The organism is Oxalicibacterium sp. (assembly GCF_035565035.1).
Classification (GTDB): domain Bacteria; phylum Pseudomonadota; class Gammaproteobacteria; order Burkholderiales; family Burkholderiaceae_D; genus Oxalicibacterium.
The window spans coordinates 1-47543 of the sequence record NZ_DATMTD010000116.1 but is presented as its reverse complement, the minus strand read 5'-3'; the positions used below and the strand labels follow the sequence as shown (position 1 = coordinate 47543).

Genomic DNA, 47543 nt, shown 5'->3' with positions numbered 1-47543 from the left:
CCTGCGACGCTTTAGCGAAATTTGTATACCGCCTCGCAAGTTGTCATTAACTCGGCGGGTAAAGCTGTGTGGTATTTTACGCGTCTTGAAAAAAAACGGCAAAACCTCTTGAAAAGGGGCCGCGCCGGACTCGCATGCTCGTCTCCCTTTTCCGTCTTTTCTCCCTGCTGCCGTTGCCGATGTTGCATGCAATCGGCGTCGCAATTGGCTGGATCGTCTATCTCGCTTCGCCACGTTATCGCCGCCGCCTGAAGGCCAATCTCGCACAGGCAAATTTCGGCGATCATCTGCATGCGGCCATCGGCGAAGCCGGCAAGAGCGCATTCGAACTGCCATTCATCTGGTGCGCATCGCCGGAACGCGTGCTGCAGAAAGTCCGTATCGAAAACTGGAAAGCGATTGATGATGCGCTGGCGGCCGGCAACGGCATCATTTTCCTGACGCCGCATCTGGGCTGTTTCGAAGTATCGGCACAAATCGCCGCCTCGCAATTACCACTCACCGTGCTGTATCGCCCACCGAAACAGGCCGCGCTGAAACCGTTGATCGAAGGCGCGCGTGCGCGTCACAACCTCACGCTGGCACCAGCCAATTTAAGTGGCGTGCGCAGCCTGTTCAAGGTATTGAAACGCAATGGAGCGATCGGTCTGCTGCCAGATCAGGTACCGCAACAGGGCGAAGGCGTGTGGGCGAATTTCTTCGGCAAACCGGCCTACACCATGACCTTGCCCGGCAAGCTGGCACAGATGACGCACGCGGCCATCGTGCTCGCTTTTGCCGAACGACTGCCGCGCGGCAAAGGCTATGTGCTGCACCTTTCCTCCTTCACCGTCGAAAAAGATCTTCCGCCGGAGTTGCAGGCGGTTGCCATCAACGGCGCGATGGAAAAACTGATCGCACGCTGCCCCGCCCAGTATTTCTGGAGCTACAACCATTACAAGAAACCGTCCGGCGTCGCCGCACCGCAAGCCGAAGCGCCGGCTGGAGAAAACACATGATGATGCGGCTGCTTGTTTTTCTGATGTGGCTGCTGCACTGGCTGCCACTGCCGCTGCTGGCGCGTCTGGGTGAAGTGATAGGCGATCTGCTGTTCGCCTTCAAGAAGTCCCGGCGACACATCACGCTGACCAACCTGCGGCTATGCTTTCCCGAATGGAGCGAAGCGCAGCGCCACACTGTCGCGAAACAGCATTTCCGTTCCTATGCGCGCAGCGTGCTGGAACGCGGCATCCTGTGGTGGGGATCGGAAGCCCGCCTGCGCAGACTGATTCGCATCGAGCCTGGCGTCCCGGTCGAAGAAATCGCCGCCAGCCCGACTATTCTGCTGTGCCCGCATTTCGTCGGACTCGATGTCGCCGGCGTCGCCGTCATGCTGGAGTCATCGTTGTGCTCGATCTACACAAAGCAGTTGAACGATGTCTTCGACGAAGTGTTGCGCAAAGGTCGTTCACGCTTTCGTCCGGTCAAACTGGTTACGCGCGAAGATGGCGTCAAACCCATCATTCGTGCAATGCGCGAAGGCCTGCCGTTCTTCATGCTGCCGGACATGGATTTCGGCATGCAGGACGCCGCCTTCGTTCCGTTCTTCGGCATTCCCGCCGCCACGCTGACGGCCCCGGCGCGCATCGCTGCGGCAACGCAAGGCAAGATCGTTCCTGTGATCGCGACGTATCTGCCGAATTATCAGGGCTGGGTCGTGCGCTTCTATCCGGCGTGGGAGAACTATCCAGGACCGGATATCGTCGAGGCCACACGCAGAATGAATGCCTTTATCGAAGAGCGCGCACGCGAAGCGCCGGCTGAATACTTCTGGACGCATAAGCGTTTCAAGACGCGACCTCCCGGCGAACCGGGCTTTTATTCCCGCAACGATCAGGAAGATACGCGCTTTATTGCTGATTGATCGCTGATTGATTGCCCACTGATTGCCGACTGACGAACAGCAAACGCGTCATGCATAAATACAGGCCGCCGCTATAATCTCGGCATGAAACTCAAATTCACCAAAATGCATGGCGCCGGTAACGATTTCATCGTGATCGATGCCGTCAATCAACACATCGACTTCACCGCCGAACAATGGAAATTGCTGGCCGATCGGCGGTTCGGGATCGGTGCCGATCAGATGCTGGTCGTCGAAAAGGCGCAAGGTGCCGATGTCGATTTCCGTTACCGCATCTACAACGCCGATGGTGGCGAAGTCGAACAATGCGGCAACGGCGCGCGCGCGTTCGTGCGTTTCGTTACCGAAAAAAAGTTGACCGATAAACGAGCAATTCGCGTCGAAACCATGTCCGGCATCATCGAACCGCGCCTTGAAGACAATGGCAACATTACCGTCGACATGGGCCCACCTGTGCTGACGCCACGCGATGTACCGTTCAATACCGAAGGATTGCTCGGCAAGGTCGAGGGCGAACAGACGCTGTGGCCGCTCGATATTTGCGGCACGACAGAATGGGTTGCCGCCATCTCGATGGGCAATCCGCATGCCGTACAGGTAGTTGTCGATGTCGATACAGCACCTGTAGGCGAACACGGCGCCCAGATCGAACGCCACGAACGTTTTCCGAAGCGCGTTAACGCCGGCTTCATGCAAATTGTCGGCCGCAATGAAATCAAGTTGCGCGTCTTCGAACGCGGCGCTGGCGAAACGCTGGCCTGCGGCACCGGTGCCTGTGCTGCCGTCGTTTCCGGCATCCGTCGCGGGCTGCTGGCTTCGCCGGTCAAGGTACACACGCGTGGCGGCGACCTGTCGATTGCATGGGCGGGGAATACGTCGCCCGTCATGATGTCCGGCCCGGCCGTCACTGTATTCGAAGGCGAAATCGAACTCTGACGAGGATGCGATTACCTGTTGGCAGCGCAGCTTGAAATCGTGCTGTTGTCGGTTAAAATCCCCGCACAAGCCGACAACGCTGCAAGTACGCAAGACGATGTTCGCCTTCTTCATTTAATAACGAAAAGACTTCTCATGGATTCCAACGCCGTTGCCGATTACCTGCTGGATCACCCGCAATTTTTTGAAGAGCATGCCGAATTGCTGTCGCAGGTGAGATTGTCCAGCGCGCTCGGCGGCCGCACGCTGTCGCTGCAGGAACGCCAGATGGATGTGCTGCGCGACAAGCTGAAAGTGATGGAATTACGACTGGCCGAACTGATGCGCATCGGCCAGGAAAACGACCAGATCACGCACAAGTTCCAGACGTGGACACGCGAACTGCTGCTCGCACGCAACGATGTCGATCTGCCGCATACCTTGACGGTCGGCCTGCAAAACACATTTAACGTGCCGCACGTAACGCTGCGTTTGTGGGGCGTGGCAGAGGAATTCGCGCACGCGTGGTTTGCGGCGCCCGTCTCCGACGATTCACGTCTGTTCACGAACAGCCTGACTTCACCTTTTTGCGGCGGCAACAACGACTTTGAAGCAACCTCGTGGCTGGAAGATGCGCCGTCGATTCAATCGGTCGCCCTGCTGCCGCTACGCCTCGACGACGCTCCGGAAGCGTTCGGCCTTCTGGTGCTGGGCTCGCCGGATGCAAGTCGCTTCACGTCTGACATGGCGACGGATTTTCTGACCAACATCAGTCAGACGGCCAGTGCCGCACTGTCGAGCCTGCTCGACTGATTTACCTCACATCATGAGCAACGCCGTCAATCAAGCAAGCATCGACGGCTATCTCGATAGCCTGATCAGCCAGCGGCAATTGTCGCCACTGACCGTTGATGGGTATCGACGCGACTTGCTTGAACTGACCGCACTCGCGACAGCGTCCAGTCAGGACGCATCGCTTGCCGACACCACGCATTTTCAGATTCGCAAGTTTGCCGCACAACTGCATGCGAAAGGATTGAACGCACGTTCGATCGCACGCAAGCTGTCTGCATGGCGCGGTTTCTTCAACTGGCTGTCGGAGCAGAATGCGATTACGGCAAATCCGGTCGATGGCATCAAGCCGCCGAAGCGCAACAAACCGTTGCCGAAAGCACTGGCCGCCGACGATGCGGTGCGCCTCGTTTCCGAAACCAGTCCGGGCAAGAACGCAGACTCTGCCACGCAGTTATGCAATCACGCGATGTTCGAACTGCTGTATTCGAGCGGGTTGCGTGTGTCCGAACTCGTCGGACTTGACGTGCGTTACGCGCGAGAGGACCGTTACGTCTCTGCCGGCTGGATCGATTTCGACGCGCATGAAGTGACCGTGACGGGCAAGGGCGGCAAGACGCGCAGCGTACCGATCGGCCAGGCGGCGATCGACGCGCTCAATGCATGGCTCGCTGTGCGTTCATCGCTGGTCAGGCTGGATCCGCATCCGCTGTTTCTCGGCGAACGCGGCACGCGCGTTTCGGCGCGCGTCGTGCAGTTGCGCTTGAAAGCGCACGGACAGGCGCTCGGCCTGCCAACCGGCGTCCATCCGCACGTATTGCGTCATTCGTTTGCATCGCACGTGCTGCAATCTTCCGGTGATCTGCGCGCCGTGCAGGAGATGCTGGGGCACGCATCGATTTCCGCAACGCAGATCTACACATCGCTCGACTTTCAGCGACTGGCGCAGGTTTATGATGCTGCGCATCCGCGCGCAAAAAAGAAATCGCCGACCTCCTCCTGATTCAAGCAATGGAACGATAAACGCGACAGACGATCTTCCCGGCGAAACACTTGTTGCAACTCAATTGCAAAATTACGGCATAATTCTTTTGTCGCAGGCACTTTGCGTTTGCCATTCATTGTCACAAAGCAATCTCATGAAAAAAACTGCTGCCCCGGATTTTCCGGCACTGGCCGAACACCAATTACGGGAATCCTCGTTGCGCGCCACCGATGCCCGCATCAAGGTGCTGTCTGCGTTGCTGGGCGCCCGTTATGCGCTGTCGCATCAGGATGTGCAGGACGAATTGATCGACATGGATCGCGTCACGCTGTATCGCGCGCTTGACTGTCTGACCGATGCGGGGCTCGCGCACAAGATTGCCGGTGACGACCGCGTGTTTCGCTACAACGCGGCTGTCGAACAGCACGACCACGGTAGCGCACATGCGCAACAGCATCAGCACGGCCATTTCAAGTGCACGCGTTGTGCCCGGGTTTTCTGCATTGAAAACGTCGATGAAAAACTGCTTTCAAGCGCCAGCACGAAAATCGGCGCCGATGCGTCGCAAAAATCGTTGAAGCAGCAACTGCAGAAAGTCATGCAAACCACTCTCGGAAAAGGTTTCCAGAGTCACGATATCGAACTCACCATCAAGGGCTGGTGTGCCGATTGTGCACTCAAGACCGAATAAGCAAAACCAGACAAGGTAAAGAACATGGCATTGATTCCCACCACCATCCTCACCGGCTTTCTCGGCGCGGGAAAAACCACGCTGCTCAACCGCATCCTGCAGGAGCCCCATGGTTTCAGGATTGCCGTCATCGAAAACGAATTCGGCCAGGAAAACATCGACAACGAAATCCTGGTGCAGGATGGCACCGAGCAGATCGTCGAAATGAACAACGGTTGCATCTGCTGCACGGTGCGTGGCGACCTGATCGTGGCATTGACCAATCTGGCGCAGCGTCGCAATGCCGGCGAACTGCAGTTCGATCGTGTCGTCATCGAAACCACCGGCCTCGCCAATCCGGGACCGGTTGCACAAACCTTTTTCATTGACGAGGAAGTCGCATCCGAATATCGCGTTGACGCCGTCATCACGGTGGTCGATGCCAAGCATGCAATGCACCAGCTCGATACCTATGAAGAAGCACAGCGCCAGATCGGTTTTGCCGATCGCATCCTGCTGTCAAAAACCGACCTGATCGCAGCACAGGAACTGCAAACACTGACAGAACGCATCAAGCGCATCAATCCGCGCGCGCCGATTGGCAAAACCGATTTCGGCAAGGTGGCGATTGCCGAAGTGCTGGACCTGCACGGCTTCAACCTGAACGACAAGCTCGACATCGACCCGGATTTCATCAAGGCGGAAGAACATGCGCACGATCATGACCATCATGATCACGACCACGCATGCGATGCACATTGCGATCATGAGCACGACCATCATCATGGTCATCACAGCGACAATATCGCGGCCTTCGTCTTTCATGCCGATCGTCCGTTCAACACAGCCAAGCTGGATGAATTCCTCGGCGGACTGGTTCAGGTTTACGGTCCGCGCATGCTGCGCTACAAGGGCGTACTGTGGATGGAAGGCGCCGATCGCAAGGTTGTTTTTCAGGGTGTGCACCAGTTGATGGGCACCGACATCGGCGGCAAATGGGGCGAAAACGAGACGCGTGGCAGCAAAATGGTGTTCATCGGGCAGAATTTGCCGAAAGACACGTTTATTCTCGGATTGAAACAATGTTTGGTATAAACTACCGTGGTTTTAAGCTCAGGAGGTAGCGGCCTGTAGATGCGAGGGAGGCAATCGCGCAAGGCCCGATGCGATCCGAATGTGGGAAGGTTCATCAAGGACAAGGGACTATGAACGCAACCGTCACAAAATCTGCTAAAAGCGCAAAAAAAACAGCTCCCAAGAACGCTGCAGTCGCACGCAATCCGGCCGCAAAAAAAACGCCGGCAAAATCGTCGGTGAAAGCCCTGGCCGGCAAGGTCGTCAAGGCACTGGCAAAGCCGTTGAAAGCCGCCGCAAAATCCGCCTCCTCCTCAGTAAAGAAAACACCCGCCAAGAGTGCGGTAAAATCAACGAAGCCGGTTGCAAAGACAACCAAGGCGAAGACACCGACGGCAAGCAGATCAAGCGCTGTCAAGACGGCAAAGCCGCCTGTCAAAGCCGCCGTGAAGGCAAAACCAGCCGGCAAGACGACAGCGAAACCTGCAGTAAAGGCCGCTGCCCCTGTCCGCAAACCAGCGGTAGCGATACCCGAAAAAAACGCATCCCGATCCGGGGCAACGAGCGGCAGCAAGACCGCCTCCGGACCGACGGATAAAATTGAACAATTCGTTTCAAAGGCAAGAGAAGTGGCAACCAAGACATCAAAAGCATCTCCGACCGCAATCGATGGCGCGCTGTTATCCGAAGAACAGATTCTGAAGATGAGCGACAAGGACTACATGAACGAGGCGCAACTCGCGTTTTTCCGGAATCGTCTGCAACAGCTTGAAAAGGATCTGCTGAAGAACGCAGATGAAACCACTGAACATCTGCGCGAAACCGTGCTCGTTCCGGATCCTGCCGATCGTGCCACGATCGAGGAAGAACATGCACTGGAACTGCGCACGCGCGATCGTGAACGCAAGCTGCTGAAAAAGGTACAGCAATCGATCGCTGCCATCGATGCCGGCGATTACGGCTGGTGCGAAGAAACCGGCGAACCGATTGGCGTGCCACGTCTGCTGGCCCGTCCGACCGCGACGCTGTCGCTCGAAGCACAGCAACGCCGCGAACTGAAGCAGAAACTGTACGGCGACTGATCGACCGGCCGGCATTCCCGGCTTGCTGTATCAGTCCTGCATCAACAACAAGCGCGCGGCCTCTATCCGCGCGCTTTGTTTTTTTGTAGAATGCAACCTTGTTGCAATAATCGCCTCCTGATATTCGTCATGCCGTACGGCCTGTTATCCGCAGACAAACGACATGACAATCCGGAGACAAGCCACAGGATCGTTCCTTGAAACCTGTCTTTCCATTCATGCGTCGTACTCACCGGCCCTGCTTCGCGGCAGTGCTGATTGCGCTCGTGCTGTTTGCGCAATGGATGGGATTGAAACACCGGATCGAGCATGCCGACCTGATCGACGGGCGCCATACCGTTCTGCATGTCGCAGCGCAAGCTGCCGGAGCCGATCTGCCGATCGAATATGCCGGCGAAAAAACGCACTCTTGTGCCTTGTACGACGGTGTGGCATTGGCCGATTCGGCACCGCCCCTGTTCTTCCTGCCCGTGCTGCAAGCCAGCACTCGGATTCTTGCCCTGTGGGTCGCCCATGCTTCATGGGATGCACCGCTACTCTGTCACTTCTCTTCTCGCGCGCCGCCGCGGGCGTAATCGACCTTCCCTCGCTTGCCGTATCCGGTTGCACTGCAACGATCCGGCCGTCTTCATTCGTTTTCAAGGAAGTATCAATGATTGCCCAACGCACCCTGCTGGCGAGCGCCGTTCTGTCCGCGCTTGCCTCACTGTCGCACTCCGCTTTTGCCCAAACGCCTCCGGATGCAACAACGTCCGACAGTACTGCCACCACCACGCTGCCTGCCGTCGTCGTTACCGCGACGCCTTTCGGCAATGATGAAAATTCCGAGATCCTCGCGCCGACGACCGTACTGAGCGGAGACGAACTGCGCAACAAACTCGGCAATTCCCTCGGCGATACGCTGTCGCACGAACTCGGTGTTTCCGCATCGGCCTTCGGTGCCGGCGCATCGCGTCCGATCATTCGCGGCATGGAAGGTCCGCGCGTGAAGATTCTGCAGAACGGCATGTCGATTCTCGACGCGTCCAGCCTGTCGAACGACCACGCCGTCGGCGGCGAAGCATCGACCGCGCGCCAGATTGAAATCCTGCGCGGCCCGGCATCGTTACTGTACGGTTCCGGCGCCATCGGCGGTGTCGTCAACATCGTCAACGACCGCATTCCAACCGTGCTGAATGCCAAGCCGACCGGCGATGCGGAAGTGCGCTACGGCACCGTCGACCACATGAAAAATACATCGCTGTCGATCGACGGCGCAGCCGGCGACATCGGCCTGCATATCGACGGCAACCTGCGCGATGCCGATGACTACAAGATCCCCGGCCACGCGGATGCCAACGATCCGGGCTCGGCCAGCGGCCGGCTGCCGACCTCGTTCGCACGCACCAACAGTCTCGGCGTTGGCGCGTCCTACATCCAGAGCTGGGGCCACATCGGCGCATCGGTTGGCGTCAACGACGATCGCTACGGTATCCCGACCGATGAGCGTTCCTACATTACGCTGAAACAAACGCGCATCGATCTCGACGGCCTGATCAAGGAACCATTCGGCGGCATGTTCGAATCGCTGCGCTTCAAGATCGGCAACACCGACTACAAGCACACCGAACATGAAGAAGACGGCACGCCCGCCACCGACTTCAAGAACGACGCGATTGAGAGCCGCTGGGAGCTGACACACAAGCCGATCAACGGCTGGCGCGGCACCTTCGGCATCCAGACCGAAAACTCGAAATTCTCTGCCCTCGCCGCGGATGGCAGCGGACCGGAGACCGTGCCGATCACCAAATCTGACTCGATCGCCGGCTTCATCGTCGAGGAACGCGACTTTGGTCCGTTCAAATTGACCGGCGGTGCACGCCTCGAAAGCGTCAAGCGCAAGCCGCAGGATGATGCGCTGGTCGATCGCGACTTTACGCTCGGTTCGTATTCGGTCGGCGGCCTGTGGACCTTCACGCCGGGTTATGCGCTTGGCCTGACCGGTTCGGTCGCGCAACGCGCACCGGCGATCGAGGAGCTGTATTCGAACGGACCGCATGAATCGACCGGCACGTTCGATATCGGCGACAGCAATCTACGCAAGGAAACGTCGCACAACATCGAATTGAGCCTGCAGAAAACGACCGGCCTGATTCGCTGGAAAGCCAACGTTTACGAGAATCACGTGAAGGATTACGTCTTCGGCCGCACCAACGGCACCGTCAACGAGGACGGCATTGCCGATCCGGCCGGCGAGTTTACCGAACGCTTCTGGTCGCAGGGCGACGCGACGATACGTGGTGCCGAAGCGGAGATCAGCTACAACCTCGACGGCCCCGGCCTGTCGTTGCGCGGCTTCACCGATACATCGCGTGGCCGTCTTGACAACATGGGCGACCTGCCACTTCAGCCGGTGACGCGTGTCGGCGGCGAGATCGGTTATCGCCAGGGCCCATGGCGCTCCGGCCTGTCGGTTGTGCATGCCGACAGCCAGGATAATCTGGCCCGCTTCGAAACCTTCGCCACGCCGTCCTACACGCAGGTCGACGCTAACCTGTCCTACACGCAAAATCCATCTTCGGCCATGCCGATCACGTGGTTCGCCATCGCCAAGAACCTGACGAACGACGATATCCGTCTGTCGACATCGGTCCTGAGCGATGTCGCCCCGCTGCCTGGCAGAAACCTGATCGTTGGTGTACGGACAAGTTTCTAAACCACGCATTTTCCGTATCGCGCAAGCCGTTTTTTTGGCTACACTAGTAAACCTGCCGTGACTGAAAAGTTACGGCAGGTTACTTTTTTTGGCGTCGAGCGTTATACGCTTTGTGTTACCTTTGCGGAACTTTCGTACCGCTCCGAACCGATCGATGACCGTTTTTACGACGTTCGGGGTGTCTTAACAACTTTGGCGCATTGCCGGCAACGGCAACTGCAAGCCGTTGCAGACCAGGACTGACGTGGGGATTTTTTCGCTATTCGGCAAGAAAGACGGCCAGCCGGCACGCAAACCGACTGAGTCCGACGCTTCACGCAAACGACGCGACACCAATACAAGCCGTCCGGTCAAAAGCGAAACCGAAGAAACACAACGCGTGCAACGCAAGGCCGCGGAGGCGACCGCGATGAAGATCGACGCGATCGAATCCGAGATGTCGTCCGAATTCGTCAAACCGCTGCCGTTCAGCGGCAACACGATGCCCGGTCCGCCAAGCCAGTTCCTCAATACCAATCTGCCGCGTCCGGATGCTCCGGCCACTCCGCAAAAGAAGCCGCAGGTTGCCGCCAAAGCGGAAACGCCCGCCGCAGACCAAGTTGACAATTCCGGCGCGCTGCCCGACATCATGGGCGCCAGCACCGCCTTCCTGCTCGGTGCCGAAACCGTTATCGGCCCTGTCGCGATTTCCGCATCGGAAGCCGCACCCGTCATCGAGGAAGCCGCCATCCTGTTCGCCAACGGCCAGACCGATCTGGTTGAACCAATCCTGCTCAATGCCATCGCCGAAGATGCGCTCGGCAGCACGCCGCTGACCGTGTGGGGCATGCTGTTCGACCTGTACCAGATCACCGGCCAGCACGACAAGTTTGAAAGTCTTTCGCTCGAATACGCCAACAAGTTCGAAATGTCGCCACCTGCGTGGGTTGAAAGCGGCAAGGTCGAACCGCAGGCCGCTGCGACGCCACGCTCCGGTTCCACACCCGGCGTCGCCTTCCCGGCAAGACTCGACGCCGGCATCGTCAAGCAACTGGAACGCGTCAAGAACATGGCCACGATGGGCAACGTACTGCGCCTCGAATTCGCCCGCGTGACGGAAGTCGATCCGATCGGTTGCGGCCTGTTGCTCAGCGTCCTGAAAAAATTGCAGAAATCCGGCCACAACCTGATTCTCGTCGGTGCCGCAGAACTGGCCGACAAGATTCGCTCGATCCTGGCCGTCGGTCGTCGCGACGAAACCGAAGCGCCATGGCTGCTGCTGCTCGAACTGCTGCGCCTGCTGAACCGCGAAACCGAATTCGAGGAAACCAGTATCGATTACTGCATCACCTTCGAAGTGTCACCGCCGGCTTTCGTCTCGCCACAGGACAAGGTCGTTACCGATTCGGAAGAAAAGGTCGAGCAGGAAGACAACACCGACCGTTTCATGATGCCGGTTGTGATCGATAGCCGCAACGAAACGCTGCTGCAGAACATCACCGCACACGTGCACAAGCACAATCCGGCCATTCTCGACTGCTCACGGCTGGCGCGCATGGATTTCGCCGTCGCCGGCTGGCTGTTCGGCGGCATGACGCCGCTGATCAACAGCGGCAAGGTCATCGAACTGCATAACGTCAACCATTTCGTCACCGCGCTATGCGGCGTGATGGGCATCAAGGACATCATCCGCGTTGTTCCGCGCAAGGCCTGACCGCCCGGAAACAGCGTACGACGCAGCACACGAAGCGACGCAAAAACGCAACGCAATACGACGACGCAATTGCCACTTGCAATTGCCCCGTCCGTCCCCATTTTTTCCTGCATTACGCAATCTTCATCAGCAACTTCAACACGGCTCTCCCAGCCGCTTCATTCAGAGGCCAGCATGGAACAATTTCACGGCACCACCATTCTGTCGGTGCGACGCGGCAACTCCGTCGCCCTTGGCGGCGACGGTCAGGTCACCCTCGGCAACATCGTCATGAAAGGCACGGCGCGCAAGGTGCGCAAGGTTTACAACGGCAAGGTACTGGTTGGCTTTGCCGGCGGTACGGCGGACGCCTTCACGTTGCTGGAACGTTTTGAAGCCAAGCTCGAAAAACATCAGGGCAATCTGATGCGCGCATCGGTCGAACTGGCAAAAGACTGGCGCACCGACCGCATGCTGCGCCGTCTCGAAGCGATGCTGCTGGTTGCCGATCACGAAACCACGCTGGTTATCACCGGCAACGGCGACGTGCTGGAACCGAACGACGGCATCGGCGCGATCGGCTCCGGCGGCAGCTACGCGCAATCGGCTGCCAAGGCGCTGCAGGAAAATACCGATCTGTCGCCGGCCGAAATCGTCAAGAAATCGCTGACCATCGCCGGCGAGTTGTGCATCTATACCAACCTGTCACACATCATCGAAACGCTGGATTAACCAGAACAAACACCGGACACTGAACGACGCATTGAGCGCATACACCATGAACATGACACCACAGGAAATCGTTTCGGAACTCGACAAGCACGTCGTCGGCCAGGGCAAGGCGAAACGCGCCGTCGCCATTGCATTGCGCAATCGCTGGCGCCGCCAGCAGGTCGAAGAACCACTGCGTCACGAAATCACGCCGAAAAATATTCTGATGATCGGCCCGACCGGCGTCGGCAAGACTGAAATCGCACGACGTCTCGCCAAACTGGCCGATGCCCCTTTCATCAAGATCGAAGCAACCAAATTCACCGAAGTCGGTTACGTCGGCCGCGATGTCGATACCATCATTCGCGACCTGATCGACATCGGCATCAAGCAGACGCGCGAAGCGGAAACCCGCAAGGTGCGCGCCCGTGCCGAAGATGCGGCGGAAGATCGCATTCTCGACATCCTGCTGCCGCCGGCGCGCGATTTCGGTTTCAGCTCGACGCCAGGCAGCACTGAAGCGAGCAAGGATAGTGGCAACACCACGCGCCAGACTTTCCGCAAGCGTTTGCGCGAAGGTTCGCTGGATGACAATGAAATCGAAATCGAATTATCCGAAGCCGGACCGACGATGGAAATCATGGCGCCGCCCGGCATGGAAGAAATGACCGAGCAGATCAAGTCGATGTTTTCCGGTGTGGGCGGCAGCCGCAAGAAAATGCGCAAGATCAAGATTCGCGAAGCGATGAAACTGCTGATCGACGAAGAAGCCGGCAAGCTCGTCAATGAAGATGAACTGAAACAGAAAGCGATTGCCAACGTCGAACAGAACGGCATTGTATTCCTCGACGAAATCGACAAGATCGCCACACGTTCCGAACACGGCGGCGCTGACGTGTCGCGCGCCGGGGTACAGCGTGATCTGTTGCCGCTGGTGGAAGGCACGACCGTCAATACCAAATACGGCATGATCAAGACCGATCACATTCTGTTCATTGCGTCCGGCGCTTTTCATCTGGCAAAGCCGTCAGACCTGATTCCGGAGCTGCAGGGACGTTTTCCGATTCGCGTCGAACTGGAATCGCTTTCGATCGCCGATTTCGAGCGTATCCTGACCGGCACGGACGCCTGCCTGACCAGACAGTACGAAGCACTGATCGGCACCGAAGACGTGAAGATCGACTTCACACCGGAAGGTATTCAGCGCATGGCGGAAATCGCCTATTCAGTCAACGAAAAAACCGAAAACATCGGTGCCCGTCGCCTGTACACGGTAATGGAGAAATTGCTGGAAGAGATATCGTTCTCCGCCACGGAAAGCACGGAGAAAACGCTGACAATCGATGCCGCCTATGTCGATGAAAGACTGGGCGCACTTTCGGTCGACGAGGATCTGTCACGCTACGTGCTGTAATTCCCAAAGGGAACTTGCAGCGTGCGTCGGCGTGCGCATTAACGAGCGAGGCAACATCATGGCCAACAAGTCGCTAGCCAAACGGCAGAAGCTGACCATTCGCATCGAGCCTTCGCAAAAGGCGCTGAAACCGCGCAATCCTCTGGTGACGGCGGCACGCCAACGTGTCGCCGGTCCGCATCAAAAGACGGTTTCTGCGCAACGACAGGAACAAAAACGCCTGCTGAACAAAAAACTGACAAAGCCGGAAGACGAATAAATCCTGATTTACGCGAGGCCCATCTTGCACGGTGCCCGCATTGCAATCCGTCATCAATTGATCGTCTTCGCTTTATTGTTATAAGCTTCATGTGGCCTCTCGGCCGAAAGCAACGCGCCGACGCATCGATGAACTGGAATCACGTTGAGGAGAACATGATGGCTCTACCGCACGCAACATCCGGGCAATTGATCGACATCCGGCCGCTTGGCACACGTATCGCGGCATCCACCTCCAATGCGCTGTTCAAAACGCCGCAACTGGAATTGATGCGCCTGGTTCTGCCGCGCGGCAAGGGTATGCCCGAACATTCGGTACACGGACCGGTGACGATTCAATGCATAGAAGGTGCGATCGAACTGCATGCGCATCAAACGACGCAAACAGTACGTGCAGGGGAACTGGTTTATCTGGCCGGTGGTGAGCCACATGCGCTGCAGGCGCTGGAAGATTCTTCGGTGCTGTTGACGATACTGCTGCCGCACTAGGATTGCGGTCGCATGGCGGCCGATGATATGTGTTTATCTGCGCGTTATTGACCCAACTGCGGCGGACCGATCACGAGCGACGCATCACGCCGCTTCGTCACGTGGATCGCGTGACAACAACCGCTCCACCAGATCGCGTGGCGAATCACCGTCGAACAATACAGCCGCAACGGCATGCGCGATCGGCATGTCGATACCGCGCTGCGCCGCAAGCGCACGAACCGTTTGCGCGCAGCGCACGCCTTCCGCGACATGCCCGAGCTCGGTCACAATTTGTTCCAGCTTCTTGCCTTGCGCCAAGCCAAGTCCGACACGACGATTGCGCGACAGATCGCCGGTACAGGTCAGGATCAGGTCTCCCATGCCGGTCAGGCCGGTGAATGTTTCGGCCCTGCCACCCAATGCGACGCCGAGGCGCATGATTTCCGCCAGACCACGGGTGATCAACGCAGCACGCGCATTCAAACCGAGGCCGAGGCCGTCGATAACGCCCGTTGCAATTGCCAGAATGTTTTTTACTGCGCCCCCGACTTCGACACCAATCACATCGTCCGTCGAATAGACGCGAATGTTACGGCCGTGCACCACACTTACCACGCGGTCGCGCAATGCTGCACTGTCGGATGCAATCGCCAGCGCGCATGGCAAACCGCGCGCAACTTCCTGCGCGAACGACGGGCCGGACAACACGCCCGCCGGGATGTCACGTCCCAGGACCTCGCGCACAACCTGGTGAGGCAGCAAATGCGTCTGCTCTTCGAATCCCTTGCACAGCCAGACAATATTCGGAATCTTGTGACCCTTCAGTTGCGCAGCAAGCGGGCGTAAACCCGACAGTGACGTCGCCACCAGCAGCAAGCCATCCGATTCGACATGCGCAACCGCTGCATCGAAATCCGCCGTCATCGAAACGGCATCCGGCAACGGAAAGCCCGGCAGGTAGGCCGTATTCTCCCGATGCTCCTGTGCTTTCTGCATGACATCGGCATCGCGCCCCCACAACACGACGGAATGCCGATCAGCCAGAGCAATCGCCAGCGCCGTGCCCCAGGCACCCGCGCCAAGTATGGTGATATTCATGCGATGGAGTGAGGATTCAAGTTAGTGAAACGGTGGAATGAAAAATAGGAAGGGCGCAGAAACGACGAGAAAAATGAACGAACGAGAAAGACGATGCATCCGTGCGAACCTCATTCGCCCCAGACTTCGCTCGTTTTGACAAAACCGCCGGTGCCATCCTGATGCCGTACCTTGACCCAGCCGGCAGCGGCAGGAGCAGCCAGTTCCAGCAACACATTCTTCTCGATCGTCGCAACCACGGCAGAAGCATCGGCCGCCGTGGCGTGCATTTTCGCGCTGGCGGCAGTCACCACTACCATGCGTTTGCTCGTCAGTCCCTTGCTATCCAGCCAGGACAGATCGCCGCCCGCGTCACGCACCTTGCTCCAGCCGTCCTGATTCAGCACAACCTCGACCGGCATGCCGCGCGGTGCGACAAATACCTTGCGACCGCGGTCGGACGGCGCGTTGTACATGACGAGCGGATCAGCGCCAACCGATTTGAAATCGGCGGCAAGTACCGATGCAGCGGACGCAGACAACAACAGGAAGACAAAGGCGGAAACGGATCTTTTCATGCAATCACTCCACGATTGGCTGGATTGCGTTACGCCCCGATCGACGCGCAACGCGGGAAAAATCAGTGTCGCGCCGCCGACCCGTCAGCCATGACGATGCCGGCGCCATTTTCCTTCTGTTGTTGCGCGAAGGCTTCCAGGCGCTGCTGGTAAAACACTTCGAAATTGATCTCGGCCAGATGAACAGGCGGGAAGCCGGCGCGCGTGATGACGTCGGCGATGTTGGCACGCAGGTAAGGATAGATCACATTCGGGCAGCCGATGCCGAGCAGCGGGTCGAGCTGTTCTTCCGGAATATTGCGTATTTCAAAAATGCCGGCCTGCTTGCCTTCAACGAGGAAGGCAACCTTGTCCTGGACCTTGGCGGTCACGGTAATGGTTACCGTCGATTCGATGATGCCCTCCGCGACCGGTTGTGCACCCACATCCACCGCGATCTCGATCGTCGGCGATTCCTGTTCCAGAAAAACAGCAGGGGAATTCGGTTGTTCCAGCGACATGTCCTTCAGGTAGACACGCTGGATCTGGAATACGGGTTGTTGGTTTTCGTCAGCCATGAGGCACTTTCATCGAGGATTGAAGAAAGCGGGCTCGCGCCCGCTTGAATTGAAATCAGTACTGCCGGCTCATGCGCCCTGCAGCAAGCTGTCCAGCTTGCCGGCGCGCTCCAGCGCGTTCAGGTCGTCGAAACCGCCAACATGCGTATCGCCAATGTAAATCTGCGGTACCGTGCGGCGACCGGTTTTCTGCATCATGGTGACGCGTTGCTCCGGCTCCAGATCGACGCGAATCTTCTCGATCGCATCGACACCTTTTGCCTTCAGCAGCCTTTCGGCCATCATGCAATAAGGGCAAACGCCCGTGCTGTACATCGTTACATGCGCAGTCATCATCAATCCTTATTTGGCAAGCGGCAGGCTTTGCGATTGCCATTCGTCCATGCCGCCCAACAGGCTCACGGCTTCCCCGAAGCCTTCCTTTTTCAACATTGAGGTTGCCTTGGTCGATTGCAAGCCCTTGTTGCAGACGACAATGACAGGACGCGCCTTGAATTTTTCCAGTTCGGCGATGCGGCCCTTGAGTTCTTTTAATGGAATGTTCTTCGCATCCCGAATATGACCGGCCGCAAAATCTTCCGTTGAACGTACGTCGAGAACCAGCGTCTTACCCTGGTTGATCAACTGCGTTGCTTGCAACGCGGTAACTTTCGCACCGATGCCGCGCATCGTATGGACGATCAGCGCGCCGCCGGATAACAGTGCAATGGCGATCAGAAAAATATTATCAATGATGAATTTCACGGTGTTCCACTGGGTTGAATGAATGCCGGCATTATAAAATAGAAGACAAATAGAAGACCGAATACAATTCGGATTCGGCATTTTGCATCAAAAAACCATTACTTACCTATTAGAACCATGTACAAAATCGTATTGATGCGCCACGGCGAGTCCACATGGAATCTCGATAATCGCTTCACCGGCTGGGCAGATGTCGATTTGACGCAGAAAGGCTGCGCGGAAGCAAAACGCGCCGGCGAACTGCTGCGGGAAGCTGGTTTTACATTCGACCTGGCGTATTCGTCGATGCTCAAGCGCGCGATACGCACGCTGTGGATCGCCCTGGATGAAATGGACCTGATGTGGATTCCGGTCGTCTGCCACTGGCGCCTCAACGAGCGTCACTACGGCGCGCTGCAAGGCATGAACAAGGCGGAAACGGCCGCCCAATACGGCGAAGACAAGGTGATGCAGTGGCGCCGCAGTTTCGACATCCCACCGAAATTGCTGGAGCAGGACGATCCGCGCGCATCATATGACGATCCGCGTTATGCAGATCTCGCACGCAGCGACATTCCGATGGGCGAATGCCTGAAGGACACCGTAGAGCGCGTCATCCCTTACTGGAACGACACGATCGCGCCGCAAATCCGCTCCGGCAAGAACGTCATCATTTCCGCGCACGGCAACAGCCTGCGCGCATTGATCAAGGTGCTGGACAACATCAGCGACAAGGACATCGTGACGCTGAACATTCCGAACGGTCGTCCCATCGTCTACGAACTCGATGCCGACCTCAAGCCGATTCGTCACTACTATCTCGGCGAACCGGCCGCAACGCCAACACCAATCGCACAGGCCAGATAAGCTCCGTGCCGATATCGATTGTTTCGCGCCTCGGATTGACGATGCGTCCGCTGCTTTCTCTGATCCTGCCGCTTGCTCTGGCAGTTGCGCTGCCGACTGCACACGCGCAAAAAGAGACGGATCGCAGCAAGCAGAAGAAAATTGCCGAAACCGAACGCGCCGATCTGCGGCAGAAGCTCACAGCACTCAAGCGCAGCATCAACAAGACGGAAAGCGCGAAAAGCAGCGCAGCCGATGCGCTAGCGGAATCGGAAGCTGCCATTTCCGACGCCAAGCGCAATCTGCGCGATCTGGCCGACGAGCAGAAGCAGACCGAAGCCAAGCTTAACGAACTGTCGAGGCAAATGGCAGAGCTGCAAAAAATCGTCGATGCCCAGCAGAAGCAACTCGCCACGCTGTTGCGCGATCAATATGTCGCCGGCAACGAAGACCGCATCAAGCTGCTGCTGTCCGGCGACAACCCGAATCGCATCAATCGCGAGCTGCAATACATGGGCTACGTGTCGCGTGCGCAAGCCACGCTGATCGAATCGCTGCGCACCAACCTGCACACGCTGGAAGAAAATCAGGCCGAGGTGCAGAACGCCAAGGCCGAGCTGGATGAAATCGCCGATGAAGCACGCGGCCAGCACGCCATCCTGCAAAAGGAAAAGGCACAGCGAGCCGCACTGCTGTCGCAACTGTCGAACAAGCTTGCGGCCCAGCGTAAGGAAGCCGGCAACATCGAACGCAATGAACAACGCTTGTCGACACTGGTCGACAAACTTGGCGTATTGATTGCAGAGCAGCGCAGGAAGGAAGCCGCGGCAGCCGAAAAACGCCGTCAGGAACGTCTTGCACGTGCCAAGGCGGAACGCGAACGCAAGCTGGCACAACAAAACGCCAAACCGGGCAAAACCGGCAAGCCGGATAATCCGGACGCCATCGAGGATGACGAACCGCCACCGGCCACTACACTGGCGCGCAACGAGTTGACGCCGGATGCCGGCATGCCTGACGGCGCCTTTGCTGCCCTGCGTGGTCGCTTGCGTCTGCCGATTGCGGGTGACCTGATCGCCCGTTACGGCAGCAAGCGCGGCGACGGCCCGTCATGGAAAGGCTTGTTCATTCGCGCGTCGGAAGGAACGGAAGTCAAGGCTGTTGCCGGCGGTCGCGTGGTATTTGCCGACTGGCTGCGCGGATTCGGCAACCTGATCATCATCGATCACGGCAACCAGTATCTGACCATTTACGGAAATAACCAGTCGGTGCTGAAACACGCCGGCGATATCGTCAAATCCGGTGATGTCATTGCCAGCACAGGGAATAGCGGCGGCAATGACCAATCAGGTTTATACTTTGAAATGCGGCACAATGGCCGCGCGTTCGACCCGCTCGGTTGGGTAATTATCAGGTGAACATGGGAACGAAACTCAAGAATATCGCACTGGTCGGTCTGGGCATGATTGCCGGCGCGGTCGGGATGGGCACGCAACTCGATGCCATGGCGCAGAAAAATGCCAGTTCGGCATTGCCGCTCGAAGAACTGCGCCAGCTGGCCGACGTCTTCGGCCTGATCAAATCGGATTATGTCGAGCCGGTCGACGACAAGAAGCTGCTGACGGAAGCCATTTCCGGCATGGTGTCGTCGCTCGATCCGCACTCCGCCTATCTTGATAAAAAGGCATTCAAGGAACTGCGCGAAGGCACGCAGGGCAAGTTCGTCGGTCTCGGCATCGAAGTCGGCATGGAAGACGGCTACGTCAAGGTGATTTCGCCGATCGAGGATTCACCTGCGTATCGCGCCGGCATCAAGGCTGGCGACCTGATCACGCGCCTGGATGCCACGCCGGTCAAAGGCCTGACGCTGGATGAAGCGGTCAAGAAAATGCGCGGCGAACCGAATACCAAGATCACGCTGACCATCGCACGCAAGGATGAAGACAAGCCAATCGTGGTCAACATCGTGCGTCAGGAAATCCGCGTGCAAAGTGTGAAGTCGAAAATGGTCGAACCCGGCTATGCCTGGTTGCGTATCTCGCAGTTCCAGGAACCGACCGTCGATGACATGACGAAGAAAATCGCCGCACTCTACGCCGAAGATCCGAACCTGAAAGGCCTGGTACTCGATCTGCGCAACGATCCGGGTGGTGTGTTGCCGGGCGCAATCGGTGTCGCGGCAGCCTTCCTGCCGAAGGATGTCGTCATCACCTCGACCAACGGCCAGCTCGCCGATTCGAAGCAGACCTTCTATGCACGCCGCGAGTTTTATGCAACCCGCACCGTCGGCGATCCACTGGCCAAACTGCCGGATGCCATCAAGAAGGTGCCGATGGTCGTGCTGGTCAATTCCGGCTCCGCATCCGCTTCGGAAATCGTCTCGGGCGCATTGCAAGATTACAAGCGCGCCACCATCATGGGCACACAAACCTTCGGCAAGGGCTCTGTCCAGACGATTCGCCAGTTGTCGCCGGATACCGCTGTCAAGCTGACCACCGCACGTTACTACACGCCGAACGGCCGCTCGATTCAGGCGCGCGGCATCGTGCCGGATCTGCTGGTGGACGAGACTGCGGAAGGCGATGGTCTGAATGGCCTGCGTCTGCGTGAAGCCGACCTGCAGAAGCATCTGATCAATGACAAGGACAAGGGACCGGAAGTCCATGCTGAAGTCGATCCGCTGGAAGAAGAGCAACGACTGATCGCACTGGAGAAGAAGCGCAAGCCACTGGAATTCGGCAGCAAGGATGACTTCCAGTTAACGCAGGCGTTGAATCAGCTGAAGGGCCTGCCGGTTGCATTGTCGAAGTCGCCAAAAGTCGAAACCAAGAAGGAGCCGAGCATCAACGATCCGAAGAATGGCGACAAGGGCAGCGAAAAAGATAGCGACAAGCACGACACCAAAGGCAACGACAAAGGCGACAAGAAATAATCGCAAACGCCGATGAAAAGAGCCGCAGCGATGCGGCTCTTTTTGATTGATGTACCGGTTTGCCGAATCATGGTGACCGACCGAATACTCAAGCGAATGATTTATGAACGACCAACAGCTGCTGCGCTATTCACGCCATATCCTGCTTGATGAAATCGATATTCCCGGACAGGAAAAACTGCTGGCCGGACATGCGCTGATCATTGGCGCCGGCGGTCTCGGTTCGCCTGCGGCGCTGTATCTGGCCTCTGCCGGCATCGGCACCATCACGCTGGTCGATGACGATACTGTCGATCTGACCAACCTGCAGCGCCAGATCCTGCACACGACCGAGCGTGTCGGGCAGACCAAAGTCTCTTCCGGACAGCTGACGCTTGCCGCCATCAATCCGGGAACCAATGTCATCGCGTTGAAGGAACGCGTTTCCGGCGAACGCCTGAACGAACTGGTACGCGCCGCATCCGTCGTGCTCGATTGCAGTGACAACTTCGCTACGCGCCATGCAGTCAATCGCGCCTGTGTTGCCAATCGTGTGCCATTGGTGTCGGGCGCAGCCATCAAGTTCGACGGCCAGATCAGCGTGTTCGATTCACGCAGTGATGCGCCGTGTTACGCCTGTCTGTTTCCGGAAGATCAGGAATTCGAGGAAGTGAACTGCGCAACAATGGGCGTCTTCTCGCCGCTGGTCGGCATCATCGGCAGCATGCAGGCGGCAGAAGCGCTCAAGCTGGTTGCCGGTATCGGCGAATCATTGGCAGGACGCCTGTTGCTGCTGGATGCGCGCACGATGGAATGGAGCAGCATCAGGATCAGCCGCAACGTCAGTTGCAGCGTCTGCGGCAAGGCACACTAATTTTTTCCGCGACTTCAACAACTCGTAGCTCCGATCGCACACGAATTGCATTCGTCCACCTGAAAACGACCATGTATTCATCGACCTTCATCTTTGCGACAAGGCAGTTCGACGAAGAGTTTCATCTTCTGGATCAGGCGATCGCGGAAATGGCCAGGTCGATTCCCGGCTATATCGGCGAAGAAACGTGGGAGAACGCCGCCACAGGTCTGGTTTCAAACGTGTACTACTGGGAATCCCTGGAGTCGTTGCAAATATTGATGCAACATCCAAAGCATCTCGCAGCCAAGGCGAACCAGGATAAATGGCTGGATGGCTATCAGGTCGTCATCTCGCAGGTTTTGAGAACCTATGGCGATGCAAAGATCAGCCATCCGCTTGCGTCAACATCACACGACTGATCCCCACGCACCCCGCATGCAACTGACGTCAGGTCAGTTGTTCGTACATGCCGGTAATCCGGTCCATCGTCTCCAGAATCCGCTCGCTGGTCGTTGCGACATTGGTCGCAAAGCGCATCTTGTCCTTGATATCGACGATGCTGCTTTTCAGCGCCTGATCGAAGAATAGCCATTGCTGTTGCGCCAATGCCAGTTCGGCGTTGATCGCGGGCGAATTCTTCGGCGATGCCGTCAGCTCGGCCATCGCTTTCAAAAACTCATCTCGCGCCGTGGTCAGCTTGACCAACGCGTCTGACGACGCCGCACTCCAGTTGATCGCCTGATAGAACTTCGCCATGCGTTGCGACAGCATGCGCTGCCGTCCTGAAATATTGACCAGATGTCCGGTCGCCGTTCCCGACAATCCTTCCAGTTGCACGGTCGCGGTCTGCGCAAGCGCGAGTACTTCATCACTGAGCGACATGACGGTTCGCGCATCGCGCGGATTCGGCTTGCTGCCGGTCAGGCTTTCGCGATAGCGCAACCAGGTTTTTTTCAGATCGGACAGCGTTGCGCGATTTTCCGGCGTCGGCGCAAACGACTGCAATTCCGCCAGTTGCCGCTCGAACAGCGACATCGAATCCGTGAATATTCTGTTCGAGCGTACCGGATCGATACCCTGACCAATCTGCAGATAGCTTTTCGCCAATCGTTGCGACAGCATCCGCTGGCGGCCGGACTTGTTGATCGCGTCGTAGAAGTGGAGGATTTCTGCACGAGCGGGCAAGAGACCGAGCGTACAGCAACCGACTGCCGCGCTGACATGGATAAAACGACGCCTGTCCATTTTTTTGTTCCTTGTTGTTCAGCCATGCCAATACCGGCATTCGCATCAAGGCTGATTTGCAAGACGCATGCCAACAATTGCACATCATCATCGCGACCAGTCGCACCGGATACGGTCTTGTAACCCGCATAGTTGCTCCGCTCCGACCAGTCGTCAACAATCGCACGCCAATCTGGTGCGTGCGGTGTGCATGTGGTGCGCAGGTGGCGCAGGTGGCGTACGTGCGGTGGTGCATGCATCGTGCCAACAAGTCGTTACCGTCCTTTACACAACTTTACCGATCGCAAGCGTTCCGGCAACAGAGCGCGCCTAAAGTACCTCCATGCCCGCACAACACAGCGAGCACCACCCGATACAAGGAGCTTTCATGAACAAGCAAATTACCACCATCCGCACGACAACGCCTTCACGCGGTCGCCGCATGATCATCGCCAGCGCCACGGCTGCCATTGTCGGTACGTTGTCGCTGGTCGGCATCAGCCACGCCGATGAAACCAAAACGCCGCAAGCCGCAACCCAGCAACACACCGGCAAGCACAAGAACATGACGCCAGAACAGGCCGAGAAATGGGCCGAAAAACGCACCGAGCGCATGATCACCCGTCTGGTACCGGATGCCACGCCGGAACAGAAAACCAAACTGACAACCATCGCCAAGGCAACATTCAGTGAATTGCATCCGCTGAATCAGAAATTCCGTGCGGCCCGCGCCGAAAGGATGAAGCTGCTGTCGCAGCCGACGATCGATCGCAACGCACTGGAACAGGCTCGCCAGACGCAACAGCAACTGGCCGATCAGCGTTCGCGTCTGGTTACCAAAGCGTATGCCGATGCAGCTGAAGTGCTGACACCGGCACAACGTGTGGAAGTCGCCAAGAAACTGGCGAAGAAGCGTCATCACTTCCGTCATGGCCACGGCGACCACGGGCAACGCCACCATGACAATGCAAAAGACGGCGCAGCCGCACCAGCGGTCAAACCGGCCCAGTAAGCACGACATGTCCGAACCGCATCGCCCTCCCTGCATGAAATCGCAGGAAGACGATGCGGGTCCGGAGCGCGCTACACTACGCCCATGAACCAACGCCTATTGATGATTGAAGACGACCAGCGCCTTGCGGCGATGGTCGCTACCTATTTGAACCAGAACGGTTTCGACGTGCAGCATAGCGGCACTGCCGCCGACGGCCTGCAGCAACTGCAGCACGCCGCACAACCGTTTGCTGTCGTGCTGCTGGACCTGATGCTGCCGGACGCCAACGGACTCGACGTCTGCCGCCAGATTCGCTCCTTTCCGACTCCGCTGAATGCGATGCCGATCGTCATGCTGACCGCCAAAGGCGACCCGATGGATCGCGTAATCGGCCTCGAACTCGGCGCGGACGACTATGTTCCCAAACCGTTCGAACCGCGCGAACTGCTGGCGCGTCTGCGCGCCGTTTTGCGACGTCAGCAAGGTGCTCCTGCCGCCAGTAATGATGCCGAACGCGTCTTGCGTTTCGGCCGGCTGGAAATCGATCTCGATGCACGCACGATCCGCCTCGACGAGCTGGATCGTCCTGTGACCTCTTACCAGTTCAACCTGCTGGCCGCGATGGCCGAGCGCGCCGGTCGCGTACTGTCGCGTGAACAATTGATGGATGCCGTCAAGGGCGAACCGCTGGAAGCCTTCGACCGTTCGATCGACGTCCACATCGGTCGCCTGCGCGCCGCCATCGAGGACGATCCCAAACAGCCGAAACGCATCATCACCGTACGCGGTGCCGGCTACGTATTCGCCAAGGCGCAGGATGTCTGACGGCACCACCGCCATGCACACGGCACGCACCAGGTCCTTCTGGCAGAACCGCCTGTACATCCGCATCTATGCCGCGGTGCTGATCAGCATCGTCGTCGCCGCCATGCTGTTTGCGTGGGCCTGGCGTCTGAACACGGAATCCCGCCAGATCGGCCCGAATCTCGAATCCTTCGCGGCCATTGCAGCGGATGTCCTGCCGCCCGCCGATGCCGACAATACGACCCAGCAGGAAGCGCTGCAGCGCTGGCGCACCCGCATGCGCGCCGACCTCACTCTGTATTCAGCCAAGCGCGAACAGATCGCCTCCGTCGGCCGCGACCTGCCGCCACTCGATCCTTCGCAAGTCGCCAGCGGCTGGGTGGATGGCGGCCCGCCGGTATTCGCCGTGAAGTTGCCGGACGATCGCTGGCTGGTCGGTCAGTTACGCGGCCGACGCGGTCCGCCGATCAACCTGTTTGCCGCACTCGCAATCATCTGTCTCGCCACCGGGATCGGCGCCTATCCGATCGTGCGTCGCCTGACACGCCGGCTCGAACGTTTGCAAACCAGCGTGGAAGCATTAGGCGCCGGTCAGTTGTCAACGCGCATCACAGTGGAAGGTGAGGACGAAGTCGGACGCCTTGCCGCCAGCTTCAACCGTTCAGCTGCGCGCATCGAGGAACTGGTCAACGCACAGAAAGCCCTGCTGGCAAATGCCTCGCACGAACTGCGCTCGCCGCTGGCCCGTATCCGCATGGCGGTCGAACTGACATCCGCATCCGTGCAACCCGAAATGCGTGAAGAGCTGGCGCGCAACATTGCCGAACTCGATCAGTTGATCGATGAAATCCTGCTTGCCAGCCGACTCGATGCGACCACGGAAGCAACCACGATTTTTGAAAAGATCGACCTGACGGCTCTGGTCGCAGAAGAATGCGCGCGGGTCGGCGCGCAACTTGATTCCGTAGTTGATGCGCAACCGGTCGAAATCAATGGCGACGCCCGATTGCTGCGCCGCATGGTGCGCAATCTGCTGGAAAACGCACGACGCTATGGCAACGGCACGCCGATCAGCGCTTCACTTTCAGCCGTGCCTGGACAAAGGATTTCGCTGCAAGTTTGCGACGGGGGACCGGGTGTGCCGGAAGCCGAGCGTGAAAAGATTTTCGAACCCTTCTACCGCCTGCCTGGCGCCAGCGAACGCGAAGGCGGCGTCGGCCTTGGTCTGAGCCTGGTGCGTCAGATTGCACGCCGTCATGGGGGCGATGTGGTGTGTGCGGGGCGAAGTGAACCGGGAAGCTGTTTCAAGGTGACGCTGCCGGCGTGACCTTCATCGAGCTATTTCGCCGCCGCGTCATGGAAGTCTAGACGATCGTCGCCGGCATCACGCCGCGCAATGCGTTGCAGAAAACGATTTCCTCGGCACGCTGCAGATCGGCGTGCGTCAATGTTCTTTCACGTGCATTCCATGCCGGATCATCCAACAGCACTGCGCGCATCACACCCGGCAGCACGCCGGCCGACAACGGCGGTGTGTACCAGTTGCCGTCCAGCTTGACGAACACGGTACTGCGTCCACCTTCCGTCAACTCGCCACGCGTATTGCAGAACAGCTTGTCGAAAGCGCCCTGCTTTTCCGCATCGCGCCACGCCGCATCGTAGGCCGTGCGTATGGTCGTCTTGTGGAGCAGGAACAGATCGGCTGAATCGGTGGTCTGCTCCGTCAGCAGAATGTTGACCGGCAACGTCAACGCGCCAAGCGGTGCAACCTGCAAGTCAATTTTTCCATCCTGCTGCAACGCGAGTCGCATACGACGGGCAGCATCGTCGTCGAACTGCGCAATCGTCTTCTTCACCGTCGCACGAATTGCGTCTTCATCAAAGACAAACCCGAAATAACGCGCAGAGCGTTGCAGGCGTTGCAGATGTCGTTCCAGATAACGGCATCCTTGCATGCGCGTTGCATGCATCGTCTCGAACAACGAAAAATCCGCCGGCATGCCGGTCAGAAAACGCGCCTTCAACAAACATTCTTCGTACTCCTGCGCTGCCACACTGTCGTGCACGATGCCGGCACCAACCCCCATTTCGCCAGGACGAATGCCGTTGCTGTTCTGCGCCTGCAACTGCAAGGTACGAATCGGCACCGAAAGGCAGAAATCACCGACGCTCTGTTCATCCACAGGTGGATCGAACCAACCGATCGCACCGGTGTATATGCCGCGCGGCGCCGTTTCCAGTTCGCGAATGATCTGCATTGTCCGATGCTTGGGTGCGCCGGTGATCGAGCCGCACGGATACAGCGCATCGAAAATATCGTTCAGCCTCGCGCCGTCGCGCAATCGGGCGCGCACAGTCGATGTCATCTGCAGCACACTGCTGAAGCGCTGCACGTCGAACAGTTTTTCCACTTCGACCGAACCGGTTGTTGCAATGCGTCCCAGATCGTTCCGCAGCAGATCGACGATCATCAGATTTTCTGCGCGATTCTTCGGGTCGGACGCAAGCGCGTTGGCCGCCAGCGCATCCTGCTGCAGGTTGTCGCTGGCCGCAGCGGTTCCCTTCATCGGCCGCACCGTCAGTCGGCCCGCATCATGACGCACGAACAATTCCGGCGACAAAGACAATACTGCCGCGCCATCCGGCAATCCGATCAGCGCCCCGTACGGCACAGGCTGACGTGCACGCAGTTGCCGATAGAGCGACGGCAAGAAACCGTACGCGTCGAAGCGCAGACGATAGGTGTAATTGACCTGATATGTGTCGCCCGCTTCGATGTATGCATGGATACGCTTCATCGCGGCATCGAATGCGACGCGATCGGTATCGGCATGCACGTTGGCGAACCCTGCCGGCGCGGATGATGCATTCTTGTCCAGCCATGCTGCCACCTGCTCCGAGGCAAGTTTTTCGCAGCAGTCGAACAGCAGGATCTCCGCCAATGGACGGGATGATTCATCCGGCTGGAAGGAGTGCGGCGCAATGTCGTGCATCGCCGCACCTAGTTCATAGGAAAAAAGACCGACGGCAAATTTTCCCTGTACCAGACAGCGCTGCATTTCATTCAGCAGCGCGGGCAACTGTTCAGCGCTGCGACATGACAGCGTGCCGACGTAACAGGTATACAGGCGCGAACGTCGCTCCACGCCAACTGCGTCGGCATCGTCGAGCAGTGCAAAGCATTGTGCGGCGTGATCGCAAGAATCGGCGGGAACGAACAGAGACATGAAACCAGCGTGGAAGAATGAAGGCAGTCGTTATTGTACGGCTGAAGAGAAGATCACCGCCGTCGATGAAGCCGATGGTATCGATGTCGATCCTGATTCGGCGGTTTACGCAATCACCGGATCAACCCAGCAGCATCGCAATCTGCGCCTGCGCATTGACTGACGGTCCCTGCTTGAAGCCGGTTTTTGCGTAACGATGCCAGTGACCGAGCACGGCGCTGGCAATCAGGTTGGCGCGCACGGCCACCTCTGCCTCGTCCGCCTGTCCCTGCGAGGCAGCGACGCGCAAAGACTGTTTCAACGCCAGTTCAATGCGTTCGATGAACTGGTTCATGCGCGCCTGCAGCCTTTCATCCTCGTTGACCAGCGCATCGCCGATCATCACGCGCGTCATGCCCGGGTTGCGTTCGGCAAAATTGAGCAACATGGCAACGATTGCCTGCACCTGCGACAAGCCGTTTTCCTGCTGCTCGGTGATTTTATTGATGAGTCCGAATACCGTCGATTCGATGAATTCGATCAGGCCTTCGAACATCTGCGCCTTGCTGGCGAAATGTCGGTACAACGCCGCCTCCGATACATCGACCCGGGCCGCCAGCGCTGCGGTCGTGATCTTCTCTCCCTTGGGCTGCTCCAGCATCGTCGCCAGTGTCTGGAGTATCTGCAGCTTGCGTTCGCCTGGTTTGGTAGTTGCCATGATTTTTATGATGGATGAGCAATCTGAAACAGCCGCAATCTAACGCAATTGGTGCAACCTTCTGAATAGTTGCCCTACGGATTTTACTTTGACATCCACATAAATGGGGCGTTTTGTGGCGGCGGCCGTTGCGCCGCTGCCCGGATGCACATGGCGCATCACCGCCGCATCCAGATACTGCGTGATCCACGCCGTGTGCAGGCCGAGCGCCTTGGCCGATTTCAAATTGATAACGGTGTCCTCCACCAGAATGCAGCGTCGCGCGACCAACCCCTCGCGGGCGAGCAACCGGCGCAACATCAGTTTTGACGGTTTTGGCCGCAGGCGTCCATGCACACGCATCGCCTCGATCGGCACGTGCTGTGCAAAATGACGATGCAGGCCGAGATGCCGCAACACGTCGCGCGAATAACGACGCGGCGCATTCGTCAAAAGAATCTTGCGGCCGGGCAGTTTGTTCAGTACGCGGGCCAGTCCGCGTTCGGCGCGAATCATCGTCTGCAGATCGTCGAAGCGATGCGCTTCGCGCAGAAAGTCGTCCGGCCGCACCTGATGATGATTTACCATACCGAGCAGCGTCGCACCGTAACGCTGCCAGTAGGCGATGCGTTCGGCATTCACTGCATCGGCATCGCATTGCAGTCCGCGTTCGCGCAACACCTGCGCGATGTAAGCGTTCATGTTCAGGTTGATCGCAGGGAAAATCGCATGCGACGCATTGTGCAGCGTATTGTCGAGATCGAACAGCCAGATCGGCATGTTGTGCCTCTTGCGCGTCTTGTGCATTCGTATCAGTCAGAAATCAAATCAGGAAATTGCATGCGCCGTCTTGTTGCCCTCATCGCTGCGACCATTGTGACCGGTCTTTTCAGCCTTTATACCCCATTCGCCGTCGCCGACAAGACCGTTGCAACCACAAGGTCGGCCGCAACGGACAAGGCGTCCGCTCCGTTGCGCGGCACACTGTACCGGGTCGACCATCACGGTCGCAGCAGCTATCTGTTCGGCACCATCCATGTCGGACAGGCTGCATTCTACCCACTCGAACCGCAGGTCATGCGCGCGCTGCACGCCGCCGACAGGCTGGTACTGGAACTCGACATCCGCGACGCCGCGGCCTTCCAGCAAGCCATCGTCAAGCACGCGCTCTACCCGGACGGACAAACCATTGCGGCACATCTGCCCGCAGATCAACTCGCGTCGCTGAAAGCCGGGTTGCAACGGGCCGGCATTCCGTTCGACAACGTTGCGCGCATGCGACCGTGGATGATTGCCAACCTGTTGATCGTGCAAACAATGGAACGCAACGGTTATCCCGCTGAAGAAGGTCTGGAACGCTACTTCCTGGCAATCGCTGAAAAGGAAGGAAAAACCGTGCAGGAACTGGAAAGCGTCGATTACCAGCTCGCGCTATTCGATCAGTTGAATGACAAACAGCAGCAAGACTATCTGGCAGAAACCCTGCGCGGTCTGGCCGATGGTTCGGAACTTGAACAAAGCGTGGCCTTGCTCGACGCCTGGAGTCGCGCCGACAGCGCAAAGCTGCGGTCATTGAAACAGGCGATGCTGACCGACGAATCCGTCACCTCGCGCTTCCTCGAGGAAATCCTGCTCAACCGCCGCAATCCCGGCATGACCGACAAGATCGAGGCGCTGCTGAACAGCGACAAGAAAATATTCGTCGCCATCGGTGCCTTGCACCTGATTGGCGCAGGCAGCGTGCCGGCCCTCTTGAAGCAGCGCGGCTTTCGCGTCAAGAAAATTTACTGACATGCTGCCACTGCCGATCCGTTCCGCGCGAGAGGACGACATCGACGCCATCATGACGCTGGAAGCACACGGCTTTCACGCCCCGATACGCGAAAGCCGCGACGTCATGAGGAAACGCCTGCGGCATTTTCCCGAAGGATTTCTTGTCCTCGAAAATATCGCTGGTGAGGCGATCGGTTATCTGTGCTCGGAAATATGGACTGGCATGGCGCCGGACCACCGTCACTTCGCCCTCGGGCACGATATCGCACAAACCCATCACCCCGACGGACATTGCCTGTACATTTCGTCGATGACCGTTCATCCCCAACAGCGCGGTAGCGGACTCGGCAGGCGATTCTTTCAGCAATCCGTCGCGCTGATCCGCGACCGGCGGCCGCATCTGCAGGATTCCATTCTGCTGCTGAGCGCGGAATGGATCGGCGCGCACCGCATTTATCAAGCCTGCGGATACGCCGAAGTTGCGCGACTGCCGGGATTCTTTACCGCTATCGCACAACAGAATGCCGAAGCGATTGTCATGAAACTGACATTTATCGACGGCGACGCATAAACGATTCCGGACTCCCCTGGTGGTTCAAGCTGCTGCTGTTTACATCAATCGTTTGCGTTGGCAATTCCATCATGGCAACATGCTGCTAGCCGAAAGCATGCTTGTCGTTGCAATGCATTCGACGTTTTCCAGGACAACCGATATGCGCCATCGAAGGAGTACTCAATGAACACGACGCGCTTGTTCGAATGGCTCAGTCTGCACATGCGAACCATCCGCATCGCGATGGTGCCGATACTCGTCCTGCTGGTGTTCGGCGTCAGCGCACTCGTCTATGTCACCGGCGGCGTCAAGTTCTCCTACCTGCATGCGATGTACCTGCCGATCCTGATGGCAGGTTTCGTCTTCGGCATTCGCGGCGGGCTGCTCATCGGCCTTCTGGGCGGCATTGCAATCGGTCCGTTCACGCCGATCAACATCGTCACCGGCGAAATGCAGGCGACCCTCAACTGGCTCTACCGCACCGGCTTCTTCATGCTGGTCGGCCTGTTCAGCGGCGCGGTCAGCGACAGTGTGCGGTCCTACCTGCGTCACCTGAAATGGATTGCACGGCACGACGCCGTTACGCAGTTGCCGAACCGTACCGCGCTGCTGCATTCGCTGTCCGCCCTCTCTGCCGGGAAGGATGAGCCGCATTCTTTCGTTCTTGCCGTGATCTCGCTGCAGAATGCAATGGAGCTGAAATGTGCATTCGGCTTTGACGTCATCGAAGACATCATCCGGCAATCTGCCACGCGTTATGAAAACATCCTGCAGCACAGAACGCAGGTCTACCGCATCGACGCCGAGCAGATCGGCATCCTGATCGAAAACCGCAGCGCGCAAAGTATCGATACGCTGCTTGCGCAACTGATCGAAGGCGCACGCCAGCCGTTCCAGTTCAACGACATTCCGGTCCATGCCGATTCGCGGCTCGGCTACGTCACCTTCAATGAAGTGATCCATGCGCCCGGCGTTTACCTGCAAAGAGCGGAAGCTGCGCTGGTTGCCGCCCATGAAACCGGACAGGACTGCATCGCCTACAGTCCCGAAATCAGTACACTCTCGAAAGAAAACCTGTCCGTGCTCGGCAGCCTGATGAATGCCATTCGCGAAGGCCAGCTGTCGATGCACTATCAACCCAAGATCGATATCCGCACCGGCGAGATTCACAGCGTGGAAGCGTTGATTCGCTGGAATCATCCGGAACGCGGCAACATCCCTCCTGTCGTGTTCATTCCGCGAGCAGAACAGAGCACCCTGATCAACCTGATCACGGAATTCGCGCTGGAACAGGCGATGGAGCAGATCGTGAAGTGGCGTGAATGCGGCGTTGATATTCCGATCGCCGTCAACATCTCGCCGCGCAACCTGCTGTGGGAGGGCTTCACCGATCTGGTCCTGCAGCTTCTGCAGCGGCATGGCGTCCATGGGCAATCGCTGGAACTGGAAGTCACCGAAGGTGCATTGATGACCGACATGGCGCGCACCATCGTGGAGCTGACGCGACTGGCCGATGCCAAGATCACGATCTCGATCGACGATTTCGGCACCGGCTATTCATCGTTGCAGTATCTGCACCAGTTACCGATTTCACTGATCAAGATCGATCAATCCTTCGTGCGTCGCCTGCCGAACGACCAGGGCGCATTGCATATCGTCGAAGCGGCCGTCACGCTGGCGCACAAGATGGGCATGAAAACCATCGCCGAAGGTGTGGAAAGCGAGGAAGTCTACAAATTGCTGGCCGATATCGGCTGCGACATCGCGCAGGGATTTGCCATCTCGCGTCCATTGCCTGCGGCGGAATTCGAGAAATGGTATCTGCAGCGTGAAGGAAAATTTCTTTGCTCGACGGTGTGAGAAATTGAAAAAAAACGCCGAGTAAGAACAAAACTTCGTTCCAGCATGAAAAAAGCGCATTGACCTCACGGGCAATGCGCTTTTTCTTTGCGTGATGCAATCAGTGCGAACGAATCATCGTCCCGAACGCCTGTTCCGTCAGCACCTCCAGCAACAGCGAATGCTCGATGCGACCGTCGATGATGTGCACGGTATTGACACCCGATTTTGCCGCGTCCAGCGCCGAGGAAATCTTCGGCAGCATGCCGCCGGAAATCGTGCCGTCGTCGAACATCTCGTCGATCTCGCGTGCCGACAAATCGGTCAGCAGATTGCCCTGCTTGTCCTGCACGCCGGCGATGTTGGTCATCATGATCAGCTTTTCGGCTTTCAGGATTTCCGCAATCTTGCCTGCCACCACGTCGGCATTGATGTTGTACGCCTGACCGTCGTCGCCGAAGCCGATTGGTGAAATGATCGGGATGAAGGCGTCGTCCTGCAGCGCTTTCACGACCGCCGGATTGATGGCCTCGATGTCGCCCACAAAACCGATGTCGAGGAACTCGCCGGGTTTTTCCTTGTTCGGCATTTTCATCTTGCGCGCACGGATCAGGCCGCCGTCCTTGCCGGTCAGACCGACTGCCTGGCCGCCGTAATGATTGATCAGCATGACGATGTCCTGCTGGACTTCGCCGCCGAGCACCCATTCGACGACTTCCATCGTTTCTTCATCAGTGATGCGCATGCCTTGCACGAACGTGCCCTGCTTGCCGATTTTCTTCAATGCGTTGTCGATCTGCGGACCGCCGCCGTGGACGACGACCGGATTCATGCCGACCAGTTTCAGCAGAATCACGTCGCGCGCGAATCCGTGCTTCAGGTGTTCTTCGGTCATCGCATTGCCGCCGTATTTGACGACGATCGTCTTGCCGTGGAATTTGCGGATATACGGCAGCGCTTCGGCCAGGATTTGCGCCTGAATTTTGGACGAAACTACAGTAAGATCGGCGTTCGAATCGGTCATGACGGGTCCTGAAAAAGATTGATCGCGATTTTACAGGGAATGCCGGATGTTTTTCCGGAGCCCACGTGAAAATTCGACGAATAACGCGCAGGCCTGTTGCGCAAATGACATAGAGGCAATCGAAGACTTCTTGCCATGCTTCTCGCCATCCTTCCCATCGTCGCCAGATCGTCGCCATTCCAGCTCAAACGCACCATTCCAATGCACTTTACATTCCGACAATCGCACAATTCCGCCAGCAACAAAAAGGGGAAGCGATGAGCCGATGTGCGCAATGCAGCGCCGAATTCCTGTGCGGCGTGGCGGATGGCAACAAAATGGGCGAGGCGGAACAATGCTGGTGCATGGCGTTACCGCGTCTGCCGTCGACCGGATCGCTGCTGCGCGACAGCGAAGGCAATGCGAAAACCTGCCTCTGCCCGGGTTGCCTGCGCGCCTTGCGCATGCAGCGCATGACTGCCGGCTGATAACAAACTACCGCCCCGGTTCGGGCCGCATTTCAGTATTTGAAGAACTTATGCGCAGTCGCGCAGTTGCTGGCGCGGGAAATCCTCACGGATCTTGTCGAGACTGTTTTTCGTCGCGGCATCGATACCGCGCATCTGGAAGGCAACGCGATTGCCGCCGAGGCCGACCTTGGCGCTGCGCACGCCTTTCTTGTTCAACGCTGCCAGATGATTGCGTGCTGCCTCGTCCGTTTTGAAGACGCCAAGTGAAATTCCCCATTGCAGTGGAGAATTGTCTTGGATGACGAAGAAATCCTCGATGCCGAACTGGCGCAGTTCGGCTGCCTTTTTCTCCGCCGCCTCCTTGCTTGCCAGCGGCGGGATATAAACGATATGCCGCGTGTTGTCCGGAACTGTCCGGCGCGTCAGGCGCTCGCCCAGCGACAGCGATGCCAGTCTGCTTTCAAAACGCTGTGCTTCAGCCGCATCGAAGTTGCCGACTTCGGTACAGGACGCTGCGGCTGCCGCCGATGGCTCGCTTACTGTCGCGGATGGCGCGGCCGGTACACCGGCCGGGAGTGGCGTTGTCGCCGGCCTGTTTTCAGACAGCGCAACCAGTGTCAACTGTTCCGGATGCAGCTGCTGCGTCATGCGCGACGGTTCGCGACTTGCCGGCAACAACGTATCCAGCCAGCCTTGCTGAAAGGCGATCAAACCGCCGTTGATTGCCAATAACAGGCCGAACAGAATCTTTAACATGATGAAGTGAGTCCCAATGCAACCGTTTGCAAACCGAGCAGCACCAGATTGTCGACGCGTTGATGCGCAATCGACAGGTGCGGCGCAACCAAGTCTGCCGCGCCACCCGCCAGAATGCAAGTGACGTCGTCTTTCCGGTTCGCCTGTACGTGCGCTGCAACAGCACGCTCAATGGCACCGGCCTGTGCGGCCAGGCAACCGCTGACAATGGCGGCATCCGTGTTGTCGGCGAACGGCTGCAGTGAACTGGCCTGCAGCGCCATCTGCGACGCGACCTCCGGCAATTGTGCGGTGTTTTTTGCCAGCGAAGAAGCCATCAAGCCAAGCCCGGGCAGGATCATGCCGCCAATGAAATCGCCGTTGGCACTGACCGCATCGATCGTCGTGGCGGTGCCGCAGGTTGCGACCACCAGCGCACGTTGCGGGAACAGCGCACGTGCACCGATCGCCGCGGCAAGACGGTCGCAGCCAAGTTGCGACGGCGTGCGATAAAGATTACGGACGCCGCCGAATTCAGCGACCGATGCGAACCACTCGATCGCGACCGGCTTGCTGCCCAGCGCACGCAGCACGATGCGCTCCAGTTCATCGCGCAACCCGTCACCCGCCACGTTCGACAACAACACGCGACCGATGCGCAATGCGCGCCAAATCTGCACCAGTTGCTCGGCGTCCGCGCGCGCCACGCTGCCGGCCGCGTGCCAGACGCCGGGCACCGGATGTGCAACCGAACGATCGACCAGCGCCCATTTGATTCTTGTATTTCCTGCATCGACCAGCAACAGCATCGCGTCATTCCTCCCTGATTCGCAACGAAACATCACCCGCCGCAATCGCGACCCGCCCTTGTGCGGTATCGAGCTGCAGACAACCGCTGTCATCGACGCCGCGTGCGATGCCGTGCTGCACGATGTTTCCCTGATCGACGATATTGACGGCGGCATTCGCATACGCATCGCACCGGTTCCATGCTGCAGCAAATGCGGCAAAACCCTCTTTTTCGAATATCGACAACGATTCAGTCAGGCCGCTCAGCAGATCAGCCATCAATCGTTCGCGATCCTGATCCAGTTCAGCAGCATCGGCCACGGTTCGGCCGATTTGCGCGCGCAATGACTCCGATTGCGCGAGATTGATGCCGACACCGATGATCGCCCAGATCGTCTGGCGCGCGCGCTTATCCGTCGCTGTTTCGATCAGGATGCCGGCGAGCTTGTCACCGTTCTTCAGAATGTCGTTCGGCCATTTGAGTTGAACCGGCACGCCCAGCGACGCAAGCGTCTGTGCGATAGAGACGCCGACCGCCAGCGGCAGTCCTGTCAATGCGTGCGGCGGCAACGTGAACTTCCATGCCAGCGAAAAGGTCAGCGTCGCTTCGATGGATGAATGCCAGCTGCGACCGGCGCGCCCTTTGCCAGCAGTCTGGCTTTGCGCCCACAGCAACGTCGGGCCGTTCAGCCCGCCGACCGACTGCGCATCGGTCGCCGTATCTTTCGGCGCATGTTTCGCAAGATTGGCGCCGGAAACACGCGCCAGCAGATCGGCATTGGTCGAACCGGTTTCGGCGATGATTTCCAGCGCGATGTCACGAGCGGCCGGTCCGCATAGTGCGGCCAGTCTTTTTGCGGAAGGAAGCGAGGTCATGTCGGCATTGTAGCGGCAGGTTTGTAGGAAAGGGAGCAGGTCGACTATACGATCTACGGTAATGGCGGCGTCGCGGTTTCTCCCTTACACTTGGGGCATGCCTACCCCCGCCTCACCTACCATCGTCAGCCAGAACGACAGTGCGACCGTCGCCGGAACGTGGCAGGTGCGCGCACTGGCCGACCGGCAGGCGATGGAAAAAATCACCGCGACCCTGCACGCGATCCGCGACGCAAAAAAGCTGCACTGGAACCTTTCGCAGGTCGAGGCACTCGATTACATCGGTGCACAATTGTTGTGGAATGCATGGGGCAGACAACGGCCGGCGCAACTGACACTGGCGCCACAGCATGAGGATTTTTTCCGGCGGCTGGAAGAAACCGGCAAGCTGGAAATAAAAAAACTGCCGCACAAGCACTGGTATTCGATGGATGTGCTGATCGGCTGGAAGCACAAACTGCTCGATCACCTGATCGGCTTCATCACACTGATCGGCCAGCTGGTCATGGATCTGATCCGTTTTGCGCAGCAACCGCAGCGTGGGCCATGGAAGGAAATTTCCGCCAGCATCTTTCATACCGGTTATCAGGCGCTCGGCATCACCGCACTGGTCGGCTTCCTGATCGGCATCGTGCTGTCGTATCTGTCAGCGCAGCAATTGCATCAGTTCGGCGGCGACATTTTTCTCGTCAATATTCTCGGCATGAGCGTGATTCGCGAACTGGGTCCGTTGCTGGCGGCGATTCTGGTCGCAGGCCGTTCCGGCTCGGCGATTACCGCGCAGCTCGGCGTGATGCGCGTGACGGAAGAACTCGATGCGATGCTGGTCATGGGCCTGCCGCACGGTTACCGGCTGATCATGCCACGCGTGATTGCATTGGCGATTGCGATGCCGCTCCTGGTGGTATGGACCGATGCGATGGCACTGCTCGGCGGCATGGTCGCGGCGAATATCGAACTGGGCCTGTCGTTCAAGTACTTCATCCGCGAGTTGCCGGATGCGGTGCCGTTATCCAATTACTGGATCGGGCTCGGCAAGGGCGTTGTGTTTGGGGGGTTGATCGCGCTGGTCGCCTGCCATTTCGGCCTGCGCATCGAACCGAACACGGAAAGCCTGGGTGAAGGCACCACAATTTCCGTCGTCAGCGCGATCACGATCGTGATCCTGGCCGATGCGGTTTTTGCGATCATTTTCAGCGGGGTGGGGTTTTGAACGAGTGCGACCCGAGCCAACCGGAAGCGGACAGGCAGCCGATCATCCAGATCGAGCACCTGCGCACGCAATTCGGCGAGACGGTGGTGCACGACGAGGTGAACCTGACGATCAATCGCGGCGAAATCGTGTCGCTGGTCGGTGGTTCCGGATCAGGAAAAACGGTTTTGCTGCGGCAGATGCTGGGGCTGACGCAACCGTCAAAAGGCACGGTGCGCATATTCGGCGAAGACATCAATCGCATCGGCAGTGATCAATTGCAGACCTTGCGCAATCGCTGGGGCATGCTGTTCCAGCATGGCGCGTTGTTCTCTGCGCTGACCGTACTCGACAATGTGGCGCAACCATTGCGTGAATTGCGCACGTTGCCGAAACAGGTGATACGCGATGCCGCACTGTTGAAATTGCAGATGGCCGGCATCGGCCCGGAACATGCACGCAAGATGCCGGCCGATCTTTCCGGTGGCATGATCAAGCGTGTGGCGCTGGCCCGTGCGCTGGCGCTGGATCCGGAACTGGTGTTTCTCGACGAACCGACTGCGGGGCTGGACCCGAACGCGTCGGACAGTTTCGTCGATCTGATTCGCCGACTGCACGATGAAATGAAACTGACGGTAGTGATGGTGACGCACGATCTGGATACACTGTTTGCGCTGTCGTCGCGCGTTGCCGTGCTGGCGGACAGACACATCATCGCCTATTGCGCGCCGGACAAGGTAGTCGAATTCAAGCATCCTTTCATCGAAACGTTTTTCCGTGGCGAACGCGGTCTGCGCGCGATCGAAGCCATGCCGGATGAATAGAAGGAATCGGATCATGAGATCAACGATGGAAACGCATTATGGAAAATAAATCGCATGCATTGATGGCGGGCATCTTCACGATCGTGCTGCTGATTGCCGCCGTGTTGATCGCACTCTGGTTCAATCGCGATCGTGTCGAACGCATTCCGTACGAAATCGCCACCACGCTGTCGGTACCCGGACTGAATCCGCAGGCCGGCGTCCGTTACCGCGGACTCGATGTCGGCCGCGTCGATGCCGTACTGTTCGATCCACAGAAGCCGGGTCAGATCCTGATTCGCTTCAGCGTCATCAAGGACACGCCGATCACCCGCTCGACTTTCGCTACGCTCAGCTATCAGGGCGTCACCGGCCTGGCCTATGTGCAGCTCGATGACGATGGCGAGAACCCGACGCTGATGCCGTCTTCGAAGAAGAATCCGGCCCGCATCGAACTGCGTCCCGGCCTGCTGGATACACTGCAACTGCGCGGACTCGCGATCCTGAAACAGACCGAGGAACTGGCGGTACGTGCCAATAAATTGCTCTCCGATGAAAACATCAAGACCGCGACATCCGCGCTTAACGATGTCGGCAAGGCCGCCAACAAACTGGCCGAGATACCTGACAAACTGCAGCCGACACTGGATCAGTTGCCGGCACTGGCGACGAGCGCCAATAAAACCCTGTCATCGCTGAACAAGCTGTCTGACGATGCATCCGTACTGACGCACAATCTGAACGATGTCGCCGCGAAACTGAATTCGGATACCGGTCCGCTCGCCGGTTTCAGCAGCACGGTCGACAACGTCGGTTCCGCAGCATCGACGGTGGAATACGAACTGGTGCCGATGATCAGCGAAACCCGCAGCACCATGCGCTCGCTGAACCGCACGCTGGAAACATTCAACCAGCGTCCGCAAAGCATCCTGTTCGGTGCTGCACCGACGCAGCCGGGACCCGGCGAACCGGGTTTCAGCGCACCGACTCCGTAAGTTCATGGTGAAAGTCATCCTTCAAGGCATCCAATGACTACTTTTCTGACTGTTCCATTTTTTCGCACCGCCGCGGTCGTCGCTCTTGCCGGCGCACTGCTTGCCGGTTGCGCGAGTGAATCGCCATCGTCAATGACGCTGTACGATCTCGGCCCTCTGCGTTCATCAGGAACGCAAGCTGTCGCGTTGTCAGGATCGTTACCCGCCATCAGCGTGGCAGATATCCAGTCGCCCGCCTGGATGGACAGCCAGCGGATGTATTACCGACTCAGCTATGCAAACGACCTGCAGCCGCGTCCTTATTCGACCAGCAAATGGACGATGCCGCCGGCGCAATTGTTTGCGCAAAGGCTGAAGTCCGGACTGGCACGCGCGGGCGGTGTTGTGGTCTCCGCATCGGATGGCGCAATCAATTTGCCGATCCTGCATCTGGAAGCCGACGATTTTTCGCAGACATTTGAAAGCGCGGGTCAAAGCACGGCACACGTAGCCATCCGCGCTTCACTGTTCGATGGCCGCGTACTGCGTGCGCAAAAACTGTTCGTGAAACAGGTGCCTGCCGCCAGTGCCGATGCGCAAGGCGGGGCCGCCGCTCTGGCAGCTGCCAGCGACGCCATCATCAATGAGGTCGGTGCATGGCTGGCAACGCTGCCCCCGAAAAAATAATTCCGCAATTGCCACCGGCACCGGCGCCTGAAGCGTCGGTGGTGTCGCGCGGCGCGCTGCTCGCGTGGCTGCTGCTGATCATCTATGCCAGCCTGTATCCGTTTACCGGCTGGCAGCACGTCGGCCTGCCGTTGCAGGCGTATCTGTTTGCCGGCATGCCGCAGTACTGGACGGGCTTCGACGCGACGATCAATGTGCTCGGCTACATTCCGCTCGGCATTCTCGCGGTCTATGCGCTGCATCCGCGTATCCGCAACATTACCGCCATGCTGCTGGCGCTGCTGCTGGGCATTACGGTCTCCGGCACGATGGAAACGCTGCAAACCTTTCTGCCGAATCGCGTTGCGTCCAATCTGGATTTCCTCACCAACAGTCTCGGCGCATTGATCGGTGCCGTGATCGGCAGTCGCAGCAGCCACCTGGTACTGGAACGCAGCCGTTTGCGCCGTCTGCGCCATCGCTGGTTTACGTCCGAAGCAAGTCGCGGCCTGATCATTCTTGCACTATGGCCGCTGGCGCAGATTTATCCGCAAAGCTATCTGTTCGGGAACGGACAATGTCTTCCTGTTCTGTCGGAATGGCTGTCGGCGTGGCTGGATACGCCGATTGACCTTGGCGATCTGCTGCGCAGCGGTGCGCAACTATCGGTCGAACAATACTGGCTGGTGGAGACCGTCATCACCGCCAGCAGTACGTCCGCCGTACTGCTCGCATTGTTCTACATGCTGCGCGAAAAAGCGCCGCGCGCATTTCTGCTCTCTGCCCTGCTGATTGCCGCGCTTGCGGTCAAGACGCTCGCCTCTGCGCTTCTGTTCATGCCGCAGAACGCATTCGCATGGGTCACGGCCGGTGCCGCAGGTGGTTTGCTGGTCGGCATCGCCCTGCTGACCGGACTCGTGTTTTTGCCTGCATTGCAGCAACGGCGTGTTGCGGTATTGCTGCTGGCGCTGTCGCTGGCAACCATCAATATCGCACCGGCCAACCCGTATTTCGTTGCCACGCTGGAAACGTGGGTGCAGGGAAAATTCCTCAACTTCAATGGCGCCGCACAGTTCCTTTCGCTGCTGTGGCCGTTTTCCGCGCTCTGGTTTTTGCTGCATTCGACCCATCGCCGCAGACACAAATAAACGCTCGTCGATGCGAAAAATGATGCGGGTGTATCATTTCATTCTTTGATTCCCGCCTCGACGCTGCACGCAATGACTGAAAACAAACAGCACTTTGGACAGCACCTGTTCATCTGCATGAACAAGCGTGACGACGGCCGCGAATGCTGCGCCGACAAGGGCGCACAGGCCGCGCAGAAACATCTGAAGGAACGCGTCAAGGAACTCGGCCTCAGCCGCAGCGGCGATGTACGCATCAATCAGGCCGGCTGTCTCGGTCGTTGCGAAGAAGGTCCGGTCATCGTCATCTACCCGCAAGGCACCTGGTATACCTACGTCGACAAGGAAGACATCGACGAAATCATCGACGAACATCTGGTCGGCGGCAAGATCGTCGAACGACTCGTCATCTGATCCTTATCGAAAATCATCGAAAAATCAGCCGCGAAATCAGCCGTACAATCCGTCGCAAAGCATTCGCAGAAACCATCATGAAAACACAGCCATTCACGCTCGAAGGCGCAGCCGGTCCGCTCGAATGCGCGCTCGACGTTCCCGACAACCAGACGCCGCGCGGTCTGGCGCTGGTTGCCCATCCGCATCCGCTGTTCGGCGGCACGATGGAAAACAAGGTCGTCACCACACTGATGCGCACCTTCGTCTCTCTCGGCTACGCCACGGTTCGCATGAATTTCCGCGGCGTCGGCGCTTCCGGCGGCGCCTACGATGAAGGTCGCGGCGAAACCGACGACATGGCGCAACTGCTGGACCACATGCGCCAACAATATCCGGATCTGCCGTTCGTGCTGGCCGGCTTCTCGTTCGGCACCTTTGTGCAGACGCAATTGCAGAAACGCCTCGAAGAACAGGGCACACCGGCCGAGCGGCTGGTGCTGTGTGGCGCTGCGCCCGGAAAATGGCCGCTGCCGACCGTGCCGGCCGATACCATCGTGATCCACGGCGAACTCGACGACACGATTCCGCTGGCAAATGTGTTCGACTGGGCACGTCCGCAAGACCTGCCGGTTATCGTCGTGCCGGGTTCCGATCATTTTTTCAACCGCAAGCTGCAACATATCAAGCGATTCGTGGTCGAAATGTGGCCGCGTTGAATGTGACGAGTTTGATCGCGTATCATGTTGCGCAGCGCAATCCGATTCATTTTTTCTCAATCCGCGTACGCCGCACCACGGCAAGCGCCAGTGTTCAGCCCCTGATTCAGTCCCCATGAAAAATCTATTCGCGGCCGTTGCCGCCACCCTGCTCTCCCTCTCCTGCGCTTTCGCCCAAACCACCATTCCGTCGCCGACCATCAATGCCAAATCCTGGCTGCTGTTCGACGCGTCCAGCAACCAGATTCTGGCGTCGAACGAACCGGACATGCGCATCGAGCCGGCATCGCTGACCAAGCTGATGACCGCCTATGTCGTGTTCGATGCGATTCAGGAAAAACGCCTGGACATGAACCAGATGGTGACCGTTTCCACCAAGGCATGGAAGGTCGATGCGGAAAGCTCGAAGATGTTCATCGAGCCGCGCGTACCGGTCAGCGTGCACGATCTGGTCTACGGCCTGATCGTGCAGTCAGGTAACGATGCCGCGGTCGCCCTGGCGGAAACCGTCGCCGGCACCGAAGATGCTTTTGTCGCGATGATGAACCGCGAAGCCGAACGCATCGGCATGAAGGCGACCCACTTCGCCAATTCGCACGGCTTGCCGAGCCCGGACAACTACTCGACCGCACGCGATCTGGCGATTCTCGCCTCGCATCTGGCAGTCGATCATCCTGAGCTGTACAAGATCTATTCGACCCGCGAATTCACCTACAACAACATCCGCCAATCGAACCGCAATCGCCTGCTGTGGCTTGACCCAACCGTGGACGGCATGAAAACCGGCCATACCGAAAACGCCGGCTACTGCCTGATCTCGACCGCCAAGCGTCCGAACGGCAAGAACGGCGATCGTCGCCTGATCTCGGTCGTGCTCGGCACCTCGTCCGACCAGATGCGCACGCAGGAAAGCCAGAAGCTGCTGAACTGGGGCTTCCTGAATTTCGATGCCGTCCGTCTGTATGCGAAGAACCAGGCAATCGATACGCCGAACGTCTGGAAAGGTTCGCAAAACAGTCTGAAGATCGGCTTCAATCACGATCTCTACGTAACCGTTCCGAAAGGCACCGCCGACAAGATCAAGACGTCGCTGACGCGCAAGGATCCGCTGGTCGCGCCAATCGACAAGAACAGTACGGTCGGCACGCTGAAAGTCACGGCTGACGGCAAGACGATTGTCGAGTTGCCAGTGCTGGCGCTGGAACAGGTCGGCCAGGCCGGCATGTTCGGCCGCGCGTTCGATTCGCTTCGCCTGCTGCTGCACTGATCGCAAGGGAAGGCACAGAACATCGTACCGACCAAAACGGCAAGATCGATCCATCTTCGATCTTGCCGTTTTTGTTTTCAGGGATTGCACTCCGGCATCGCGTGACGCAAACCGTACGAACCGGCGATGTTTATGCCAGAATTATTTCCTCAATCATTGAACTGAATCGACCCGAACCACCATGGACGACCCCTTCGTATATCTGAACGGCACCATGACCCCGCTTTCCGAAGCCAGGATTTCGGTGCTGGATCGCGGCTTCATTTTCGGCGACGGTATCTACGAAGTGATTCCAGTGTATCGGCGCAAACCGTTTCGCCCGGTGCAGCACCTGGCGCGCTTCTTCCGCGGCATCGAATCGGTCGGCATCCGCAATCCGTACAGCGAAGAAAAATGGTTGTCGCTGATCGACGAGATCGTCCGTAACGCGCCGACCGAAGATCAGCTCGCCTATCTGCAAATGACACGCGGCGTCGCACCACGCACGCATGCATTCCCCGCGAAGGAACCGGTGCCGACCGTCTTCATCATGTCGAATCCGCTGATTCCGCCGACGGCAGAAATGCTGGAAAAAGGCGTCGCCTGCGTCACGATGGAAGACAAGCGCTGGCTGCGTTGCGAGATCAAATCGATTTCGCTGCTGGGCAATGTATTGGCCGCACAAAATGCGGCCGAACATGCTGCCAACGAAACCATCCAGTTTCGCGACGGCAGCCTGACAGAGGGTTCGTCATCGAACGTCTGGATCGTCAGGGACGGCACGCTGTTCGGTCCGCCGAAAGACAACCTGATTCTCGAAGGCATCCGTTATCATCTGATCGAGGAATTGTGCGCGGAGGACAATATTCCCTTTGTCAGCAAGCGCATCACGCGCGACGAGGTCTTCTCCGCCGATGAAGTGTTGCTGTCGTCGGCCGCCAAGGAAATCACACCCGTCGTCACCATCGACGGCAATACCGTTGGAAACGGCAGACCCGGCCCCATATTTAAAAAATTGCAGGCAGCGTATCAAGTTGCCAAATACGCCTGATTACACCCACATTGCGCGCCCTCGCGTGATGTTCACGAAAACGAATTGCGCCATGACAGAACCAACCGAAAGCCTGATCGAATATCCGAGCGATTTCCCCATCAAGGTGGTCGGCATCATGCACGACGAATTCGCACAAACCATTGTCGAAGTGGTGACCGTGCACGACCCGGATTTTCACGCGGGCAAAGTGGAAATGCGCCCCTCGTCGGCAGGGAAATATCTGTCGCTGACACTGACCGTGCGCGCCACCAGCCGCGAACAGCTCGACAATCTGTATCGCGAACTGTCGTCGCATCCGATGGTGAAGTTCGTGCTGTAAACACCAACACGCAACGTTCATTCATCTGCATGTCCGCACTCTCCAGCCCCGTTATTCGCCAGCGCGGTCGCGAAGCCTACGGCATCACGTTCGATGCGATGCGTGCATTCACCGATGCGCGCACGGAACGCACCGATGACGAATTGTGGGTCGTCGAACATCCGCCGGTCTTCACGCTCGGCCTCGCCGCCGATCCGTCGCATGTCCATGACGCCCACGGCATTCCGGTCGTGCAGACCGATCGCGGTGGCGAAGTCACTTTCCACGGTCCCGGCCAGGTTGTCGTTTATCTTCTGCTCGACCTGCGACGCAGGCAATCCGATTCACGACTGTTTGCGCGTGAGCTTGTGAGCAAGATCGAGCAGGCTGTGATCGACACGCTGGCGGCGTATAATCTGGACGGTGAACGCAAGCCCGGCGCACCCGGCATTTACCTGTCGAGCGGCCTGCAGCAAGGCGCGAAAATCGCCGCACTGGGGCTGAAGATTCGCGGCAGCGGCCACACGTATCATGGCGTGTCATTGAATGTAGCGATGGATCTGACGCCTTTTGACTGGATCAATCCCTGCGGTTACGAAGGACTGGCCACCGTCGACATGCGCAGTCTCGGCGCGCAGGCGACGCTGGCCGAAGTGCAGCAGACATTGATCGCGCAGTTGATCGCGCAACTGAATGCGCCCGGAAACACATAGAGTCAACGAACAATTTACCGACGCTTCTTTTACTGAAGATTATTCATCGTGGCAACGACAACCTCTGCGCCATGCGTTCTTCATGCAAGACCTTACCCGGCCTGACATGATGGCAACCCACCACAAGCGACCAGCTCAATGACGACCGAAACAAATCCAGCGAAAAATTCAGCGACTGCGGCGGCCCCCGCCTACAACCCGAGCGAAAAACAGAAGGGCGCGGCCAAAACCATCCGCATCCCGATCAAGGTGGTGCAAGCCGAACGGTTGCCGAAACCCGACTGGATTCGCGTCAAGGCTGCGTCGCCATCGACCCGCTTCTACGAAATCAAGGACATCCTGCGCGCCAACAATCTGGTGACGGTGTGCGAGGAAGCGAGCTGTCCGAACATCGGCGAATGCTTCGGAAAAGGCACGGCGACCTTCATGATCATGGGCGACAAGTGCACGCGTCGCTGCCCGTTCTGCGATGTCGGCCACGGCCGTCCCGACCCGCTCGACGTCAACGAGCCGGAAAACCTGGCGAAGACCATCGCCGCACTGCGGCTGAATTACGTGGTCATTACGTCGGTCGATCGCGACGATCTGCGCGACGGCGGCGCGGGTCACTTTGCCGAATGCATCCGTCGTGTGCGCGAACTGTCGCCGAACACACGCATCGAGATTCTCGTGCCGGATTTTCGCGGCCGCATGGACCGTGCGCTGGAAATCCTCAACGCCGCTCCGCCGGACGTGATGAACCACAATCTCGAAACGGCACCGCGCCTGTACAAGGAAGCGCGTCCGGGTTCCGACTATGCCTATTCATTGAATCTGCTGAAGCGCTTCAAGGCCTTGCACCCGCACGTGCCGACCAAGTCCGGCATCATGGTCGGCCTTGGCGAAACCGATGAAGAAGTGCTGCAAGTCATGCGCGACATGCGCGGACACGATGTCGACATGCTGACCATCGGCCAGTACCTGATGCCGAGTGGCGATCATCTCCCGGTGCGTCGTTACGTGCATCCGGATACGTTCAAGATGTATGAGGAAGAAGCCTACAAGATGGGTTTTGCACACGCCGCCGTCGGCGCGATGGTGCGCAGTTCCTATCACGCCGATCAACAGGCGCATGGCATCACAACCGGTGTGCTGCCAGTTCAGGCGGTTTAAAACTCTTCCGTCCGATAGCAAGTAAAAGCCCCGCTGATCGATTATCAGCGGGG

General features: G+C 58.1%; 54 protein-coding genes. 40 read left to right on the top strand and 14 right to left on the bottom strand.

The features are described from left to right. Positions 1-134 precede the first annotated feature (134 nt). The 7 genes from VN114_RS12890 (at position 135) to VN114_RS12860 (ending at position 6360) form a co-directional block, all read left to right on the top strand. On the top strand, positions 135-998 hold the full coding sequence (locus VN114_RS12890) for a lysophospholipid acyltransferase family protein (protein ID WP_325515481.1): 864 nt from the start codon (positions 135-137) through the stop codon (positions 996-998). 2 nt (positions 999-1000) lie between these two features. Beyond that, positions 1001-1903 carry a lipid A biosynthesis acyltransferase gene (locus VN114_RS12885; RefSeq protein ID WP_325515484.1) on the top strand — a complete coding sequence of 301 codons (903 nt, stop codon included), beginning with the start codon at positions 1001-1003 and terminating at the stop codon, positions 1901-1903. 84 nt (positions 1904-1987) lie between these two features. Next, positions 1988-2839 (top strand): diaminopimelate epimerase, encoded by an 852-nt coding sequence (gene dapF / locus VN114_RS12880; protein WP_325515479.1) that lies wholly within the window; start codon positions 1988-1990, stop codon positions 2837-2839. A 135-nt stretch (positions 2840-2974) separates the two neighbouring features. Then, on the top strand, positions 2975-3631 hold the full coding sequence (locus VN114_RS12875; protein WP_325515478.1) for a DUF484 family protein: 657 nt from the start codon (positions 2975-2977) through the stop codon (positions 3629-3631). Positions 3632-3644: 13 nt separating this feature from the next. Continuing rightward, the gene (gene xerC / locus VN114_RS12870; protein WP_325515476.1) at positions 3645-4613 is read left to right on the top strand and encodes a tyrosine recombinase XerC; all 969 of its coding nucleotides are present in this window, start codon (positions 3645-3647) and stop codon (positions 4611-4613) included. A 136-nt stretch (positions 4614-4749) separates the two neighbouring features. Next, the gene (locus tag VN114_RS12865; protein ID WP_325515474.1) at positions 4750-5286 is read left to right on the top strand and encodes a Fur family transcriptional regulator; all 537 of its coding nucleotides are present in this window, start codon (positions 4750-4752) and stop codon (positions 5284-5286) included. A 24-nt stretch (positions 5287-5310) separates the two neighbouring features. Further along, positions 5311-6360 (top strand): GTP-binding protein, encoded by a 1050-nt coding sequence (locus VN114_RS12860; RefSeq protein ID WP_325515472.1) that lies wholly within the window; start codon positions 5311-5313, stop codon positions 6358-6360. 94 nt (positions 6361-6454) lie between these two features. Here the strand turns inward: VN114_RS12860 and VN114_RS12855 are convergent, their stop codons facing one another. Beyond that, positions 6455-6913: a hypothetical protein gene (locus VN114_RS12855; RefSeq protein ID WP_325515470.1), complete on the bottom strand. Its 459-nt coding sequence runs from the start codon at positions 6911-6913 to the stop codon at positions 6455-6457. Positions 6914-6968: 55 nt separating this feature from the next. Between VN114_RS12855 and dksA the strand changes: the two genes are divergently transcribed. The 8 genes from dksA (at position 6969) to VN114_RS12815 (ending at position 14660) form a co-directional block, all read left to right on the top strand. Next, complete coding sequence (dksA, locus tag VN114_RS12850) at positions 6969-7421, top strand: RNA polymerase-binding protein DksA (protein ID WP_325515468.1); 453 nt, start codon at positions 6969-6971, stop codon at positions 7419-7421. A gap of 218 nt (positions 7422-7639) precedes the next feature. Beyond that, positions 7640-7996, top strand: coding sequence for a hypothetical protein (locus tag VN114_RS12845; protein ID WP_325515467.1), 357 nt, complete (start codon positions 7640-7642; stop codon positions 7994-7996). Between the two features lie 77 nt (positions 7997-8073). Then, positions 8074-10116: a TonB-dependent receptor gene (locus VN114_RS12840; RefSeq protein ID WP_325515465.1), complete on the top strand. Its 2043-nt coding sequence runs from the start codon at positions 8074-8076 to the stop codon at positions 10114-10116. Between the two features lie 244 nt (positions 10117-10360). After that, entirely contained in the window at positions 10361-11809 is a 1449-nt protein-coding gene (locus tag VN114_RS12835) for a hypothetical protein (protein WP_325515463.1), read from the top strand. 174 nt (positions 11810-11983) lie between these two features. Then, on the top strand, positions 11984-12520 hold the full coding sequence (hslV, locus tag VN114_RS12830; RefSeq protein WP_325515461.1) for an ATP-dependent protease subunit HslV: 537 nt from the start codon (positions 11984-11986) through the stop codon (positions 12518-12520). A 46-nt stretch (positions 12521-12566) separates the two neighbouring features. Beyond that, complete coding sequence (hslU, locus tag VN114_RS12825; RefSeq protein WP_325515459.1) at positions 12567-13913, top strand: ATP-dependent protease ATPase subunit HslU; 1347 nt, start codon at positions 12567-12569, stop codon at positions 13911-13913. A 58-nt stretch (positions 13914-13971) separates the two neighbouring features. Continuing rightward, positions 13972-14172, top strand: coding sequence for a hypothetical protein (locus VN114_RS12820; RefSeq protein ID WP_325515457.1), 201 nt, complete (start codon positions 13972-13974; stop codon positions 14170-14172). 158 nt (positions 14173-14330) lie between these two features. Further along, entirely contained in the window at positions 14331-14660 is a 330-nt protein-coding gene (locus tag VN114_RS12815) for a cupin domain-containing protein (RefSeq protein WP_325515455.1), read from the top strand. 84 nt (positions 14661-14744) lie between these two features. Here VN114_RS12815 and VN114_RS12810 read toward each other — a convergent pair whose 3' ends face one another. The 5 genes from VN114_RS12810 to VN114_RS12790 form a co-directional block, all read right to left on the bottom strand. Beyond that, positions 14745-15740, bottom strand: a complete 996-nt coding sequence (locus tag VN114_RS12810; RefSeq protein WP_325515453.1) for an NAD(P)H-dependent glycerol-3-phosphate dehydrogenase — start codon at positions 15738-15740, stop codon at positions 14745-14747. A 110-nt stretch (positions 15741-15850) separates the two neighbouring features. Continuing rightward, entirely contained in the window at positions 15851-16297 is a 447-nt protein-coding gene (locus VN114_RS12805) for an SH3 domain-containing protein (RefSeq protein ID WP_325515451.1), read from the bottom strand. Between the two features lie 62 nt (positions 16298-16359). Next, positions 16360-16854, bottom strand: coding sequence for a protein-export chaperone SecB (secB, locus tag VN114_RS12800; RefSeq protein WP_325515449.1), 495 nt, complete (start codon positions 16852-16854; stop codon positions 16360-16362). Positions 16855-16923: 69 nt separating this feature from the next. Then, positions 16924-17187 carry a glutaredoxin 3 gene (gene grxC, locus VN114_RS12795; RefSeq protein ID WP_325515447.1) on the bottom strand — a complete coding sequence of 88 codons (264 nt, stop codon included), beginning with the start codon at positions 17185-17187 and terminating at the stop codon, positions 16924-16926. 9 nt (positions 17188-17196) lie between these two features. Beyond that, positions 17197-17598 (bottom strand): rhodanese-like domain-containing protein, encoded by a 402-nt coding sequence (locus VN114_RS12790; protein ID WP_325515445.1) that lies wholly within the window; start codon positions 17596-17598, stop codon positions 17197-17199. A gap of 117 nt (positions 17599-17715) precedes the next feature. Here VN114_RS12790 and gpmA point away from each other — a divergent pair, with 117 nt between their 5' ends. The 5 genes from gpmA to VN114_RS12765 all read left to right on the top strand — a co-directional run bounded on the left by gpmA (position 17716) and on the right by VN114_RS12765 (position 22609). Beyond that, complete coding sequence (gene gpmA, locus VN114_RS12785; RefSeq protein ID WP_325515443.1) at positions 17716-18444, top strand: 2,3-diphosphoglycerate-dependent phosphoglycerate mutase; 729 nt, start codon at positions 17716-17718, stop codon at positions 18442-18444. Positions 18445-18485: 41 nt separating this feature from the next. Beyond that, entirely contained in the window at positions 18486-19841 is a 1356-nt protein-coding gene (locus VN114_RS12780) for a murein hydrolase activator EnvC family protein (RefSeq protein ID WP_325515483.1), read from the top strand. A 2-nt stretch (positions 19842-19843) separates the two neighbouring features. Continuing rightward, positions 19844-21355, top strand: a complete 1512-nt coding sequence (locus VN114_RS12775; protein WP_325515441.1) for a S41 family peptidase — start codon at positions 19844-19846, stop codon at positions 21353-21355. Between the two features lie 103 nt (positions 21356-21458). Next, the gene (locus VN114_RS12770; RefSeq protein WP_325515439.1) at positions 21459-22208 is read left to right on the top strand and encodes a molybdopterin-synthase adenylyltransferase MoeB; all 750 of its coding nucleotides are present in this window, start codon (positions 21459-21461) and stop codon (positions 22206-22208) included. A 71-nt stretch (positions 22209-22279) separates the two neighbouring features. Next, entirely contained in the window at positions 22280-22609 is a 330-nt protein-coding gene (locus VN114_RS12765) for an antibiotic biosynthesis monooxygenase (protein WP_325515438.1), read from the top strand. 28 nt (positions 22610-22637) lie between these two features. Here the strand turns inward: VN114_RS12765 and VN114_RS12760 are convergent, their stop codons facing one another. After that, on the bottom strand, positions 22638-23435 hold the full coding sequence (locus tag VN114_RS12760) for a type IV pili methyl-accepting chemotaxis transducer N-terminal domain-containing protein (RefSeq protein WP_325515436.1): 798 nt from the start codon (positions 23433-23435) through the stop codon (positions 22638-22640). A 367-nt stretch (positions 23436-23802) separates the two neighbouring features. Between VN114_RS12760 and VN114_RS12755 the strand changes: the two genes are divergently transcribed. The 3 genes from VN114_RS12755 to VN114_RS12745 all read left to right on the top strand — a co-directional run bounded on the left by VN114_RS12755 (position 23803) and on the right by VN114_RS12745 (position 26539). Then, complete coding sequence (locus tag VN114_RS12755) at positions 23803-24426, top strand: Spy/CpxP family protein refolding chaperone (RefSeq protein WP_325515434.1); 624 nt, start codon at positions 23803-23805, stop codon at positions 24424-24426. 84 nt (positions 24427-24510) lie between these two features. Beyond that, positions 24511-25233: a response regulator transcription factor gene (locus tag VN114_RS12750; protein ID WP_325515432.1), complete on the top strand. Its 723-nt coding sequence runs from the start codon at positions 24511-24513 to the stop codon at positions 25231-25233. Next, positions 25226-26539, top strand: a complete 1314-nt coding sequence (locus tag VN114_RS12745; RefSeq protein WP_325515430.1) for a HAMP domain-containing sensor histidine kinase — start codon at positions 25226-25228, stop codon at positions 26537-26539. Before VN114_RS12750 ends, VN114_RS12745 begins: the two co-directional genes overlap by 8 nt. A gap of 37 nt (positions 26540-26576) precedes the next feature. Here VN114_RS12745 and pabB read toward each other — a convergent pair whose 3' ends face one another. After that, positions 26577-28439 carry an aminodeoxychorismate synthase component I gene (pabB, locus tag VN114_RS12740; RefSeq protein WP_325515428.1) on the bottom strand — a complete coding sequence of 621 codons (1863 nt, stop codon included), beginning with the start codon at positions 28437-28439 and terminating at the stop codon, positions 26577-26579. Between pabB and VN114_RS12735 the strand changes: the two genes are divergently transcribed. After that, positions 28438-28602, top strand: a complete 165-nt coding sequence (locus tag VN114_RS12735; RefSeq protein WP_325515426.1) for a hypothetical protein — start codon at positions 28438-28440, stop codon at positions 28600-28602. The two genes, pabB and VN114_RS12735, sit on opposite strands and share 2 nt — an antisense overlap. Here the strand turns inward: VN114_RS12735 and slmA are convergent. Further along, positions 28561-29136 carry a nucleoid occlusion factor SlmA gene (gene slmA / locus VN114_RS12730; RefSeq protein WP_325515424.1) on the bottom strand — a complete coding sequence of 192 codons (576 nt, stop codon included), beginning with the start codon at positions 29134-29136 and terminating at the stop codon, positions 28561-28563. The two genes, VN114_RS12735 and slmA, sit on opposite strands and share 42 nt — an antisense overlap. Positions 29137-29175: 39 nt before the next feature. After that, complete coding sequence (locus tag VN114_RS12725) at positions 29176-29895, bottom strand: pyrimidine 5'-nucleotidase (protein WP_325515422.1); 720 nt, start codon at positions 29893-29895, stop codon at positions 29176-29178. Between the two features lie 60 nt (positions 29896-29955). Here VN114_RS12725 and VN114_RS12720 point away from each other — a divergent pair, with 60 nt between their 5' ends. The 3 genes from VN114_RS12720 to VN114_RS12710 all read left to right on the top strand — a co-directional run bounded on the left by VN114_RS12720 (position 29956) and on the right by VN114_RS12710 (position 33301). Next, positions 29956-30906, top strand: coding sequence for a TraB/GumN family protein (locus VN114_RS12720; protein ID WP_325515420.1), 951 nt, complete (start codon positions 29956-29958; stop codon positions 30904-30906). A 1-nt stretch (position 30907) separates the two neighbouring features. Further along, positions 30908-31459, top strand: a complete 552-nt coding sequence (locus VN114_RS12715; protein WP_325515418.1) for a GNAT family N-acetyltransferase — start codon at positions 30908-30910, stop codon at positions 31457-31459. A 165-nt stretch (positions 31460-31624) separates the two neighbouring features. Next, on the top strand, positions 31625-33301 hold the full coding sequence (locus VN114_RS12710) for a bifunctional diguanylate cyclase/phosphodiesterase (RefSeq protein WP_325515416.1): 1677 nt from the start codon (positions 31625-31627) through the stop codon (positions 33299-33301). A 100-nt stretch (positions 33302-33401) separates the two neighbouring features. Here VN114_RS12710 and argB read toward each other — a convergent pair whose 3' ends face one another. Continuing rightward, the gene (argB, locus tag VN114_RS12705) at positions 33402-34304 is read right to left on the bottom strand and encodes an acetylglutamate kinase (protein ID WP_325515414.1); all 903 of its coding nucleotides are present in this window, start codon (positions 34302-34304) and stop codon (positions 33402-33404) included. A gap of 257 nt (positions 34305-34561) precedes the next feature. On the opposite strand from argB, the gene VN114_RS12700 reads away from it, so the two are divergent. Further along, on the top strand, positions 34562-34771 hold the full coding sequence (locus VN114_RS12700) for a cysteine-rich CWC family protein (RefSeq protein ID WP_325515412.1): 210 nt from the start codon (positions 34562-34564) through the stop codon (positions 34769-34771). 48 nt (positions 34772-34819) lie between these two features. On the opposite strand, the gene VN114_RS12695 is transcribed toward VN114_RS12700, so the two are convergent. From VN114_RS12695 to VN114_RS12685, 3 genes are read right to left on the bottom strand one after another with little or no spacing between them, the layout of a single operon-like run. Continuing rightward, positions 34820-35509 (bottom strand): SPOR domain-containing protein, encoded by a 690-nt coding sequence (locus tag VN114_RS12695; protein WP_325515410.1) that lies wholly within the window; start codon positions 35507-35509, stop codon positions 34820-34822. After that, the gene (locus VN114_RS12690; protein ID WP_325515408.1) at positions 35503-36297 is read right to left on the bottom strand and encodes a type III pantothenate kinase; all 795 of its coding nucleotides are present in this window, start codon (positions 36295-36297) and stop codon (positions 35503-35505) included. The genes VN114_RS12695 and VN114_RS12690 overlap by 7 nt, the downstream gene beginning before the upstream one ends. Positions 36298-36301: 4 nt before the next feature. Next, on the bottom strand, positions 36302-37153 hold the full coding sequence (locus tag VN114_RS12685) for a biotin--[acetyl-CoA-carboxylase] ligase (RefSeq protein WP_325515406.1): 852 nt from the start codon (positions 37151-37153) through the stop codon (positions 36302-36304). Positions 37154-37250: 97 nt separating this feature from the next. Here VN114_RS12685 and VN114_RS12680 point away from each other — a divergent pair, with 97 nt between their 5' ends. The 12 genes from VN114_RS12680 to lipA all read left to right on the top strand — a co-directional run bounded on the left by VN114_RS12680 (position 37251) and on the right by lipA (position 47490). After that, complete coding sequence (locus VN114_RS12680; protein ID WP_325515404.1) at positions 37251-38366, top strand: ABC transporter permease; 1116 nt, start codon at positions 37251-37253, stop codon at positions 38364-38366. Continuing rightward, positions 38363-39169: an ABC transporter ATP-binding protein gene (locus VN114_RS12675; protein ID WP_325515402.1), complete on the top strand. Its 807-nt coding sequence runs from the start codon at positions 38363-38365 to the stop codon at positions 39167-39169. The genes VN114_RS12680 and VN114_RS12675 overlap by 4 nt, the downstream gene beginning before the upstream one ends. A gap of 38 nt (positions 39170-39207) precedes the next feature. Further along, positions 39208-40143: an MlaD family protein gene (locus tag VN114_RS12670; RefSeq protein ID WP_325515401.1), complete on the top strand. Its 936-nt coding sequence runs from the start codon at positions 39208-39210 to the stop codon at positions 40141-40143. 33 nt (positions 40144-40176) lie between these two features. Further along, complete coding sequence (locus tag VN114_RS12665) at positions 40177-40809, top strand: ABC-type transport auxiliary lipoprotein family protein (RefSeq protein ID WP_325515400.1); 633 nt, start codon at positions 40177-40179, stop codon at positions 40807-40809. Next, positions 40779-41936 carry a VanZ family protein gene (locus tag VN114_RS12660; protein WP_325515398.1) on the top strand — a complete coding sequence of 386 codons (1158 nt, stop codon included), beginning with the start codon at positions 40779-40781 and terminating at the stop codon, positions 41934-41936. Before VN114_RS12665 ends, VN114_RS12660 begins: the two co-directional genes overlap by 31 nt. A 72-nt stretch (positions 41937-42008) precedes the next feature. Next, positions 42009-42329: a (2Fe-2S) ferredoxin domain-containing protein gene (locus tag VN114_RS12655; protein WP_325515397.1), complete on the top strand. Its 321-nt coding sequence runs from the start codon at positions 42009-42011 to the stop codon at positions 42327-42329. A 77-nt stretch (positions 42330-42406) separates the two neighbouring features. Next, positions 42407-43027, top strand: a complete 621-nt coding sequence (locus VN114_RS12650; RefSeq protein WP_325515396.1) for an alpha/beta hydrolase — start codon at positions 42407-42409, stop codon at positions 43025-43027. 115 nt (positions 43028-43142) lie between these two features. Next, positions 43143-44294 (top strand): D-alanyl-D-alanine carboxypeptidase family protein, encoded by a 1152-nt coding sequence (locus VN114_RS12645; RefSeq protein ID WP_325515394.1) that lies wholly within the window; start codon positions 43143-43145, stop codon positions 44292-44294. Positions 44295-44475: 181 nt separating this feature from the next. Next, positions 44476-45324 (top strand): D-amino acid aminotransferase, encoded by an 849-nt coding sequence (locus VN114_RS12640; protein ID WP_325515393.1) that lies wholly within the window; start codon positions 44476-44478, stop codon positions 45322-45324. Between the two features lie 52 nt (positions 45325-45376). Next, a complete protein-coding gene (locus tag VN114_RS12635; protein WP_325515391.1) occupies positions 45377-45646 on the top strand; it encodes an HP0495 family protein in 270 nt (89 codons plus the stop codon). Between the two features lie 29 nt (positions 45647-45675). Further along, positions 45676-46338, top strand: coding sequence for a lipoyl(octanoyl) transferase LipB (lipB, locus tag VN114_RS12630; protein WP_325515390.1), 663 nt, complete (start codon positions 45676-45678; stop codon positions 46336-46338). Positions 46339-46476: 138 nt separating this feature from the next. Beyond that, positions 46477-47490 (top strand): lipoyl synthase, encoded by a 1014-nt coding sequence (gene lipA / locus VN114_RS12625; protein WP_325515388.1) that lies wholly within the window; start codon positions 46477-46479, stop codon positions 47488-47490. Positions 47491-47543: the final 53 nt, after the last annotated feature.

Excerpts from the sequence above, each read along its gene's own strand:
- hslV (WP_325515461.1), top strand. The coding sequence starts at position 11,984 with ATGGAACAATTTCACGGCACCACCATTCTGTCGGTGCGACGCGGCAAC.
- pabB (WP_325515428.1), bottom strand. The coding sequence starts at position 28,439 with ATGTCTCTGTTCGTTCCCGCCGATTCTTGCGATCACGCCGCACAATGC.
- VN114_RS12810 (WP_325515453.1), bottom strand. The coding sequence starts at position 15,740 with ATGAATATCACCATACTTGGCGCGGGTGCCTGGGGCACGGCGCTGGCG.
- secB (WP_325515449.1), bottom strand. The coding sequence starts at position 16,854 with ATGGCTGACGAAAACCAACAACCCGTATTCCAGATCCAGCGTGTCTAC.
- VN114_RS12890 (WP_325515481.1), top strand. The coding sequence starts at position 135 with ATGCTCGTCTCCCTTTTCCGTCTTTTCTCCCTGCTGCCGTTGCCGATG.
- VN114_RS12685 (WP_325515406.1), bottom strand. The coding sequence starts at position 37,153 with ATGACCTCGCTTCCTTCCGCAAAAAGACTGGCCGCACTATGCGGACCG.
- VN114_RS12710 (WP_325515416.1), top strand. The coding sequence starts at position 31,625 with ATGAACACGACGCGCTTGTTCGAATGGCTCAGTCTGCACATGCGAACC.
- argB (WP_325515414.1), bottom strand. The coding sequence starts at position 34,304 with ATGACCGATTCGAACGCCGATCTTACTGTAGTTTCGTCCAAAATTCAG.
- VN114_RS12635 (WP_325515391.1), top strand. The coding sequence starts at position 45,377 with ATGACAGAACCAACCGAAAGCCTGATCGAATATCCGAGCGATTTCCCC.
- VN114_RS12805 (WP_325515451.1), bottom strand. The coding sequence starts at position 16,297 with ATGAAAAGATCCGTTTCCGCCTTTGTCTTCCTGTTGTTGTCTGCGTCC.
- VN114_RS12700 (WP_325515412.1), top strand. The coding sequence starts at position 34,562 with ATGAGCCGATGTGCGCAATGCAGCGCCGAATTCCTGTGCGGCGTGGCG.
- VN114_RS12865 (WP_325515474.1), top strand. The coding sequence starts at position 4,750 with ATGAAAAAAACTGCTGCCCCGGATTTTCCGGCACTGGCCGAACACCAA.
- gpmA (WP_325515443.1), top strand. The coding sequence starts at position 17,716 with ATGTACAAAATCGTATTGATGCGCCACGGCGAGTCCACATGGAATCTC.
- grxC (WP_325515447.1), bottom strand. The coding sequence starts at position 17,187 with ATGACTGCGCATGTAACGATGTACAGCACGGGCGTTTGCCCTTATTGC.
- VN114_RS12655 (WP_325515397.1), top strand. The coding sequence starts at position 42,009 with ATGACTGAAAACAAACAGCACTTTGGACAGCACCTGTTCATCTGCATG.
- VN114_RS12720 (WP_325515420.1), top strand. The coding sequence starts at position 29,956 with ATGCGCCGTCTTGTTGCCCTCATCGCTGCGACCATTGTGACCGGTCTT.
- VN114_RS12885 (WP_325515484.1), top strand. The coding sequence starts at position 1,001 with ATGCGGCTGCTTGTTTTTCTGATGTGGCTGCTGCACTGGCTGCCACTG.
- VN114_RS12690 (WP_325515408.1), bottom strand. The coding sequence starts at position 36,297 with ATGCTGTTGCTGGTCGATGCAGGAAATACAAGAATCAAATGGGCGCTG.
- VN114_RS12725 (WP_325515422.1), bottom strand. The coding sequence starts at position 29,895 with ATGCCGATCTGGCTGTTCGATCTCGACAATACGCTGCACAATGCGTCG.
- VN114_RS12660 (WP_325515398.1), top strand. The coding sequence starts at position 40,779 with ATGGCTGGCAACGCTGCCCCCGAAAAAATAATTCCGCAATTGCCACCG.
- VN114_RS12650 (WP_325515396.1), top strand. The coding sequence starts at position 42,407 with ATGAAAACACAGCCATTCACGCTCGAAGGCGCAGCCGGTCCGCTCGAA.
- VN114_RS12860 (WP_325515472.1), top strand. The coding sequence starts at position 5,311 with ATGGCATTGATTCCCACCACCATCCTCACCGGCTTTCTCGGCGCGGGA.
- dapF (WP_325515479.1), top strand. The coding sequence starts at position 1,988 with ATGAAACTCAAATTCACCAAAATGCATGGCGCCGGTAACGATTTCATC.
- VN114_RS12875 (WP_325515478.1), top strand. The coding sequence starts at position 2,975 with ATGGATTCCAACGCCGTTGCCGATTACCTGCTGGATCACCCGCAATTT.
- VN114_RS12755 (WP_325515434.1), top strand. The coding sequence starts at position 23,803 with ATGAACAAGCAAATTACCACCATCCGCACGACAACGCCTTCACGCGGT.
- VN114_RS12770 (WP_325515439.1), top strand. The coding sequence starts at position 21,459 with ATGAACGACCAACAGCTGCTGCGCTATTCACGCCATATCCTGCTTGAT.
- VN114_RS12750 (WP_325515432.1), top strand. The coding sequence starts at position 24,511 with ATGAACCAACGCCTATTGATGATTGAAGACGACCAGCGCCTTGCGGCG.
- lipB (WP_325515390.1), top strand. The coding sequence starts at position 45,676 with ATGTCCGCACTCTCCAGCCCCGTTATTCGCCAGCGCGGTCGCGAAGCC.
- lipA (WP_325515388.1), top strand. The coding sequence starts at position 46,477 with ATGACGACCGAAACAAATCCAGCGAAAAATTCAGCGACTGCGGCGGCC.
- VN114_RS12645 (WP_325515394.1), top strand. The coding sequence starts at position 43,143 with ATGAAAAATCTATTCGCGGCCGTTGCCGCCACCCTGCTCTCCCTCTCC.
- VN114_RS12695 (WP_325515410.1), bottom strand. The coding sequence starts at position 35,509 with ATGTTAAAGATTCTGTTCGGCCTGTTATTGGCAATCAACGGCGGTTTG.
- hslU (WP_325515459.1), top strand. The coding sequence starts at position 12,567 with ATGAACATGACACCACAGGAAATCGTTTCGGAACTCGACAAGCACGTC.
- VN114_RS12820 (WP_325515457.1), top strand. The coding sequence starts at position 13,972 with ATGGCCAACAAGTCGCTAGCCAAACGGCAGAAGCTGACCATTCGCATC.
- VN114_RS12775 (WP_325515441.1), top strand. The coding sequence starts at position 19,844 with ATGGGAACGAAACTCAAGAATATCGCACTGGTCGGTCTGGGCATGATT.
- VN114_RS12680 (WP_325515404.1), top strand. The coding sequence starts at position 37,251 with ATGCCTACCCCCGCCTCACCTACCATCGTCAGCCAGAACGACAGTGCG.
- VN114_RS12815 (WP_325515455.1), top strand. The coding sequence starts at position 14,331 with ATGGCTCTACCGCACGCAACATCCGGGCAATTGATCGACATCCGGCCG.
- VN114_RS12715 (WP_325515418.1), top strand. The coding sequence starts at position 30,908 with ATGCTGCCACTGCCGATCCGTTCCGCGCGAGAGGACGACATCGACGCC.
- VN114_RS12780 (WP_325515483.1), top strand. The coding sequence starts at position 18,486 with ATGCGTCCGCTGCTTTCTCTGATCCTGCCGCTTGCTCTGGCAGTTGCG.
- VN114_RS12840 (WP_325515465.1), top strand. The coding sequence starts at position 8,074 with ATGATTGCCCAACGCACCCTGCTGGCGAGCGCCGTTCTGTCCGCGCTT.
- VN114_RS12640 (WP_325515393.1), top strand. The coding sequence starts at position 44,476 with ATGGACGACCCCTTCGTATATCTGAACGGCACCATGACCCCGCTTTCC.
- VN114_RS12765 (WP_325515438.1), top strand. The coding sequence starts at position 22,280 with ATGTATTCATCGACCTTCATCTTTGCGACAAGGCAGTTCGACGAAGAG.
- xerC (WP_325515476.1), top strand. The coding sequence starts at position 3,645 with ATGAGCAACGCCGTCAATCAAGCAAGCATCGACGGCTATCTCGATAGC.
- slmA (WP_325515424.1), bottom strand. The coding sequence starts at position 29,136 with ATGGCAACTACCAAACCAGGCGAACGCAAGCTGCAGATACTCCAGACA.
- VN114_RS12745 (WP_325515430.1), top strand. The coding sequence starts at position 25,226 with ATGTCTGACGGCACCACCGCCATGCACACGGCACGCACCAGGTCCTTC.
- VN114_RS12760 (WP_325515436.1), bottom strand. The coding sequence starts at position 23,435 with ATGGACAGGCGTCGTTTTATCCATGTCAGCGCGGCAGTCGGTTGCTGT.
- VN114_RS12670 (WP_325515401.1), top strand. The coding sequence starts at position 39,208 with ATGGAAAATAAATCGCATGCATTGATGGCGGGCATCTTCACGATCGTG.
- VN114_RS12735 (WP_325515426.1), top strand. The coding sequence starts at position 28,438 with ATGAAACCAGCGTGGAAGAATGAAGGCAGTCGTTATTGTACGGCTGAA.
- VN114_RS12665 (WP_325515400.1), top strand. The coding sequence starts at position 40,177 with ATGACTACTTTTCTGACTGTTCCATTTTTTCGCACCGCCGCGGTCGTC.
- VN114_RS12845 (WP_325515467.1), top strand. The coding sequence starts at position 7,640 with ATGCGTCGTACTCACCGGCCCTGCTTCGCGGCAGTGCTGATTGCGCTC.